Origin of the sequence: Dactylosporangium sp. NPDC049525 (assembly GCF_040676755.1) — a bacterium.
GTDB lineage: Bacteria > Actinomycetota > Actinomycetes > Mycobacteriales > Micromonosporaceae > Dactylosporangium.
In genome coordinates this window covers 57,672-113,833 of sequence record NZ_JBFAPO010000039.1, presented here as the reverse complement: position 1 = coordinate 113,833, position 56,162 = coordinate 57,672, and the positions used below count along the sequence as shown (strand labels likewise).

Here is a 56,162-nt window from a genome sequence, read left to right as displayed (position 1 = left end):
GGGATGGATGTGGTGAAGACGAACATTGAGCGCATCGGTGGTGCGGTTGATGTGGATTCGGTGGTGGGGAAGGGCACGACGTGGCGGTTGACGATTCCGTTGACGCTGGCGATCATTCAGGCGCTGACGATCGAGTGTGGTGATGAGCGGTATGTGATCCCGCAGGTCGCGGTGCATGAACTGGTGTATCTGGACGGGCAGTCCGGCCGCGTCGTCGAACACGCCATGGACGCCCCCGTATACCGCCTCCGCGGCAAGCTCCTGCCCCTCGTCTACCTCGACGACATTCTCGGCCTCACCCGCGACGGCGAGCACGACAAGGACGTCTACGTCGCGGTGCTGCAGGCGGAGGGCAAACGCTTCGGGCTCGTCGTCGACCGCGTCCTCAACACCGAAGAGGTCGTCGTCAAACCGCTGACGTCCCGGTTCAAGGACATCGGCGTGTACGCCGGCGCCACGCTCCTCGGCGACGGCCGGGTCGCACTCATCCTCGACGTCGCGTCCCTCGCCCGGCGCGCACACCTCGCCGCCGGCGTCGAACGGACCGAGGGCGACACCGTCCGCCGCGGCGGTGGCAACGGCGACCGGCTCCTCATCGCCGGCGTCGGCGACCGCCGCGTCGCGATCCCCCTCGACATGGTCACCAGGCTCGAGGAGTTCCCGGTCGAACGGATCGAACGCACCGGCAGCCGCGAGGTCGTCCAGTACCGCGACCAGATCCTGCCGGTCCTGCGCCTGTCCCACATGCTCGGCGCGTACGAGACCGAATCCGGGCCCACGGTGCCGGTCGTCGTCTACACCGAGAACGGGCGGTCCGTGGCCCTCGCGGTGGAGAAGATCCTCGACATCGTCGAGGAAGGCCTCGACGACTCCCGCCGCGACTTCGGCGACGACGGCCTGCTCGGCTCCGCCGTCATCCAGCAACGCGTCACCGAACTCCTCGACGTCCGCCGCGCCATCCTCGCCGCCGACCCCCTCTTCCACACCAAGATCGACGACAGCATCGACCCGTACGACCCGTACCAGTCGGACACCAACGCCGACTACACCTACCAGCACGCCGGAGCCTGATCATGGCCAGCCGCCAGTACGCCACCTTCGAGGTCGCCGACCAGCTCTTCGGGCTCGACGTCGCCAAGGTGCAGGAGGTCCTCTCCTTCGACCAGTACACGCCCGTGCCGCTCGCCCCGGAATCCGTCGGTGGGCTGTTCAACCTCCGCGGCCAGGTGATCGCCGCCGTCGACCTGCGGGTACAGCTCGGCCTGCCACCACGGACCAAGAGCGCCGAACCGGCCATGAACGTGATCGTGAAGACCGACGAAGAGTCCGTCTCCCTGCTGGTCGACCGGATCGGCGAGGTCGTCACGCTCCAGGACGACACCTTCGAGCCGCCGCCGGACACCCTGCACGGGCCGAGCCGGCACCTCATCACCGGCGCGTTCAAGCTCGACGGCAGGCTGCTGCTCGCGCTCGACACCACCAAGGCCGTCAACACCAGCCAGCCCGGCACCGGCAATCGCGAGGAATGAGTCCATGAACTGGTTCACCAACCGCGGGGTGCGCACGAAGGTGCTCAGCGCCCTCGTCGTCGCCGGGATCGTCATGATCGCCATCACCGTCGGGGCGCTGCAAGGGCTGAGCGACGCCAACGACACCATGCGCCGGGTCACCGCGAAGAGCGCCCAGTTCGCGGCGCTGTCCGACATCCGCGACGGGATCACCGACACCCTCGCGGCGCTGTCACCCGACCAGCAGAAGGCCGCCGCCGAGAGCATCACGGCGGCGATCGGCAGGTACACCGCCGGCGCCGCGGCCGACCGGGTCGCCGACGCCGACGCTGTCGCCGAGGCGATGAAGGTCTACGCGACCGTCCGCGACACCGAGATGCTGCCCGCCGCCAACGCCGGCCGGCTGGACGAATACGTCAGGATCGCCGCCGCGAAGGCCACCCCGCAGATCGTCAAGGCCCAGCAGCTGATCGACAAACTGCAGGCGACCGAGTTCGGCGAGGCCGAGCAGTGGCGCGCCGCCGCCCAGCACGACTACGAGCAGAGCCGGCTGATGCTGATCGGCGCCGCCATCCTCGGGCTGCTCGCGGCGTTCGGCATCGGCCTGTGGGTCACCGCGCTGGTCGTGCGACCGCTGCGCCGGGTCGCCGAGGTGCTCGGCGCCGTCGCCGCCGGCGACCTGAGCCACCGGGTCGAGGTCAAGTCCACCGACGAGGTCGGCGTCATGGCCGAGGCGCTCAACAAGGCCACCGAGAGCATGCGCACGACCGTGCAGACGATGGATCACACCGCCTCGTCCCTGGCCACGTCCGCCAGCGAGCTCACCGGCGTCAGCGCGCAGATCGCCAGCGGCACCGGCGAGGCCACCGACCAGGCCAACCTGGTCGCCGCCGCGGCCGAGCAGGTCTCCCGCAACGTGCAGACCGTCGCCGCCGGCGCCGACGAGATGGGACTGTCGATCCGCGAGATCGCGCAGAACGCCAGCGAGGCGGCGAAGGTCGCGTCGCAGGCCGTGATGGCGGCCGAGTCGACCAACCAGGCGGTCGCCCGGCTCGGCGAGTCCTCCACGGAGATCGGCAACGTCGTCAAGGTCATCACCTCGATCGCCGAGCAGACCAACCTGCTCGCGCTCAACGCCACGATCGAGGCGGCCCGGGCGGGCGAGGCCGGCAAGGGCTTCGCCGTCGTCGCCAACGAGGTCAAGGATCTGGCGCAGGAGACGGCCCGGGCGACCGAGGACATCTCCCGGCGGGTCGAGGCGATCCAGGCCGACACCACCGGCGCGGTCGCCGCGATCGGCGAGATCAGCCAGATCATCTCGCGGATCAACGACTACCAGCTCACCATCGCCTCCGCGGTCGAGGAGCAGACGGCCACGACCAACGAGATGAACCGCAGCGTCAGCGAGGCCGCGACCGGCTCCGTCGAGATCGCCACCAACGTCTCCACGGTCGCCGCCGCCACCCAGAACACGTCACTCAACGTAGCGGAGGCGCAACGCGCGGCTTCGGATCTGTCCCGGATGTCGAGCGAGATGCGCTCACTCGTCGCACGGTTCAAGATCTGACCCGGCTGGGCGGGGTACGTTCGCAGGACCCCGCCCACGACCCTTTTGGCTGACAGACCGGGGTGCAGCTGCGTTGCAGACTAGTTGCATGTACAGCCTGGTTAGCGCCCCCGTGCTCGGCTTCGACCTCTCCCGCCTGCAGGGCGGATCGGCCGCTGCCGATGTTTTGCTTCGTGGACTCTCGCTCACGCAGAGTGACCTTGACGCGGTTGCGTCGGCGCGTGCCGACGACGACTGGGACCGCGTCGACCTGTGGCGTGACGTCGACGCCGCCGCCCAGGAGCGTCGCGCGGTGAACGCCGACGCCGGTGCGCTCGCCGTGGTCGAGCGCGCCCCGCTCGGCACCCTCGACGGGCTGCTGCACTGCCTGCGCTACGACATCCTCGACTGGACCTGGGGCAACCGCCCGGCACAGGCGACGATGCCGACGCCACAGGTGCGTGCCCCGCGGCAGCGGCAGAGCGAGGTCGCGAGCAAGGCCACCGGGGTGCTGTCCGACGCCGCCGCGGCCGCCTACCTGCGGGAGCTGCTGACCGACGAGTCGCGGCGCCGGTTGAGCGCCCCCTACACCGCCGCGATGCGCGCCCTGCCCGAGCGCGAGCACGACCTCGGCCCGCAGGCCGACGACCTGCGCCAGATGCTGACTCGGGTCGGCTCGCTGTCCCCGGCCGAAATGCGCCAGCTCAACAAGGTCACCGACACCTCCCGCCCCGGCCTGACCGACTGGGCGCCGGCCGTGCACTCCGCGTCCTGGGCCGTCTTCCTCTCCGGCCGGGTCCGCGCCGGTGCCGCCGCGCAGCTGCTGCTCGTGCAGGCCATGGACCGCTCCGGGGTGCCGGTCAGCGACCGGGCCGGCGGGGTGTGGAACCTGCTCAGCGGCGCCGTCCAGGCCCTCATGGTCCGTGACCTGCTGGACTCCACGACCGCCCGGCGGCTGCTCGACCCGTACTTCACCGCGATGGGACCGTTGTCGGTCTGACTGTCGGTCTGACCTATCGCCCACGAGGCCCCCGAACATCGCCCCTGTCCGGAATGCTCCGGGCAGGGGCGGTTCTTTTGGAATTTCCCTCATCGTCCCCAGAGCACCGCCGATTAGCCCGCTGGAACGTGACGGGCCTCGCATTTGCGGTGAGGCCCCCGGTGCTGGAGGCAAGGGCGCGTGATCTCGGTTCTGGTGGTGGACGACTCAGTCGTCGTCCGGCGGCTGATCACCGACGCGCTCAGCGACGACTCAGAGATCCGGGTCGTCGGCACCGCCCCGAACGGGAAGGTGGCGCTCACGAAGATCGAGCAGCTCCGCCCCGATCTGGTGACCTTGGACATCGAGATGCCGATCATGGACGGTCTCGAGACCTTACGCGCGATCCGCTCCCTGTATGCCCGGCTCCCGGTCATCATGTTCAGCACGCTCACCGCGGCCGGCGCGACGGCGACCCTGGACGCGCTGTCGGCGGGCGCCAGCGACTACGTCACCAAGCCCGCGAACGTCGGCAGCGTCGCGGAGAGCATCCGGTCGGTCCGCGAACAGATCATCCCGCGGATCCACGCCCTGTGCGGCGGGCGCCGGGCCGCGCTTGCGCCGCCGCCGACGCGGCCGATCGGCATCGGACCCAACATCGGGCCCAACACCCGCACGTTCGGCACCAGCCACGCCGTCGCGCCACCCCTCGCCCGCCCCGGCGGCAACCCGCTGCCCGGCTCGACCCGGCCACCGGTGACCGGGCCGCCCACGACCGCGCCGATGCGCACCGCGCCGCGGGTCGACCGCGTCGAGATCGTCACGATCGGCTGCTCGACCGGCGGGCCGGACGCGCTGACGACCGTCGTGCGGGCACTGCCGGCGAACCTGCCGGTGCCGGTGGTCGTGGTCCAGCACATGCCGCCCGTGTTCACCAAGATGTTCGCCGACCGGCTCGACCGGACCGCGGCGCTGACCGTCGTCGAGGCGACCGGCGACATGGTCGTGCGGCCCGGCACCGTGTACATCGCGCCCGGCGACTTCCACCTGGAGGTGCACCGTCGCGGGACCGAGGTGGTCACAAAGCTCAACACCGGCCCGCCGGAGAACTTCTGCCGCCCCGCCGTCGACGTGCTGTTCCGGTCGGTGGCGAAGGTCTATGGCGGTGCCACTCTCGCGATCATCCTCACCGGGATGGGCCAGGACGGGAAACGCGGTGCCGAGCAGCTGCGCGGGGCCGGCGCGGAGATCGTCGCGCAGGACGAGGCGACCTCGGTCGTCTGGGGCATGCCCGGCGCGGTGGCGACGGCCGGGCTGGCGCATGCCGTCCTACCGCTGGGCGAGATCGCCCACCATCTCATCAGCCGTACCGCCGGTGGTCGGGGTGCGAAGTCCATGGAGGTGACCCGATGACATTGACTGCCCAGGAGTTCGCCTTCATCAGCGGCCTCGTTCGGCGCGACGCGGCGATCGTGCTCGAGGCGGGCAAGGAGTACCTGGTGGAGGCGAGGCTGCTGCCGCTGGCCCGGCAGTCCGGCCTGCCGAGCGTGTCGGAGTTCGTCGCCCGTGCCCAGCAACGGCCCGAACCGGAGGTCCACCGCAAGATCGTGGACGCGCTCACGACCAACGAGACGTCGTTCTTCCGCGACGGCGAGCCGTTCAAGCAGCTCGTCGAGACCGTGCTGCCGGATCTGCTGGTACGGCGGGCGACCACCCGCTCGATCAAGGTGTGGTCGGCGGCCAGCTCCAGCGGCCAGGAGCCGTACACGATCTCGATGGTGCTGCAGGACAACCTGCCGCCCGGCTGGTCCTTCGACATCATCGGCACCGACATCTCCACCGAGATGCTCACCCGGGCCGAGGCGGGCCAGTACACCCAGCTGGAGGTCAACCGGGGACTGCCGGCGCCGCTGCTGGTGAAGCACTTCGAGCGCAACGGGGCGCACTGGCAGATCGCCCAGGCGTTGCGCAAGAACGTCTCGTTCCGCCGGCTCAACCTGGCCGCGCCGTTCCCTTCGATGGGGCCGTTCGACATCGTGTTCATCCGCAACGTGCTGATCTACTTCGATGTCCAGACGAAGCGGACGGTGCTGCAACGGGTGGCCGGCACGCTGCGGCCAGACGGCTGGCTCTTCCTGGGCTCGGCCGAGACGACGATCGGCATCGACGACAGATTCGAACGGGTGGTCGCCGGTCGGACGTCCGCCTACAAGCTGCGGGCCGCACCGAAGACCGCCGCTTCCGTGAGCGCAGTAGGAAAGGGGTGACGCCAGATGCTCACCATGGTGATCGACGATTCGCGCGCGATGCGCCTCATTTTGAAGCGGATCGTGGCACAGCTCGGCTTCGACGTGGTCGAGGCGGGCAACGGCCAAGAGGCGATGGACTACCTCACCGCCAACGTTCTCGACGGTGACGGCGAGATCCCCGGCCTGGCGCTGGTCGACTGGAACATGCCCGAGATGAACGGGCTGGAGTTCGTGACCGCGGTCCGTGCCGAGCCCCGCCTGCGCGGGATGACGTTGATGATGGTCACGACGGAGAGCGAACAGAGCCAGATCGTGCGGGCGCTCGCATCGGGCGCGCACGAATACGTGATCAAGCCGTTCACGCCGGACGCGATCATCGACAAGCTGGCACTGCTTGGCCTCGTCCCGAACGGAGTCGCAGCATGACGACGAACCCCACCGAGGATGACCTGAAGGTCATCGCCGAACAGGTCTGGTCCTCCTACCTCGACCTGGACGGCTCCAGTCCGCTGGTGCCGGTCCCCGCGGAGAAACATCAGGCCGACGTCACGGCCTCGGTCTCCGTCACCGGCGCCTGGCGCGGGCACGTTCTCGTCAGCTGCTCCGACGCCGCGTCGAAGAACGTCGCCGCCGCACTGCTGGGCATCGAGTTCGACGACGTCGCCGAGGAGGACGTCGCCGACGCCCTGGGCGAGCTCGCCAACATCATCGGCGGCAACGTGAAGAGCCTGCTGCCGGAGCCCAGCGCACTGTCGCTGCCGCACGTACACGTCGAGGGGACGTCGGGTCGCTACCCGGCGGTCACCGAGGTGTGCCACCTCGACGGCACCTGGATGGACGAGTCGGTCACCGTGACCGTTCTGGAGAGCACCACCGATCTTGCTGGAGCAAGCGCATGAAGATTCTGATCGCCGACGACAGCCGGGTCATGCGGCAGATCGTGACCCGGACCCTTCGCCAGGCCGGCTACGAGGGACACGATCTGGTCGAGGCGTGTGACGGGCAGGAAGCCTTCGACAAGGCCGTGGCGGAGAAGCCTGACCTGGTGCTGTCGGACTGGAACATGCCGCACCTGACCGGCGTCGAGGTCCTGCGGATGCTGCGGGCCAACGGCGTGCAGGTGCCGTTCGGCTTCGTCACGTCCGAGGGCACCCCCGAGATGCGACAGGCGGCAGAGGACGCGGGCGCCCTCTTCCTGGTCACGAAGCCGTTCACAGCGGACACATTCAAGGACGCACTCGACCCAATTTTGGGATGATTTGAGCTATGTCGCATGTTCTGCCCGTTCCTAAGGCGGTCAAAGACCTCTTTGACGACCTTCTCGGCCGGCCGGTCACGGTCAACCCGGCCGAACCGCTCCGATCCGCCGACGTCCCCAAGACCCTGATCGCCCTCTACACCGACGAACGGCAGCAGCTGCTGGCCGTGATCGGGATGGACTTCGCGCTCACCGCCTTCGCCGGCGCCGCGATCGGTCTGATCCCGCCGGGCGGTGCGGAGGCCTGCATCGAGGACAACGAGATCTCCAAGATGATCGGCGAGAACGCCATCGAGGTGTGCAACATCCTCGCCGGCCTGCTCAACCGCGAGGGCGTCCCCCGCCTGAAGCTGTATCAGACGTTCCTGCCAGGGGAGAGCGCGCCGGCGGACGCGGTGAACTGGCTGATGGCACTGGGGCGCCGGCTCGACCTCAAGGTCGACGTCTCGGGATACGGCGCCGGAAAGATCTCGATCACGCTCGCTGGCTGATCGTTGCGGCTGCGGCCTTTGTACCGGTTTTCCGGCGGCCGCAGCCGCATGATCAGCGCCGGAGCGGTTGGGTGGGCGACATCGTGCAAAAAATTGCGTAGACATGCACTACGCTTGCGGGCATGACTCGACGACTCGCTGAGGTGGCGAAGTACGCCGGCGTGAGCGAGGCGACCGTGAGTCGGGTGCTCAACGGCAAGCCCGGCATCTCCGACGCTACCCGCACCGCTGTGCTCACCGCGCTCGACGTGCTGGGCTATGAACGCCCGACGAAACTGCGTGGCGAGCGCGCCCGCCTCGTGGGCCTCGTGCTGCCGGAACTGCAGAACCCGATCTTCCCGGCGTTCGCCGAGGTGGTCGCCGGCGCGCTGTCCAAGCGGGGCTTCACGCCAGTGCTGTGCACCCGGACCGCGGACGGCGTCTCGGAGGCCGACTACGTCGAGATGCTGCTGGACCAGCACGTGTCCGGCATCATCTTCTGCGGCGGGCTCTATCACCAGGCCGCCGCCGAGCACGAGCACTACCACCGCCTGCATGAGCGCGGCCTGCCCGCCGTGCTGGTCAACGCCGCGATCGACGACCTGGGCTTCCCGCGGGTGTCCGTCGACGACGGCCACGCGGTGGACCAGGCGTTCAACCACCTGGTCTCGCTCGGGCACAAGCGCATCGGGCTGATCCTCGGCCCGGCGGACCACGCGCCGTCCAACCGCAAGCTGACCGCCTTCGAGGCGGCCGCGCGGTTCAACGACACCGTGAACGAAGAGGACGTCGAGCGGGTCATCTTCTCCATGGAGGGCGGCCGGGCCGGCGCCACGCGGCTCATCAAGCACGGCGTCACCGGCATCATCTGCGCCAGCGACGTGCAGGCGCTCGGCGCGATCCGGGCGGCCCGCCGGCTGGGCCGCGAGGTGCCCGACGACATCTCCGTGGTCGGTTTCGACGACTCCTTGTTCATGAACTGCACGGATCCGCCGCTGACCACCGTCCGCCAGCCCATCCAGGCGATGGGGCAGGCCGCGGTGACGCTGCTCATCAGTCAGGTCGCCGGCACCCTCGTGCCGACCGAGGAGATGCTTTTCGAGCCCGAGCTCGTCGTGCGGGGCTCCACCGGCGCCCTGAAGGTCGCCGCGCCCAAGCCGACGAAGGCCGCCTCGGCCGCGTAGTTCCTGCGGTGTTCTGAGCGGCTTCCACGCCGCGTGGTTCCGTAGCTGCATGAAGCGCCACGACTCCTGCATGGAGTCGTGGCGCTCTTTCGTTGCGCCCGCAAGCAGTGGTTCGCTGCAAGCCGTGGCACAACCGCCACGCGCGGTCAAGGACTTCTGGCCCTCGCTGCGCGATTTCGGGCGCTTTCGTGCAAGTCAGCAGGCCATGGGAGCGAGTCCATGCAAGCCGCTGCCAGTGGATCATTAAAATTTTGCAACGGACCATGGACTTCTTGTGGCGAGTGAGCCTAATCTCTTGCCTACGCCAGGCCGAAACCCTGACGCGATGCTACGGAAACCGATCAGTAACGCGCCTGAAGCACGTGCGAATACCCACGGCAGCCGACGCGAGGCTGCGCACCCGTGCGGAGCGGTCCAGGTCGGACGCCCCACCGCCCGCACAGCGACTCCGTCCATCCGATCCGCCGGGTCGGCCGGACTTTCTCCACACCCCACCCAACAAGGAGCGACGATGAAGTACTCACGTACCACGATGGCGTTCGCCATCGCGGGTGCGCTTGCGCTCAGCAGCACGCTCGTCGCGTGCGGCGACGACGACAGCAAGGGCGCCGACTCGAACGCCAAGGTCACACTCAACGTCGTGGGTCTGCTCCCCGGCGCCAAGCCCGAGGCGCAGACCGCGCTCGCGGCCGAGGTGGCGGACTTCCAGAAGGAAAACCCGAACATCACGATCCAGACCAAGGATTACGAGTGGAAGGCCACGACGTTCGCGGCCGACCTCGCCGGTGGCACGCTGCCGACGGTGTTCGAGATCCCCTTCACCGACGCGAAGACGCTGATCGCCAACGGCCAGATCGCCGACATGCAGGCGAGCGTGGACACGCTGTCGTACGCGAAGAACTTCAACCCGAACGTTCTGCAGTACGGCCAGGGCCCGGACGGTCACGTCTACGCCATCCCCGCCAAGAGCGTCTACGCGGTCGGCCTGCACTACAACCGTGACCTGTTCACCAAGGCCGGCCTCGACCCGGCCAAGCCGCCGACGACCTGGGACGAGGTCCGCACCGCCGCCAAGGCGATCGCGGAGAAGACCCAGCAGGCCGGCTTCGCGCAGATGGCCAAGGACGGCACCGGCGGCTGGCAGCTGACGGTCGACACCTACGCCCGTGGCGGTCGCCTCGAGGACGGCAAGAAGGCCACCCTCACCAACGACGCCACCAAGGCCTCGCTGCAGTTCCTGAAGGACATGCGCTGGACCGACAACTCCATGGGCGCGAACTTCGACTACGACTGGACCGGCATCAACCAGGCGTTCGCCGCTGGCAAGATCGGCATGTACACCTCGGGTCAGGACGTCTACACGAGCCTGGTGCAGACCAACAACATCGACCCGAAGACCTACGGCCTCACGATGATCCCGCTGACCGGCGGCGACGCCGGCGTCCTCGGCGGTGGCACCATGGCGGCCGTTTCCGCCAAGGCCAACGCCAACGAGAAGGCCGCGGCGATCAAGTGGATCGACTACCACTACCTGCGTAAGTACACCAGCGAGGCCGCCGCGAAGAAGGTTGCGGACATCCAGCTCGCGAGCAAGCAGCCCGTGGGTACCCCTGAGCTGCCGATCTTCTCGCAGCAGCAGTACGAGACGTACCAGGGCTGGATCAAGCCCCTCGTCAACGTGCCGCTGGACCAGATGACCAGCTTCACCAGCAAGGTCTTCCAGGCCAAGGTCGTCAACGAGCCGGCCATCGCCACCCAGGACGTCTACAAGTCGCTCGACTCGGTCGTCCAGGCCGTGCTGACCGACAAGAACGCCAACATCGACCAGCTCCTCACCGACGCCAACACGAAGGCGCAGCGCGCCATCGACTCGGCCGGCTGATCACTCACCACACCATCAACAACCCGCCAGGTGTGGGCCGCGGGGAGACCGGCGGCCCACACCGGGGGCTCTGCCCCTGAAACCAGTACGAGGAGTGGAGTGTCGTGAGTGCATCGGGCGCCCTGCGGCAGACCGGCGGTGCCGCCGGCGGGGGCAACCACGACCCGGGCTCGGTCGGGTCCAGCGGCAGGCGGGTCCGCCGGCGCGACCCCGTGACCTGGGTCCAGCGCGGCGGGCTGAGCTCGCTCCTGTTCGCGCTGCCGCTCCTGATCATCTTCGGGGTTTTCTCATGGTGGCCGATCGTCCGGTCGATCGTCATGAGCTTCCAGAAGACCAACCTCGTCGGGACACCGACCTGGGTCGGCTGGAAGAACTTCGAGTTCGTGCTCACCGACCCCGACCTGCCCACGGCGATCCTCAACACCCTCTACTTCGCACTGCTCGCCCTGGTGTTCGGCTACCCGATCCCGCTCGTCGCCGCGGTGCTGATGAGCTCGGTACGCCGGCGCAAGGGCGTGTTCTCCGTGCTCGCCTACCTCCCGGTCGTGGTGCCGCCGGTCGTCGCCGTGCTGCTGTGGAAGTTCTTCTACGACGGTAGCCCCGGCGGCGTGTTCAACACGATGCTGAGCTACGTCGGGCTCGGCCCGTACTCGTGGCTGTCGAGCCAGTCCCTGGCCATGCCGTCCCTCGTCGTCGAGGCGACCTGGGCCGCCGCCGGCGGGACCGTGATCATCTACCTGGCCGCGCTGCTGAGCGTTCCGGACGAGCTGTACGACGCTGCGGAGGTCGACGGCGCCGGCATCTGGCGCAGGGTGTGGCACGTCAGCATGCCGCAACTGCGCGGCGTCCTGCTCATCACCTTCATCCTGCAGATCATCGGCACCGTCCAGGTGTTCCTGGAGCCGTACCTGTTCACCGGCGGCGGACCCGCGAACGCCACGCTCACGATCCTGCTGATGATCTACGACTATGCGTTCGGCAGGTCCCTGGGCGGCAACTACGGCGCGGCGACGGCACTGTCCGTCATGCTCGCGACGTTCCTGGCGATCCTGTCGCTGGTGTACTTCAAGCTCACATCCGGCTGGAGCAAGTCATGACCGGCCAGCGTAGCGTCTCGGGCCGGTCATCATGGGCCCAGCATCGGGTCGTGCCGACGCCGGAGGCGGCGGCATGACCGGTCAACATAGCTCCGAGGGGAAGAGGACCACCATGACCGTCACCGATCCCAGCGGGCGGCGGCAGGGCACCGGGCCCGTCGTCGCGGGCCCATGGGGGCGGGCGTCCGACGTCGCGGCTCCGATCGGCGCGGCCGGCGTCGCGCGACCGGCCCGCAAGCGCAGGAAGTCCGACTTCGATGGCGGCCGTGGCTACGTCTCGGCGAAGGACTGGCGCAACCCGCGCGTCCGGGCGACCATGGCGACCCTGCACGCGGTCCTGCTCGGGCTGCTCCTGCTGGTCGGCATCGGGCCGATCCTGCTGCTGGCGAAGTACGCGATCACACCCACGCAGGACATCATCCGCACGCCCCTGGCGATCTTCCCGCACGGCGTGCGCCTGGCGAACATCTCCGAGGCGTGGAACGACGTCCAGATCAGCCACTACTTCCTCAACACGATCTGGCTCGCGGCCGGCTCCTGGTTCGTGCAGATGCTCGTCGCGACCACCGGCGGCTACGTGCTGTCCGTCCTGCGGCCCGCCTGGGGCAAGATCGTCAACGGGCTGGTGATCGCGACGCTGTTCGTGCCGAGCGTCGTGCTCCTCGTACCGCTGTACCTCACGATCCTCAACCCGCCGGTCGTCGGCACGTCGATGATCAACAACTTCCTCGCCGTCTGGCTGCCCTCGGGCGCGAGCGCGTTCAACGTGGTGCTCATGACGCGGTTCTTCGACGGCCTCCCGCGCGAGGTGTTCGAGGCGGCCAAGGTCGACGGCGCCAGCACGTTCCGGCTGTTCTGGTCGGTCGTCCTGCCGATGTCCAAGCCCATCCTCGGCGTCGTGTCGGTGTTCGCCACCATCGCCAGCTGGAAGGACTTCCTGTGGCCGATGCTGGTGCTGAAGGACCCGGCCAAGCAGCCGCTGTCGGTGCGCCTGCCCGCGATCGCCTCGCAGACGGACCTCGGCGTGTTCCTCGCCGCTCTCGCGATCTCGACCCTCATCCCGATCGTGTTCTTCATCGCCTTCCAGCGCCTGTTCCTGTCAGGTGCAGGATTGGGTGGGGCCGTGAAGGGATAGCCCGCGACCCTTCGCCAGATCCCGGGGACCGTCCCCGGCCCGCGCCGCCGACAGTCGTGTACAGGCAATCCGAGTGTGAGAAAGCAGGTTCCACGTGGCCGACCAACACCACCAAGCTTGGTGGCGCAGTGCCGCTATCTACCAGGTCTATCTGCGTAGCTTCGCCGACGGCAACGGCGACGGCGTCGGCGACCTGGCGGGCCTGCGTTCCAGACTGCCATACCTGGCCGGCCTCGGTGTCGACGCGATCTGGATCGTGCCGTGGTACCCGTCCCCGCTCGCCGACGGCGGCTACGACGTCGCCGACTTCCGCGCCATCGACCCGATCTTCGGCACCCTCGCGGAAGCCGAGAAGCTGATCGAGGAGGCGCACGCCGCGGGCATCCGCGTCATCTGCGACATCGTGCCCAACCACTGCTCCGACCAGCACGCCTGGTTCCAGAAGGCCCTGGCGTCCGCGCCCGGCTCGCCCGAACGCGACCTGTTCTGGTTCCGCAAGGGTCGCGGCCCGGAGGGCGACCAGCCGCCGACCGACCTGCAGTCCATCTTCGGCGGCCCCGCGTGGACCCGCGTCCCCGACGGCGAGTGGTACCTGCACCTGTTCGCGTCCGAGCAGCCCGACTTCAACTGGGACCACCCGGCCGTCCGCGACGAGTTCGAGGACATCGTGCGGTTCTGGCTCGACCGGGGCATCGACGGCATCCGCATCGACTCCGCCGCCGTGCTCATCAAGGACCCCCTCGTCAGCGACAAGTACGAGGACAACGAGGGCATCCACGACGTCTACCAGAGCTGGCGGCGCATCTCCGACACGTACAGCCCGCCGCGCGCCCTCATCGGCGAGGTGTGGCTGCCCGACCACGAGGCGTTCGCCCGGTACCTGGCCCCGAACGAGCTGCACACCGCCTTCAACTTCGCGTTCCTCAACGCGCCGTGGGAGGCCGAGCGGCTCCGCCACGAGATCGACATGACCCTCGAGGTGCACGCACCGGTCGCCGCGCCCGCCACCTGGGTCCTGAGCAACCATGACGTCACCCGTGAGGTCACCCGCTTCGGCCGCGAGTCGACCAACTTCTCCTTCGCCGAGAAGCGCCGCGACGTGCCGTCCGACCTCGACCTCGGCACCCGCCGGGCGCGTGCCGCCGCGCTGCTCATCATGTCGCTGCCGGGCGCGGTCTACCTGTACCAGGGCGAGGAGCTCGGACTCGAAGAGGTCGAGGACCTCGACGACGCCCTGCGCGAGGACCCGATGTTCCACCGCTCCGGCGGCACCAACCCCGGCCGCGACGGCTGCCGGGTCCCGCTGCCCTGGTCCGGCGAGCAGAGCCCCTTCGGCTTCAGCCCCGCCGACGCCTCTGGCGGGCCGTGGCTGCCGCAGCCCGCGAGCTGGGCCGGCAAGACCGTCGCCGCGCAGGAAGGCGTCCCAGGCTCCTTCCTGGAGCTCTACCGGGACTGCCTGCGCGTCCGCCGGGCCGAACCGTCCCTCGGCGACGGCCCGATGCGCTGGCTCGACTCCGCGCCGGACGTGCTCGCCTTCGCCCGCGACGACACCTTCGCCAACGTCACCAACCTCGGCGCCGCCCCGGCCCCGCTGCCGCCGCACCGCGAGGTGCTCGTCAGCAGCGTGCCGCTCAACGACGACGGCACGCTCCCTCCGGACGCCTCAGCCTGGCTGCGGCTGTCCTGACCCACCGCAGCACCCCGCAGACGCCGCCTGGAACCTGGCGCTGGGCTCCGGCCGCCACCGGGCCCAGCGCCAGCCGGCCAGGCCGGCGTCGCCCATGATCGCCGGGCGGTCGCACAAGTTGGCGGGTGCGACCGCCCGGTCCGCTTTCGCCAGGTGGCGTGCGGGTTTGTGAACGATCTATTTCCCATACTTAACTGTTAACGGCGGAGAGTGGTCGAGCGTTAACTGTTAAGCCGGGGATAGATCTTCCGGTGGTTCGCGTGCCGCCATAACGTCATCGGCAAGGAAAACGAACTTCCTTGTGGAGGCGGCACATGCGTTCCACCCTTACCGTCGCGGCGACATCCCAGCCGTTCAGATGGTGACGCCGGTAATGTCCGGGAACAGAGGCGGGGCGCTGGCCACACCGGCGCCCCGTTGTTCTCAACTGCCCAAGACCATCTGAGCAGCCAACTCAATCCCAATCCCATCGGAACCCGTATCGACCCGGGCCGTAGTCAAGCGCGATCGCGTGGACCGAATTGCCCACGTCGACCTCGTAAGGGGTCACTTGTTCGGTCTGGCCGTCCATCTGCTGGAACTGATAGACGGCCCGCGGCAGCGCGCCCGGGTCGAAACAGACCTCAAGCACGTATTCACGCACCGGAAGCCGAAACTTGCGCTCATAATTGGTCGCCGTCGGAAACGGCGGATAATTGTGCAGCGCATGTTCGGTGATGACCGTCTCGCCCTTGGCGAGCGGGCGGTCGAACAGTAGCTCCGCCAGGAGAAACGCGCTTTCCACGTGCTCGACCACCCGGCCGAGGCGGCAGTTGCGGACCGCGGTCACCAGCGGCAGCGGGTGCTCCAGCTCGTCGAGACGCACGATGACCACGTAGCGGTCGGGGCCATCGGCTTCGGCCCGCAGCACCTGCCGGACCAGAAACGAGACCTCGCCGCGCTCCGGGCCCACGTTGACCCGGTCGTGCTGGCTGAGCCGGGTCAGCCGCTCGTCCCAGCGGGTGTCGACGCCCTGCGCCAGGTCGGTGATGAGGTCCTGCTCGGACCAGAACGCCCCCAGCGCGGGTGCCTCCTGGCTCTTGTGCAGATGCCGCCCGCGCGGGCGCGGAGGCCCCACGAGGGCAGCCAGGGTCCCCGGATCGACCTCCAGGATCTTCTCGAGCTCGGCGAGGGCAGCCAGGGACTCACGCCGCTCCGGGCGGCTCCGTCCCGTCTGCCAGTAACTCAACGTGGCGAGACTCACCGAGAAACCCTCGGCGCGAAGCCGCTCCTGGATGCGTTCCAGTCCCAGGCCCCGTGCCTGGATGGCGTCACGTAGCGCGCCGGCGAAGTCGACCATCAGCCCCCCGGGAGCCATCCTCGCGGTCGGGGCGGGGCGCACGCAAGCGCGCGTTTGCGTAATTGCCGTTTCGGTAACCCGGAGCACATGGGCGAGCGCTGGTACACCGAGAGTGTCATCTATTGCTTGGACGTCGAGACGTTCCAGGACTCCAACGGGGATGGCATCGGTGACTTTCAAGGTCTCATCAGCCGTCTGGACTACCTGACCAGGCTCGGGATCAACTGTCTCTGGTTGCATCCGATCCATCCGACACCCGGTAGGGACGACGGCTACGACGCCACGGACTTCTACAACGTCGATCCGAGGCTGGGCACCCTGGGCGACTTCGCCGAGTTGCTGCACGAGGCGGCGAACCGGGGGATCAAGGTCATCATCGACCTGGTGGTGAATCACACGTCGGACGAGCACCCGTGGTTCCAGTCGGCGGTCGCGTCGAAGGACTCGCCGTATCGGGACTGGTTCGTCTGGGCCGACAAGGAGCCCGCCGACCGCTTCCAGGGGATGGTGTTCCCCGGCGAGCAGGCGGAGACGTGGACGTATCACCGCAAGGCCCGCGCCTGGTACTACCACCGCTTCTACGACTTCCAGCCGGACCTGAACTTCGCCAACCCCCTCGTGCGCACCGAGGTCAAGAAGATCCTCGCGTTCTGGATCCAGCTCGGCGTGGCCGGGTTCCGCATGGACGCGGTGCCGTTCATCATCGAGCTGACGGAGCCGGGCAACAGTCAGAGCCCGATGGACTTCGACTACCTCAGCGAGCTGCGCCAGCACATCCAGTGGCGGCGCGGTGACGCGGTCCTGCTCGCCGAGGCCAACGTAGAGCCGGAGAAGCTGCCGGAGTACTTCGGCGACGCGGGCGGCTCGGCGAACCGCATCCACATGCTCTTCGACTTCATGCTCAACGGCCGCCTGGTGCTCGCCCTGGCGCGGCAGAACCCCGAGCCGGTCATCGACTGGCTGAAGACCACCCCGAAGCTGCCGCCGGGCGGTCAGTGGGCGACGTTCCTGCGCAACCACGACGAGATCGACCTGTCGCGGCTCACCGCCGAGCAGCGCGAGGACGTGTTCGAGCAGTTCGGCCCCGACGAGGACATGCGGCTGTACGACCGGGGCATCCGCCGCCGCCTCGGCCCCATGCTCGGTGGCGACCGGAGCCGCCTTGAGCTTGCCTACTCGCTGCAGTTCACGCTGCGCGGCACCCCGGTGCTGCGTTACGGCGAGGAGATCGGCATGGGGGAGGACCTGACCCAGGCCGGCCGGTACGCCATCCGGACGCCGATGCAGTGGTCCTACGCCACCAACAGCGGCTTCAGCGACGCCGAGCCGATCCGCCCGGTGATCAGCAAGGGCGAGTACGGCTACGAGACCGTCAACGTCACCGCGCAGCGGCGCGACCCGGCGTCGCTGCTGGCGTGGTTCGAGCGGATGATCCGGACCCTGCGGGAGAGCCCCGAGGTCGGCGGCGGCACCTGCGCCTGCGTGGACCAGCCGATGCCGGCGGGGGTCCTCGCCCACCGCGCCGACGGCCCGACCGGCTCGATGCTGTTCCTGCACAACCTCGGCACCGAGGAGGTCACCGTGGACCTGGGCAACCTGGCCAAGGACACGCACCTGCCCAACGACGTCTTCGCCAACCAGGAGTACGAGCCGGTCGGCGACTTCACGCAGCTGCAGCTGTCCGGTTACGGATACCGCTGGATCCGGCTGCGCCGCAGCAACGCCTAGACGCCCCGGATCGCGTCGGGGGTCACGGGACGGCCGAAGTGCCAGCCCTGGCCGAGGTCGCAGCCGAGGGCGGCGAGGCGGGCCGCCTGGTCGGCGGTCTCGATGCCCTCGGCAGTGACGGTCATCTGCAAGGTGTGCGCGAGCCGGATGACCGTCTCCACGATCTGCTCGTCCACGTGGTCGCTGGCCAGGGAGCGGATGCCGGCCATGAAGGCGCCGGCGAGCTTCAGCCCGTGCACCGGCAGGTGGCGCAGGTAGGCGAGGTTGGAGTAGCCGATGCCGAAGTCGTCGATGACGATGCGCACGCCGAGGTCGGCGATGGTGCGCAGGGTCTGGATCGGCTGGCCGGTCGACTGCATGAGCACCGTCTCGGTCAGCTCGAGCTGCAGGTTGGCCGGATCGAGGCCGGTGTCGGCGAGGGCGTGCCGGACGTCGTCGAGCAGCCGCGGGTCGGTGCACTGGCGCGGTGAGACGTTGACGCTGATGAGCAGCGGCGTGTCCGGGTGGGCGCGCTGCCAGTCGGCGGCGACCCGGCAGGACTCGCGCAGCACCCAGCGGCCCAGCGGGTGGATCATGCCGGACTGCTCGGCGACGGGGATGAACGTGTTGGGCGAGACGGTGCCCAGGTCCGGGTGCCGCCACCGCAGCAGCGCCTCAGCGCCGCGCAGCCGGTTGTCGGCGAGGGCCACGAGGGGCTGATACACCAGCTCGAACTCGCCGCGGTCCAGGGCACCGGCGAGCCGGCCGGTCAACCCGTACCGCAGGACCTGCTGGGCGTTGCGCTTGACGTCGAACAGCGCGTAGCGGGCCCGGCCCTCCTCCTTGGCCAGGTAGAGGGTGGCGTCGGCGGCGCGCAGCAGCTCCTCGGGCTCGGCGTCGCGGCACGGCTGCTCGACGATGCCGATGCTCGCCGACACCGACAGCTCGTGACCGTCCAGCCGCACCGGCTTGCTGAGCTCGGCGAGCATCGACTCGGCCAGCTCGGTCAGCTGGCCCGGTCCGCTGCTGTCGCGGACGACCACGACGAACTCGTCGCCGCCGACCCTGGCCACGAAGTGCCCGGCGCCGTTGACGCAGGCCCGGAGCCGGTCGGCGAGGGCGACCAGGAGCCGGTCGCCGGAGCCGTGCCCGAGGGTGTCGTTGATGGTCTTGAACTCGTCGAGGTCCAGGAAGCAGACCCCGATCCGGTCGCGGTCGCCGGCCTCACTGAGCGTGTCGGTGAGGTGCCGGTAGAGCAGGACGCGGTTGGGCAGGCCGGTCAGCGGGTCGTGGTGCGCCTGGTGGTGCAGCTCCAGCTGGAGGCTGTGCTCGGCGTCGGTGAGCGCCCTGGCCCAGGCGCGGCGGATGCGCTCCTGGTCGTCGAGGACGCGCTGGCGTGCGCTGCGGGTGAAGCCGGCCGCGACCGCGCCGAGGATCGCACCGATCCGGTCGTCGTCGGGCTTGCCGTCGGCCGCGGCGGGCAGGCCGGCCAGGACCGCGATCGTGCGCTGCAGCGCCTCGGGGCTGGACAGCCCCACCTGGACGAGCGCGGATCCCACGGCGGTGGCGGGCGTGGGGTCGAAGGGCTCGGAGCGCAGCACGTCGGCGAGCCGCACGACGAGGTCGTCGAAGCGGCCGCGCAGTGCCTCGGCGCCGAGGTCGAGGTAATTGGTCTGGCGGACGGCGGTGACCCACCGGCGCGCGAGGTCGGACAGCGCAGGCTCGATGACGCCATCACCCTGGCCGTCGTCCCCGGTCACCGCATCACCCCTGGCGCGAAGATTACCGTGCCAGGAAGCATTCAAGAATCGACGCTCAGTGGTCTTGTCGAGCCGTTTCGGTGAGGCGTTCCCGGGCCTGTCGGCTCCGCCTGCGGCTTCTCAGCGGGCGGGTGACGGCGCGCCGGTGCTCAGCGGCGGGTGACGGCATGCCGGTGCTCAGCGACGGCGTGCCGGTGCTCAGCGGCGGGTGACGGCGTGCCGGGCGATGGCGCCGACCGTGCGCGAGGTCAGCGTGCCGTCGCCGAGGCCGAGCTCGATCAGGTCGTCGAAGACCGCCTGCCGGCGCTCGGCGGCCCGCACCGCGGCGTTGACGACCCACTGCCGGCCGCCGAGCAGCGCCGCCGCCCGCGAGTGCCGCAGGTGCCGGCCGAGCCGCTCCTGGAACGCGGCGGCGTACCGACGTCCCGGCGCGTCCCCGGGTGCCGCCGCGGCAGCACCCGCCAGGGCGCCGGAGAGCACCGCGTAGAAGATCCCCTCCCCGGTGAACGGGTTGATCAGCGACAGGGCGTCACCGGCCAGCAGGAGCCTTCCACGGGCCGGCGCCGGGCGCCGGGTCGACAGCGGCAGGTGGTGCGCGCGCAGCCCGGTCGCGGCCGCGACGTCCACGTCGGGCAGCAGCGCCGCCAGCCGGTCCAGCAGGTGCGCGCGGGAGATCGACCGGCCGCGCAGGACCTCGCCGTAGCCGATGTTGGCGGTGCCGTCGCCGATCGGGAACACCCACGCATACGCCGGCCACTCCCGCGACGCGGTGACGATCCGCTGCTCGGCGACACCCTCGGCGGAGCCCGCCGGGACGGGCGCGTAGCCGCGGATGGCGAGCGCCAGGTGGCCGGGGCCGTTCGGCGGCTGACCGAGCGCCTTGCGCACCACCGAATACGCGCCGTCGGCGCCGATGACCGCACCCGCCGACACCACACCGTCGAGGACGACCCGGGCGCCGCGCTCCTCGATCCGGCGCACCGTGTGCCGGCGCAGCACGGCACCGGCCGCCACCGCGGCGTCCACGATCCGCTGGTCCAGTCTCAGCCGCGGGATGGTGTACGCGGGACGCGCGTGCGCCCTGGCGACCGCTCCGCCCGCGGGGCCGACGAGCCGCAACGAGGGCACCGGCGCGAACCCGTCCTCGACGCCGGTCACCCCGAGCCCGGCGAGCACGTCGAGGGCGTGCGGGGCCACCCCGTCACCGCACGGCTTGTCCCGCGGGAAGTCGGCCTTGTCCAGCAGCAGCACGCTCGCGCCGGCCCGCCGCGCGGCGAGCGCCGCCGCCGCACCCGCCGGCCCGGCCCCGACCACCACGACGTCGAACTCGTCCATGGCGGCAACTGTGCCACTACCGCGCCTCCGGGACCGTGTGCACGCCCGCCGCGGAACCCTTCGACTTGAGCATCATGATGAACGCCAGGACGCGGGCGACGGCCCCGAAGAACTCCGCCGGGATCTCGTCGCCGATGTCGCACGCCCCGTACAGCGCCCGGGCGAGCGGCACGTCCTCGACCATCGGCACCCGGTGCTCGCCGGCGACCTCGCGGATCTTCAGGGCGATCACACCCATGCCCTTGGCCACCACCCGCGGCGCGCCCTTCGTCGGGTCGTAGCGCAGCGCCACCGACACGTGCGTCGGGTTGACCACCACGACGTCGGCCTTCGGCACGTCGGACATCATCCGGCTGCGGGCCATCTCGTGCTGCCGCTGCCGGATCTGGCCCTTGACGTGCGGGTCGCCCTCGGACTTGCGGTGCTCCTCCTTGACCTCCTCCTTCGACATCTTCAGCTGCTTGTTGGTCCGCCGCTTCGCCACGAAGTAGTCGGCGAAGGCGAGCACGAGACCGGTCGCCGCGGCGACCCGGATGACCTGCAGCACGGTGTCGGCGACCAGGCCGATGATGGTCTGCAACGGCATCGCCGTCGCTCCGAGCAGCGTCGGGATCAGCGTCTGCATCGTGTTGTAGACGACCAGGCCCAGGATGACGACCTTGGCGAGGGACTTGACGCTCTCCCAGGCTGCCTGCCCGCCGAAGGTCCGCTTCAGGCCCTTGAGCGGGTTGAGCTTCTTGAAGTCCGGCTTGAGGGTCTTGGTCGCGGGGCGCAGGCCGCCCTGGGCGGCGGTGGCGAGGATCGCGAACACGAACAGGCCGACGGTGATCGGCGCGGCCAGGATCACCATGTCCGTCGCGCCGGCCTTGAGCAGCTCCAGGGCCTTCGCCGGCTCCGGGTCGACGAACGCCTGCGTGCTGCGCGTGAACAGCGCCTGGGTCCGCGCCATGATGGCCCGGGCCGTCATCGGCAGCAGCATGCTGGCCAGCAGCACCCCGCCCCACGCACCCAGATCCGGCGTGCGGGCCCGGGTGCCGTCACGCCGCGCCTGCCGTTTCTTCTGCTCGGTAGGCTGCTCGGTCTTCTCGCCACCAGCCATGGCCCGGCCCTAACGGCCCAGTGCCCCCTCGATGGTCCGCATCGACCAGCCGACCGCCGACAGGTACGCCTTCGCCAGGTCCGCCGAGGACACCGGGGCGGCCGCCAGGGCGTGCTCGTCGGCGACCTCGTACGCCCGCACGATCGACAGCACCTGGCCGAGCCGGCCGTGCCCGTCGACGAGCGCGTCGGCCACCTCCACGGTCAGCGGCAACCGGTTGACCAGCTCCGCGACCGGCTCCGAGATGAGCTCCGCGACGCCGGCGAGCAGCCCGACGGTGAACGCCGCCTCGCCCTGCAGGCCCAGCCGCTCCGCGACGGTCTGGCACAGCCGCGCCCGGGCCATCGTCGTGGACAGCTGGTCCTCGGTCGCGGACTCCGCCACGTCACTGACCAGCATCAGCGCCGCCCACTGGCGGATCTTCGCCGAACCGAGCAGCACGACCGCGTCGCGGACCGACGCGACCTTGCGCGGCAGGCCGGACGCGGCGGAGTTGGTCGCCCGCAGCACACGGTAGGACAGCGCCGGGTCGCTCTGCACGATCGCGGACACCTTCGCGATGTCGGCGTCCTCCGCGGTGACCGCGCCGAGCAGCTCGAGGCGGCGCAGCCGCGACGGTGACAGCGCGACCGCCGTCAGCACCTGCGGGCGGCCGACCGCGTACCCCTGCAGCAGGTCGAAGCCGAGCCGCTGCGCGAGCAGGATGTGCTCCTCGGTCTCCACCCGCTCCGCGACGAGCTTGATGCCGGGGTACCGCCGGCACTGGGCCACCACCTCGGTCAGCTCGTCCGGCTCGCGGATGAGCAGGTCCAGCTTCACGTAGGAGGCGAGCCCCAGCAGCCGCTCGTGGCCGAGACCGAACACGAAGTCGTCGAGGGCGATCTCGTACCCCTGCTGCACCAGCCGCGCGGTCCCGGCGAGCACCGCGTCGTCGATCTCGACGGTCTCCAGGATCTCCAGGATGGCGTGGTCCGGGTCGAAGGGCAGCGGCAGCTCACCGACGAGGAAGTCGCGGGTCAGGTTGATGAAGCACTTGCGCCCGCCGACGAGCTGCTCCAGGCCGAACTCGGTGAAGGCGTTGACGATGACCTGGCTGGTGGCGTACGCGCTGCGCCGGGACGCCTCGACCTCGTCCGCCGCACCGCGGAACAGCAGTTCGTAGCCGACGACGTGCCCGGCCCAGTCGTAGAGCGGCTGGCGGCCGATGTGCACGAGCTGCGTCGAGTCGGGGGAGGTCGTTGCGGGCTGCACGTCCCGAACGATCGGCACCGGGCGCTGCAACCAAAGGAAAACCCTCAGAACTACCCGTACAGCACCGATCAGGGGATCGCGTCACATCAGAAAGACGGGGAGAGCGTGCCCAAACGCCTGTCGCAGTTCGTCGTGCCCATCGGCATCGTGATGATCATCCTCATGATGGTCGTGCCGTTGCCGGCCTTCCTGCTGGACATGCTGATCGCCGCGAACATCACCCTGGCGCTCGTGATCGTGCTGGTCAGCATGTACGTGAAGCGGCCGCTGGAATTCTCCTCGTTCCCGTCGCTGCTGCTGATCGCGACCCTGTTCCGCCTGGCGCTCAACATCAGCGCGACCCGGCTCGTGCTCACCGACGGCTTCGCCGGCGCCGTCATCGACGCGTTCGGCCACTTCGTGGTCGGCGGTTCGCTCATCGTCGGCCTGGTCATCTTCCTGATCCTGTTCATCGTGCAGTTCATGGTCGTCACCAAGGGTGCGGAACGCGTCGCGGAGGTGGGCGCCCGCTTCACCCTCGACGCGATGCCGGGCAAGCAGATGGCGATCGACGCCGACCTCAACGCCGGTCTCATCGACGAGGTGACGGCCCGCAAGCGGCGCACCGAGATCACCTCGGAGGCGAGCTTCTACGGCGCCATGGACGGCGCGTCGAAGTTCGTCAAGGGCGACGCGATCGCCGCCATCATCATCACCCTGGTCAACCTCATCGGCGGGTTCGCGATCGGCATGCTGCAGCGCGGGCTGTCGCCGGCCGACTCGATCGCGACCTACTCGCTGCTGTCCGTCGGTGACGGCCTGGTCTCGCAGATCCCGGCGCTGCTGCTGTCGGTGGCGACGGGCCTCATCGTGACCCGCTCCGCCAACGACGGCGACATGGGCACCACGGTCAGCAAGCAGCTGAGCCAGAACCGCCGCGCGTTGCAGATCGGCGGCGGCGCGGCGCTCGCGCTGTGCCTGATTCCGGGGCTGCCGAAGCTGCCCTTCCTGCTCGTCGGCGCCGTGGTGCTGATCGTCGCGCAGCGCCTGCCGAAACCGGTCAGCGAGGAGGACGCGCAGGCCGCCGCCGAGGCGCAGGCCGAACCGCCGCCGCCGGACCCGACCGAGACGCTGCTCGGCGAGATGCGCGTCGACCCGCTCGAGCTCGCCCTCGCCCCCGACCTCGTCGACCTCGTCGACGCCAGCGGCGGCGACCTCCTCGAACGCGTCCGGGCGTTGCGCCGCAAGGTCGCCCTCGAGCTCGGCATCGTCATGCCGCCCGTGCGGACCCGCGACGACCTGGAGCTGCCGCTGTCCACCTACGCGGTGCGCATCAGCGGCGTCGAGGTCGGCCGCGGCCAGGCCCCGCCCGGCACCGTCCTGGCCATCGGCGACGGCCTGGAGTTCCTGCCCGGGCGGGCCGGCGTCGAACCCGTATTCGGCCTGGCCGGCAAGTGGGTCCCGGCGGAGCTGCGGCACCAGGCCGACCTCACCGGCGCCACGGTCGTGGACCGGGCCTCGGTCATCATCACGCACCTGGCCGAGATCGTCCGCATCCACGCCAGCCGCCTGCTCGGCCGCGAGGACGTCCGCGCCCTCACCGAGATCGTCAAACGCACGCACCCCGTGGTGGTGGAGGAGCTGACCCCGTCGGCGCTCAGCCTCGGCCAGATCCAGCGGGTGCTGCAGACGATGCTGGACGAGGGCGTGCCGATCCGCGACCTCGTGCGCATCTTCGAATCGCTGTCGCTGCAGGCGAAACAGTCCACCGACCCCGACTCGCTGGTCGAGGCGGCGCGCGCGTCGCTCGGGCCGGCGATCGCCGCCCGGTATTCGCACGACGGCACGCTCACCGCGATCACGCTCGACCCCCGCCTCGAGCAGCAGCTGCTGGAGGCGCTGCGCCCCACCGACAGCGGACTGCAGTTGCTGATCGACACGGCCCGCGCCGAGTCGATGCTCGCCGACCTCACCAGAATCACCGAACTCGGCGAGGAACGCGGCGCCAGTCCCGTCCTTGTCTGCTCACCGCAACTGCGCAACGCACTGCGAAAGCTGGTGCAGATGGCGCTGCCGCGTTTGCCGGTTCTCTCTTACTCAGAGATCGCCGGGAGTACGCTGCGGATTGAGACCATTGGGGTGGTGAATGGTGCCTACCCGGTTGCTGCTTGAGGGTCGTGACCTCGAAGAACTGCTTGCGCAGGTCCGCGCCGAGCACGGGCCGGACGCTGTCATCGTCTCCGCCGAGAAAGTGCGCACCGGCGGTGTCGGTGGCCTATTCGGCACTCAGAAATACGAGCTGACGGTGGAGGTCCCGGATGCCGCTTCGACAACTCAATCATCCGACCGACCCGCCCGCAAAGGCGACACGCCGAATCGTTCGCTGAGTATCCAGGATCTGGCCGCGATGGCGGACGCCGCCGAATCGCAGGGCAGGAATCCGACGTTTGCCGACGTGCTCGCCGGCGTCCGGGACGGCGGTCCGCCGAGGCCGCCGAACGCCGCCGACCCGCGCGACGGCGGCGGGCCGCCGTCCCGGGCGCCGACCGCGGCCGACGCGCTGAACCGGCTCCTGTCCGACGCGCCGCCCGCCGAGGCCAACAGTGGCGCGCCCTCGGTGCGGCCGTTCCGGCCGGCGGCCAACCAGCCGATCGCGAAGCTCGGCGTCCGGCAGGTGAACGCCGACCCGCGGTTCGAGCAGCGCCCCGACCTGCCCCGTCCCGATCTTCCCCGCCCCGAAATGCCGCAGCCGCAGCGGTTTCAGCCGCCGCCCGTCGATCCCCGGGCAATGCCGTGGGGATCCGCGGGCGACGGCGGGAACCGGCCCGAACAGACGCGGATGGACCCGCGACGGCGCGCACCACAGCGCCCGAACCCGCCCCGCCCACAGCTGTCCGACCCTGAAACCGAATTCTGGCAGGAGTCCCCAATGCCTGTTGAAGCCACCGCCACCGTGGAGAAGCCGCGGACACCGGACCAGAGCGAACGGCTGGCCGGCGCCTACAACCCGCACCCCGCGCCGCCGGCCGCCGCGCAGGCGGCCGAGCGCGCCGCCCCTGCCGCGGAGCGCACGGTCGCCGAACGTCCCGCCGCCGTCGCCGTCGAGCGTCCGGCCGTCGAGCGGCCCGCCGCGGAGAAGCCCGAGCGGCAGGCCGCGCTGGGTCGCCGGCTCCAGTCGCTGGGCGTGCCGACCGACATCGCGTTCCGGGCCACCGCCGCCGACACGTACACCGCCGTCGTCGACGCGTTCTCGGCGCTGCCGGTCGCCGAGGCGGCGCCCGACGGCCCAGGGGAGACGCTCATCGTCGTCGGCGAGTCGACCCACGCCGTCGAGGTGGCCCGGTGGGTCGCCGAGGCGCAGCGCCTCGACACCAGCCACATCCTGTTCGCCGGGCGCAACGCCGCCGCCGCGGGCATCGAGGCGAAGCGCCGCATCACGGGCGCGCACGACGCCCGTCTCTGGGCCAAGAAGCTGCGCAAGTCCGACGCGCCGAGCGTTGTGGCGGTCGAGGCGGCGCTGGACGAGTCCGCCTGGGCCGCCGCGATCGTCGAGGCGGTCCGGCCCGTCGCGGTGTGGGTCGTCGTCGACGCCAGCCGCAAGACCTCCGACGTCGCCCATCACCTGCAGGGCCTGCGCCGCGTCGACGCGATCTGCCTGCGCGGCACGATGTCCAGCGGCGACCCGGCCAGCCCGCTGTCGCTGCGCCTGCCGGTCGCCCTGCTCGACGGCCGCCCGTCCACCCCGTTCCAGTGGGCCGCGATGCTCTGTGAGCGCCTGAGCCTGGTGGGCGGCTGACGTGCTCGGCATGGCGCGGTTCTCCACGCTGTTCCTGGCGTTGCTGATCGCGTCGCCCGCGCTGTACGCCACCTTCGTCACCCACCAGCTCGACCTGGAGACCGGCCTGCTGCGGCTGCTGATCGCCGTGCCCGTGGCGGCCGTCATGCTGGCCCTGTTCCGGCTGGTCACCGGCGGCTACGGCCGCCCCGGGGACCGGAAGAAGGACCCCGAGCCCGGCTCCGACACGGACGAGGAGCCGCTGCGCGCCGAGGCGGTGGCCGGCGACCCGTTCCCGCAGCGCCGCGCCGAGGACGCCCCCTGACCCAGCCCCCGCCGTCGGGGCCGCGCGGCAGGGTCAGGCGGCGAGCAGGCGCAGGACCAGGGTGAGCGAGCGGTCGGTCAGGTTGGCCACCGCGTTCGGCAGCAGCATCATCGCGGTGCCCACGATGGTCAGAGTGAGCAGCACCTTGGCGGGGAAGCCGAACGAGAACGGGTTCAGTGCCGGCGCCGCGCGGGTCAGCAGGCCCAGCGCGACGTCCACGGCCAGCATGATGGCGATCAACGGCGCCGCGATCTGCAGTCCCGCCAGGAACATGTCGCCCATGCCGCCGTTGATGATGTCGGCGAAGGTCCGCAGCGAGAGCGCGTCGTTGAGCGGGATCGCGGTGTACGAGCGCGCGAACCCCCGCAGGATCAGCTGGTGGGAGTCGGTGGCGAACATGAGCGCCATGCCGATGAGGTTGTAGAGGCGGCCGAAGACGGAGTTGCCCTGCTGCGAGAACGGGTCCATCGAGAAGGCGAGGCTGAAGCCGCCGACGAGGTCGATGAGGTTGCCCGCGACCTGCACGGCGGCGAAGAGCAGCGCGGTGATGAACGCGAGGGCGGCGCCGACGACGGCCTGCTCGACGGCGTTGGCGAGGAGCACCCCGGCGGACATGCCGGCGGGGATCTGCGGGGCGAGGCGCGGGGCGAGCGGCAGCGCGATCGCCACCGACAGCAGGGCCTTCACGGGCGCGGGCGCGCCCCGGTTGTTGAACGGCGGGCACAGGGCGAGCCACACGCCGGCCCGGATCGAGCCGAGCAGGATCGCCAGGACCGTGCTCAGCGGCACGGTGTAGGTGTCAGGCACCTTTGATCAGGTCGGGGATCTGGGCGTACAGCTGCTCGGTGTAGCTGATCATCTCGTGCAGCATCCAGTTGCCGGTGAAGAGCAGGGCGAGCCCGATCGCGGCGGCCTTCGGCACGAAGGACAGGGTCGACTCCTGGATCTGGGTGACGGACTGGAAGAGCGAGATGGCGAAGCCGACGATGAGGGCGGTGAGCAGGATCGGCGCGCCGAGTTTCGCGGCGATCGTCATGGCCTGCAGGCCGAGTTCGATGATCTTGGTGTCGGTCATGCGAGGTGCACCTCGTCAGTGGTAGCTGGCCACGAGCGCGGTGAGGATCAGCCCCCACCCGTTGACCAGGACGAACAGCAGGAGCTTGAACGGCAGGGCGATGGTGACCGGCGGCAGCATCATCATGCCCAGCGACATGAGGGCCGCCGAGACGACCATGTCGATGACCAGGAACGGGATGTAGATGACGAAGCCGATGATGAACGCGGCCCGCAGCTCCGACAGGACGAACGCGGGCACCAGCGTGGACAGCGGCACGTCGTCCTTGTTTTTCGGCAGGGGACGGTCGGCGATCTTGGTGAAGAGCGCGATCTCGTCCTTGCGGGTCTGCTTGAGCATGAACGTCTCGAGTGGCTTGACCCCGTCCTTGAAGGCCACCGACTGACTCTTCTCTCCCTTCAGGTAGGGCTGGATCCCGACGTCGTTCACCTCGGAGATGACCGGCGACATGATGAACAGGCTGACGAACAGCGCCATGCCGGCCATCACCTGGTTGGGCGGCACGTTGCTGAGGCCGAGCGCGTTGCGGGTGATCGACAGGACCACGAAGACCTTGGTGAAGCTGGTCGTCATCAGCAGCAGCGACGGCGCGATCGACAGCAGGGTCAGCAGGATGATGATGGTGATCGACTGGCTGGGCTGCACGCCGCCGACGTCGATGTTGACGGTGCCGTCAGGCGGGCTGGGCGACACCGGCGGCTTCGGCGTCGGCGCGGCGAGGGCGACGCCGGGCAGTAGCAGCACCGCGCAGAAGGCGGCTGCGGTGACGACCGGAGCTCTCATCGCAGGAACCGCCACGCGTCTCTGGAGAACAGCGAGCCGGCGAGCGGCGATGGCGACACGTCCTGCGGCGGCGCCTCGAACAGGTGCGCGTCGGCGTCGGCGAGCAGCGACACGCCCGCGTCGCTGACGCCGAGGACCAGGGCCCGGTCGGCGACCTTGATGACCGCGACCGACGCGCCCCGGCTGAGCTGCTGACGGGCGAGCACGGTGAGCACCCCGGCGCCGCGGCTGCCCACCCCGCGCCGAGCCAGCCGCGCGAGCGCCCAGAGTAGTACGAATACCGCTGTGAGTGAGCACAGGACGCGCAATGCCAGCTCGATCATGACGGGGGGACCTAGGCCCGATCCGTCGGGCCGACGATCTCGGTGATCCGGATGCCGAAGTTCTCGTCGATCACGACCACCTCGCCGCGGGCGATGAGCCGCCCGTTGACCAGCAGGTCGGCGGGGCCGCCGGCGGCCCGGTCCAGCTCGATCACCGCGCCGGGGGCGAGCGACAGCAGCTCGCGCACGCTCATGCGGGTGCGGCCGAGCTCGGCGGTGACCTCCATCTCGACGTCATGGAGAAGGTCGAACGCGGGCCGGCCGCGCTCGCCGCGCTCCGGGCGGGGCTCCTCGCCGCCGCCCGGGCCGCCGGTGACCTCCACCGCGACGGCGAGCGCGACGACGGCCTGCACGGTGCCGTCGTCGGTGCGCAGCGGCACGAGGATGCCGCCCGCGTCGACCAGCTGGCCCATGGCGTCGGCGGGTTCGAGCACCTGGCCGGGGTCGACGACGACGGGGCCGACGGTGGCCGCCGCGGCCTCCAGGGCGGGCCGGACGGCCTGGCTGAGGTCCAGGGCGCCCATGGGGGAGTTGGCGAGGGCTTCGACCAGGTCGGAGGTGACGACGATCGCGACCTCGCCCTGCGCGGTGCCGGCGAACCGGGCGCGGACCGCCTGGCCGTCGATGGCGAGTTCGTCGACGTTCTGCGTGGGCGCACCGACGGAGAGCGGGGAGCTGGCGGGCAGCAGCGCCACGGCGGCCTGTGCGGCCGCCTCGGCGCGGGCCAGCAGGGCCTCGTTGGTGGCGGTGGTCATCGGCGGGTCTCCTCAGCGCGGTTCTGGCCGAGCTGTCCGGCGGGCTGTCCGGCGGGCCGGTGGGTCGGTCGTTGACCCGGCTGCGGGCTCTGCACCACGAGACAGGCGAGCCGGTTGCCCTGCGCGCCGGGGACGGCGTAGGCGAACGTGATGTCCGCCGTGGTCACGGCGAGGGGCGTCGAGGTGGTGTGGGCGAGGGGCACCACGTCGCCGGGCCGCAGGCCGATCAGGTCGGCCGGGTGCATGCGTACCGGCTGAAAACGCACCGCGACCTCGATCGGCGCGCCCTCCAGGCCGGCGACCACGTTGCGGTACGCGGCCTCGCGGGCCAGCCGCTGCGCCTCGGTGAGCACCGCGCTGCCCTGCTCGCCCTGCAGCTTGGGGAAGATCGAGCCGAACGGCAGGCAGATGCTGGCCACGCACTCCTCGGTGCCGACCCGCATCTCGAACGAGGCGACGATGACGGCGTCGGACGTCGCGCCGGCCTGGGCGAACTGGGGGTTGTACTCGATCGTGGTCATCTCCGGCCGTAACGCCACGATGCCTTCGAAGGCGTAGCGCAGCTCGCCGAGCGTCCGTTCGATGAGGCCGTGCAGCAACGGCGTCTCGATGTCGCTCAGTGGGCGTTGAGGCTGCGGACCGCCCGGACCGCCGAGCATGTGGTCGATGCAGGCCATGGCGGTGCTCAGGGAGAACTCCAGAATGGCTGTGCCGGGTAGAGGATCGATGCTGAACATGGCGACGATGGTCGGGCTCGACAGGCCGCTGATGTACTCGTCGTAGGTCAGCTGCTCGATGGAGATCAGGCTGACCTGCGACACCGCCCGGAGGCTGGTGGTCAGGAGCGTGGCGTGCTGGCGGGCGAAGGTCTCGTAGGCGATCTGCAGGGTTCGGATGTGTTCGCGGGACAGTTTCGTCGGACGCCGGAAGTCATACGGTTCGGGACCGGAGCTTTTGCCGCCGCGCCGGCTCATCTTGCCGGGCGTGCGGCCGCTACCGGTCGCCGACGTTGACTGCGTCACTCTCTTACCATCGGTCTTTTGGGGTGCAGCTTGACGTAAAACGGCCGAAACGGACCTGGAGGTTTCCTTGGAAACCCCCAGATCCGCCGGTTCGTGGCTACTGGATCACGAACGACGTGAAGTACACGTCCATGATCTCTTTCTCCTTTTCGACCGTGTACGCCTTCTCGATCTTCTCCTTGAGCTCTGCCTTCAGGCGGTCCCGCTCCGCGTTGGACATCAGCTCGGCCATCTCCCGGTTGCTGTACAGGTCGATCGCGATGTCGAGCGCCTTGCTGCCGTCAGGTGCTTCGGCGGCGGCCGCGGTGGCCTGCAGCGACAGTTTCAGCTTCAGGTAGTGCCCGTCGGCCAGGTTGATCGTGATCGCGTCCAGCGGCACCACCACGCCCGGCTCCGGCTCCGGTTCCGCCGTGGCGGAGGACGGCTTGAACATGAAGTAGCCGCCGGCGCCGCCGCCCAGCAGCACCACCACGATCGCGGCGATCATGATGAGCTTCTTCCGGCTCTTCTTCGGGACCTCCTCGGCCCCGCCCTTCTCGGCCTTCTCGTCGTTCGCCATCTACGGTGCTCCTCAGCTGTTCGGCACAGCCGAGGGCAGCAGTGCCCGGGTGTCGGCCGGAAGGGATGACAGCACGATGATCTCCACCCGCCGGTTGAGCGACGCCGCTCGCGGGTCGTCCGCCGGGTACAGCGGCTTGGTGTCGGCGTACCCGGACGCCATCAGCCGGCTCTCCGGGATGCCGGCGTCGCTGTGCAGGAAGCGCACCACGGTCGAGGCGCGGGCGGTGGACAGCTCCCAGCCGCTCGGGTAGCTGCCGGTCGTGCCGGCGAGCTGGTTGGTGTGCCCGTCGACCTCGATCTTGTTCGGCAGGCCCGCGATCGCCGGGCCGATGCCGGCCATGATCGCCCGGCCGGCGGACAGCAGCTGCGCCTCGCCGCCGTCGAACACGATCGCGCTGGTGACGACGGTGACGACCAGGCCGCGCTCGTCGATGGTGAACTTCACCGAGTCGGCCAGCCCCTGCTTCTTCAGGCTCGCCTCGATCTCGGCCTTGATCTTCTCGAAGTTCTCGATCTCCTGCTGCGCGGCCTTCTGCTTCGCCGACGCCGACGCCCGCTCCTTGGCCGCCACGGCCTCCTGGACGGCGGCGGCGTCGACGGCGGTGCCGCCGATGCCCGAGGACATGTCCATCGGGGAGTCGCTGTCGGAGGACTCCATCAGGCTCGTCTCGCCACCCTCGAACGCCACCGACGGGGAGCCGAAGCCGACCGCCAGACCGTTCTTGAGCTCCGCGAATTTCTTCTGGTCGACCTGGCTGATCGCGAACAGCACGATGAAGAGCACCATCAGCAGCGTCATCATGTCGGCGTAGCTGACCAGCCAGCGCTCGTGGTTCTCGTGCTCCTCCTCGTGCGCCCCGTGCTTCTTGCCGTGCCCCTTGGCGTGTGCGCCCTTCGTGCCGCCTTTTGCAGCGTGCCCACCTCCGCTCATCAGGCGGCCTCCTTCTTGTCGTTGGCGCTACCTGGCGGCAGCAGGCTCCTGAGCTTCTGTGCGACCAGGCGGGGGTTGGCCCCTGCCTGGATGTTGATGATGCCGGCGATCACGAGCTCCATCTGCGCGCATTCAAGCTCGGACAGCCGTTTCAACTTGGCTCCCATCGGCAGCCACATGACGTTTGCTGAGAGAACTCCCCACAGCGTCGCCACGAAGGCGCCGGCGATGAGGTGACCGAGCTTGTCCGGCTCGCTGAGGTTCTCCAGGACGTGGATCAGGCCGATGACGGTGCCGATGATGCCGATCGTCGGCGCGTACCCGCCCATGCCCGTGAAGATCGTCGCGGCCTGCTTGTCGGCCTTGCGTTTCGCGTCGACCTCGGCCTCCAGGATCGCCGCGAGCTCCTCGGAGTCGGTGCCGTCGATGGCCAGCTGCAGGCCCTTCTTGAGGAACGGGTCCTGCACCTCCTTCATCGCGTCCTCCAGGGCCAGCAACCCCTCGCGCCGGGCCTTCTCGGCGAGCTTCACGATGTCGTCGACCAGCGCGTCGGCGGTGCCGACGTTGCCCAGCAGCACCCGCTTGAACGAGTCGACGAGCGCGATGGTGTCCTTCAGCATGCCGCCCGCCATCGCGGCGCCGAGGGTGCCGAAGAACACCAGGATCAGCGGCGGCAGCAGGAAGATGGAGCCCGGGCTGCCACCTTCGAGGATCATCGAGGCGAAGATCGCCACGAAGGCCAGCACGATGCCGATGATGGTTGCCGGATCCATGTGTCAGCGCTCCCGACGATGCAGATGGACGACATTGGTCTCGTTGACCCGGTCGCGGGCGGACTCGGCGCGCTCCGCCGAGGTCTGTCCCACGAGCTGCTGGGCGTCGACGACGACCTGCGCCCGGTACTGGCGGATCAGCGCCACCAGCTCCGGCAACGACTCGGCGATCAGGTACTTCGTCCCGTCCACCAGCGTCACGACCGTGTCGGGGGTGCAGTCGGCCCGCTCGACCAGGTCGGGGTTGAGTGCGAACACCGGGCCATTGAGTCTGGTCAGCAGGATCATCGACGCGCTCCCGTCCTTGGTGGTAGTGGGCGAGGCCCCGTCCGTGGTGCCTTCGGAGTTCACATCGGACCGATCGGCCGACAGGTGAGGAGTTGACGGTTGCCGGGGGGGAGCACGAGAAAGGCCCGCCACTACGGGCGGGCCTGTTTCGAGCGGAACGTCCGGTTACCGCTTCAGGTTCACCAGCTCCTGCAGCACCTCGTCCGACGTGCTGATCACCTTCGAGTTCGCCTGGAAGCCGCGCTGCGCCACGATCAGGTTCGTGAACTCCTGCGCGAGGTCGACGTTGGACATCTCCACCGCGCCGGCCTGCAACGTGCCCAGACCCACCGTGCCGGCCACGCCGACCTGGGCCAGACCCGAGTTCACCGTGAACCGGTACAGCGAGTCGCCGACCTTCTCCAGGCCGGGCGGGTTGTTGAAGTTGGCGAGGGCGAGCTGCGCCACGGTCTGCTTGTTGCCGTTGGAGAACACGCCGACCAGCTGACCGTCCGGGTTGATGTTGAACGACTGCAGCGTCGCCGCCGGCGAGCCGTTCTGGCTCAGCGGGCTCACCGTCGTGTTGCCGGTGTACTCCGTCAGGCCGGCCAGGTCGACCTCGACCCCGCCGTCGCCGTTCGGGTCGTAGATCAGGCCGATCTTGGTGTCACCGTTGGCGTCCGTGTACGTCGGCGTGTCGATCTGCCCGTTCGGCAGGAACGTCAGCGCCAGCGGCGACGGCAGCGGCGTCGTGCCGTCGGTGACGCTCACCGTCCAGCCGCCCGCGGTCTTCTCGAACGTGGTCGTCAGCGTCACCACGTTGCCCTGCACGTCGTAGGTCTTGATCGAACGCGGGATCGTGGTGGCGACGGGTGCGTCGGCCGGCAGGTTACCGGCGATCACCATCTGCCGGGTCGCGTTCGGCGCGATCAGGGTGCCCATCGGCAGCCGGATGTCACCGATCGGCGCGTTGGTGTTGACGTTGCCGTTCACCGCCGGCCAGCCCTGCACGGCCGCGCCGGTCGGGGTGACCAGCTTGCCCTCGGCGTCGAAGTTGAACGCACCGGCCCGCGTGTACAGCTGCTCGTCGACGGAGTTGACGACGAAGAACCCGTCACCGGAGATCATCACGTCGGTGGCGCGGCCCGTGGTCTGCGCCGAACCCTGCACGAAACTGGTGTTGATCGCGCCGAGCCGCACCCCCAGCCCGACCTGCGCCGGGTTGATGCCGCCCTGCCCCTCCTGGGGCGCGCCGGCGGCCCGCATCATCTGGCTCAGCGTGTCCTCGAACACGACCTGCGACGACTTGAACCCCACGGTGTTGACGTTGGCGATGTTGTTGCTGGTGACATCCATCATCTGCTGGTGCGCCCGCAGACCGCTGATGCCGGAGAAGAGTGAGCGGAGCATAGGGGAGGGGTCCTTTCAGGATGCCGGGCTGCGGACTTCCTTGACCGCACTGAGCGCGACATCCGTGTCGCCGACCCGCAGGGTGGGGCTGGTGCCTGAGAACGCCGCCGCGGTCACCACGCCGGACTGCTCCTTGCCGTCCTGGTCCGTGTACGCGACGGTCTTGCCGATCAGGTTGCTCGCGCCGAGCTGCAACTGGGCGGTGAGCAGGCTCTGCTCCGTCGCCGCCAGGTCGGAGAGCTTCTCGACCGTGGTGAACTGCGCCGTCTGCGCCAGGAACTCCGAGTTGTCCATCGGCTTCATCGGATCCTGGTACTTCAGCTGCGCCACGAGCAGCTTCAGGAACGCGTCCTTGCCCAGGTCGCCGCCGGGCTTCGCGGGCGCGTCCTGTTTCGTGCCGTCGGTCTTGCTCACGTCGGCCGGCGCGTTCGTCTTCGGCACGTAGTCGCTGACCTTGCCAGGGACCGGCTTCGGGACGTAGTCGGCGACGCTGCCGCTGACCGGTGTCGTCGGGGTGGTGATGGTGGGACCCCCTCCTAGATGCGCACGTCGACCAAGCCGTCTGCGGCGCCCGGATCTCGGACCGGTTCCGTCGCCCGCGGTTCGGGTGCCTGCTGTTGAGATCGACCCTGCGGCTGCCAACCTGAGAACTGTTGCGATTGGTTGCCCGGCCGGTCCGCGTCCTGGTGCAGATCCAGCGTGCACTGCCCGAACCCGGCGTCGCGCAGGTCCTGCCGCAGGTCCGGCAGCGCCGCCTGCAGCGCCACCCGGGCCGCCTCGCTGCCCGCCGCCAGCTGCACGGCGATCGCCCCGCCGCGCACCTCGGCGACGATGCTGACCGGCCCGAGGTCGCCGGGGCTGAGCTGGATCGTCATCCGGTGCACCCCGTCGGGCCCCTTCCGCAGCGGCGTCAGCACCATCGCCACCTGGGCCGCCACGGGTGCCTGTGCCGCCGGCGCCTGGTTCGGGGCCGCAGCCGCCGCCACCGCCGACGTCAGCTGTGTCTGCTGCGGGTGTACGGGCACCGCCGCCGCCCCCGGATCCGGCCCTGCGGGTGCGGCCTGGTCGACGCGCGCCGCGTTCCTCGGGTGCCGCCCCCCGTCCGGGGTGCCGCCCTGCCCGCCGCGCTCCTGGGCGTTGCCGGCCAGGGCACCCTGCGCGGCGAACTGCGGCATGCCGGCCGTCGCGCCGGTGCCCGGGACCGCTCCGGGGCGGTCGGCGGGAGCATCGGCGCCGGCGCCGGACTCCGCCGCCACCGGCGCGCCCGTGCCGGCCTGGACGGCGGCAGCCTGGACCACTGCCTGCGCCGCGTTCGGTGCCGCGGCCACGACGGCGGGCTGCTGCCCCGTGCCCGGCGCCGCGGAGCCGGGCTGCGGGAGCCCCGGTGCCGCCGCGGCGGCGGTCGCAGCGGTCCCGGCGGCGGTGGTCGCATCGGTCCCGGCGGCGGCCGGAGCTCCGGTCCGCGCATCGAGCGGGGCGCCGAGCTGGGTGCTGCTCTGGGCGTCGCCGTGTGCGCCGGTCGGTGCGCCTGGCTGCGGGCCTGGCTGCGGGCCTGACTGCGGGCCTGGCTGCGCGGTGGGTCGGGCGTCGAGGTCGGGAGCGGCCGCGGCGGCCGGTGGGTCCGCCGGAGCGGCGGCGATCACGGTGGCCGGCGCGTCGTCGGCGGTGGCCTGCGCGACGGCGGCGGCAGCGGTGGTCTGCGCGGCGGCAGCAGCGGCAGCGGTGGTCTGCGCGGCGGCAGCGACGGGCTGCGTGGTGGCAGCGACGGGCTGCGTGGTGGCGGCGGCCGGGGTTGGCGCGGCCAGGGTGGCGCTCGGGTGCGGGTTCAAGGCGTTCGGGATGCCGGCCCGGGTCACCTGGACGGCCTCGACGATGTGCGCGGCGAGCACGGCGCCGCCGGCTTGACCGGCATCGGGCCGCGCGGGCTGCTGCCCGGCCACGGGCGTCGCGGCGGGCAGCGCCTCCGCAGGCACCTTTGCCCGCGCCTCCACCTGCCCCTCCACCTGGATCCCCGCCGGGACCCCGGCCTGCGTTTCCACCTGCGCGGTCGCCTGCGCGGCGAACCGGCCGGCCGTGACCGCCGCGGCTTGCGTGGTGGCGGGCTGGACGGCGCCGGGCACCGCGGCAGGCGGGGCGTCCCCCGTCGCGCCGGCCTGTTCCGTCCCGATCCGGGCCGCGGCGGCGAGGGTCTCGCCGTCCGCCACCGGCGCCGGGTCGACGAGGCCCGCGCCCGGCAGCGGGCTGCCGGTCCAGGCAGCCAGCTCCGCCGGGGGTCCGGCCAGACCAGCTGTCCCGACCGCCATCCCAGCCGGGACACCGGTCCGGAGGCCGGCCTGGAACCCGGCCGGCGTCACCACGGGCATCCCGGCACGGCTCGCGGCCGGGGAGACGACGGGGACCGTCGCCTGGGCGGCGTCGAGGGACACGGTCACCGCCGTGGCCTCCTGCCGCGCCGCGGCGGCGGCGAGTATCGCCTCCAGCGTGCTCTGCCCGGCGGGCCGCGCCGCGCCGGCCGCACGTTCCGGACGTAGCCCGTCCCGTTCACCGGCGGGCCGCGCCGCGTCGGCCGCGCGCTCCGGACGCAGCACGTCCCGCTCACCGGCGGGCCGCGCCGCACCGGCGGGTCGCGAGGTCTCTTCGGGTGCCGCGTCCCGTCGTGCGCCGGTCCCGCGATCAACGGTGCCGGCCGGCCCGGTCGCCTCCCGCACGGCGGGACGGTCCCGGTCACGGGGCTCCGGCCGCCGGTCGGGTTCGGCCCGCCGGACCACGACGTCGCGCTGCTGGTGGACGGCCACGCCGGCCGTGACGGCGTCCGGTTCGGGGGCGCGGGGCCGGTCGTCGCGGGCCCGGCGGTCCCGCACCGGGAACCGCCGCTCCGGCTCGCGGTCCCGGTCCTGCGCCCGGTCGTGCCGCCGCTCGGGGACGGCGTGGTCCCGGGCACCCTGGGTCGGCGCGGCCGGCGAGGCACGGCCGTGGGCCGCCGCGGCCAGGGCGGCGGCGAAGGCGTCGGACGGGCCGGTGGCCGCGGAGAGCTCCGCGGCCCGGGCGGCACCGGTGCCGCGCGCGGCGTCGATCGGCGTGGTCATGCGAACCCTCTTCCCGCGAGCTGCTCCATCGCAGCCTTGACCTTCGGCACGTACGCCTGGGTCTGCGCGAACGGCGGGATGCCGCCGTACCGGCTGACCGCGCCGCCGCCGGCGTTGTAGGCGGCGATGGCCAGGTCGAGCGAGCCGAACCGTTCCAGGTTCGACGACAGCATCCGGGCGGCGCCGTCGACCGCCTGGGCCGGGTCCAGCGCGTCGACGCCGAGGCCGCGGGCGGTCGCCGGCATCAGCTGCATGAGGCCCTGCGCGCCGGCGCCGCTGACGGCGGCTGGGTTGTAGCCGGACTCGACCTTCGCGACCGCGGCGAGGAGGGCGGGCGCGAGGCCGTACCTGGCGCCTGCCTGCTGGAACAGGTCCGCGTACGGCACGCCGGTCAGCGCCGCCGGCCGCAGCGCCGCCGCGGCCACCGAACCGGCAGACAGCGCACCGGCGCGCAGCCCGCCACCGGCCAGCCCACCACCGGCCAGCGCGGCACCGGACAGGGACTGCGGGTCGAGGGACGCGGTCGGCACGATGCGGCGGATGGCGGACGGCGTCTCGTACACCGGCTGGATCTTCACCACGTCACCGGCGTGCGGCGCGGCGATCATGCGGTTGTCGCCCACGTAGATGGCGACGTGGTCGACGGGGCTGCCGAAGGCGAGGAGGTCACCGGGGCGGGCGTGGGCCAGGTCGGCCACGGCGGTGCCCTCGCGCGCCTGGTCCTTCGCGACCCGCGGCAGCTTGACGCCGAGGTCGGCGTAGGCGCGCTGGACGAGCCCCGAGCAGTCCAGGCCGCTCTCCGGGTTCGTGCCGCCGAACACGTACGGCGTGCCGAGGTACTTTTTCGCTGCCTCTACGACGGTGGCACCGGTGACCGCCCGCTGAGTGTCCATCGTGGACTGCAGCGCGGCCGCGAACGCGTCGCCGCCACCCGTCGCGGCGGGCGCGCCGAGCCCGATCCGGGAGCGGATCTCAGCTACGCGCGCCTGTGTCTCGTACACCGTCATGCTTGGTCCTTGCGGTTGAAGGCGGCGGCGGTGGTCAGGTCGTCGACCGCTTTGGCCTCGATCGCGGCCGCCGTCTGCTTGCGGGTCAGGTCGTGCCGCTCCTGGAGCTTCTCGATGGTGCGGCGCTGCACGGCCGCGTCGGTGAGGTCGTCGAGCCGGTCCTGGACCGTCTCGTCGGCCAGCGACGCCACGCCGATCGCCGTGGACAGCGCGCCGGCGATCGCCTGGCGGGCCATGAGGGTCGCGGCGAAGGCGGCGGACGACGCGCCGTCGGGGACCCGCCGGCCGTCGAGGTCACGCTCGCGGGCGTGGACCGAGCCGTGCGCGGCGGTGGCCTCGCCGCGGGCCCGCACCACGGCCGCCTTCGCCGCGTCCTCCTGCGCCTTGCGGGCCCGCAGGACCGCGCCCAGCCGGAAACCGTTCTTCGCCATCAGGTTTTCACCAGCGTGTCCAGCATCGACCAGGCCTGCGGGGCCGGGGTGGTGTCGTCCATGTCCTGCCGCAGGAAGTCGTTGATCTGCGGCCACAACGCCCGGGCCCGGTCGGCGTCCGGGTTGGTGCCGCTCACGTACGCGCCGATCTCGACCAGCTCGCGCACGTCGCGGTGGGCGGCGAGCATCCGTCGCAGGACGGTCGCGTCGGCGCGCTGCTCGCGGGTGGTGACCGCGTTCGCGACCCGGGACACCGACTCCAGCACGTCGATGCTGGGGAAGTGCCCGGACGTGGCGAGGCGCCGGTCGAGGGTGATGTGACCGTCGAGGATCGACCGGGCGGTGTCGGCGATCGGCTCGTTGTGGTCGTCGCCCTCGACGAGGACCGTGTACAGGCCGGTGATCGAGCCGACGGGCGCCGGGCCGGCCCGCTCCAGCAGGCGGGGCAGGAGCGCGAACACGCTCGGCGGGTAGCCGCGGGTCGCGGGCGGTTCACCGGCGGACAGCCCGACCTCGCGCTGTGCCATGGCGGTGCGGGTGAGGCTGTCCATCAGCAGCAGCACGTCCTGGCCGCCGTCGCGGAAGTACTCGGCGATCCGCGTCGCGACGAACCCGGCGCGCAACCGCACCAGCGGCGGCTGGTCGGACGTCGCGATCACGACGACGGACCGGGCGAGCCCCTCGGGTCCGAGGTCGTTCTCGATGAACTCGCGGACCTCGCGGCCCCGCTCGCCGACCAGGCCGATCACGGCGATCTCGGCGTCGGTGCCCCTGGTGATCATCGACATGAGGCTGCTCTTGCCGACGCCGGACCCGGCGAAGATGCCGATGCGCTGCCCCCGGCCGCACGGCACGAGCGTGTCCAGCGCGCGGACGCCGAGCGACAGCGGCTCCTGGACGCGGCCGCGGGCGAGGGCGTCGGGCGCGTCGTTCTCGACGGTCACCCGCTCCAGGCCGGTGAGCGGCGGCCCGCCGTCCATCGGCCGGCCCAGGCCGTCGAGGATGCGGCCGCGCAGCTGCGGGCCGACGGCGATCCGCAGTGGGGAGCCGGTGCCGCGCACGGGGCTGCCGTTGCCGATCCCGGTGAGCGCGCCCAGCGGGAGGCAGGCGAGCCGGTCGCCGTCGATGGACACGACCTCCGCCGGTACCGCCGACCCTGGCTCGCCGATCTCGACGAGGTCACCGACGCGGCCGTCGACCCCGGCGACGGTGATCGACAGGCCGACGATCGCGCTGACCCGGCCGGTGACGCGCGGGTTGGCGGCCTGGCGGGCGGCGGCGAGGCGCTGCTGGAGCGACGACGTCACTGTTCGAGCACCTCCCGCACCCGGTCGAGGGCCGGGCCCAGCCGGGCGTCGACCGTCGTGGCGTCGCACAGCGCGAGGGCGTCGCCCGGTCCGAGGCCCGGGTCGTCCACGAGGGACACCGTGCGGCCGTCCATGACCAGTTCCGTCTGTCCTATCGTCAGCCGGTCCGCCGGGTTGAGCCGGACCGTCACCGGACTTCCCGGCGGGACGAGCGCGAGGGCCCGGGCGAGCGCCTCCCGCCCCGGCTCGGTGGCGGTGCGCAGCTCCCGGCCGAGGACCGCCTCGGCGAGCGCGAACGCCGTCGCCACGATCTGGTCCTCGATGTCCTCGGCGGCCGGGACCGCGCGGCGCTCCAGGGCGTCGGTGGCGGCGCCGATCGCCCGCAGGGCCCGTTCCACGCGGGCGCGGTGCATCTCGGCGACCTCGGCGGCCTCGGCGGCGACCTGGGCGGCCTCCGCCTCGGCGACGCGCTGCGCCTCCCGCCTGCCCTGCGCCCACCCGGCGGCGTACCCGGCGGCCTGCGCCTCGGCGCGGACCTGCGCGACGAGCTCCGGCGGGAACGCCTCCCGCTCCCGCAGATCGACGTCGAAGCGGGCCGGCGGCGCGGCGCCCGCCCGGTCGTCGGTGAGCACGTTCTCGCCGTACCGCACGGTCGCCGGGACGTCCGGCGGCGGGAACGCGCGGGTCGCCGGGGTCGGCGGCGGTGGAGGCGGCGGCGGGAACGCCGGCCGTGGCGGGCCCGCCTTCTTCGGCGGCGGGGGAGGGAACGCGAGGGGGTACTCAGCCGACGAACTCATCGTCGTCCCCTCGGCGGATGGTGATCTGACCCGACTCCTCCAGGGTGCGGATCGCCTGGACGATCTTCGCCTGGGACTCCTCGACCGTGCGCAGGCGGACCGGGCCGAGCATCTCGATCTCGTCGGCGAGGTTCTCCGCGGCGCGCTCGGAGAGGTTCCGCATGACCTTCTGCCGGACCTCCTCGCGGACGCCCTTCAGCGCGGTCGCGAGGTCGTTGGTCTCGACCTGGCGCAGCACGAGCTGGATGGACCGGTCGTCGAGGGACACGATGTCCTCGAACATGAACATCTTCGAGCGGATCTCCTCCGCCAGCTCCGGGTTCCGCCCGGCGAGCCCCTCGAGGATCAGCCGCTCGGTGGCCCGGTCGGTCCGGTTGATGATCTCGACGAGCGGCTCGAGACCGCCGACCGCGGACAGGTCGCTGGGCTGCAGCACCGAGGACATCTTGCGTTCCAGGGTCGCCTCGACCTTGCGGATGATGTCGGGCGAGGTGCGGTCCATGACGGCGATGCGGTGTGCGACGTCCGCCTGCAGCTCCGGGGCGAGCCCGCCGAGGATCTGCGACGCCTGCGTGGCCGTCATGTGCGCCAGGACCAGCGCGATCGTCTGCGGGTGCTCGTCCTGCAGGAACGACAGCAGCTGGCGGGGATCGGCCTGGCCGAGGAAGCCGAACGGCACGTCCATGAAGACGGTGTTGAGCCGGCCGACGATCTCGCCGGCCCGCTCCCGCCCGAGCGACGCCTCCAGCAGGTCCCGGGCGAAGTCGAGGCCGCCCTGACCGACGTACCGGTGACCGGTCGCCATGTCGTGGAACTCCTCGAGCACCACGTCGGCGATGTCACCCTCGACCTGCCCCAGCCGCATGATCTCGGCGGTCAGCTCCTCGACCTCCGCCTCGCGAAGATGCGACATGATCTTCGCGGCGTCCTCCTTGCCCATCTGCACCAGCAGAATGGCCGCCTTCCGCAGCCCGGACAGCTCACCGGTAGTCATCCTGCGGGGTCACCCACGGCGGTCGGCGAGCCAGCCGCGCAGCAGCTGGGCCACCTCGTCGGGCTGCTTCTCGACCATCTGGGTGATGTCGCGGAAGCGGCCGTCGCGGTCGAACTCCTCGCCCGGGCCGCCGGCGCCCTCCAGGGCGTGGGTGCCGCCGACACCGCCCTGACCCTCCAGGGCCAGCTTCGCGCGGGCCGCCTCGATCGCCGCCTGCATCTCCTCCAGGGCCGCGTTCTGCTGCTCGGTGAGCTTCTCCTTCTCCGCCTTGCGCCGCCGGCGGCCCGAGATCGCCGCGACGATCAGCAGGACCAGCAGCGCCAGGATGATCAGGCCCATCTGGACGTACTTCTGCTGCAGCTGGCTCTGCTCGGCCTTCGCCGCGTCCTTGGCCGCGTTCTGCTCCGCCTCGGCCTTGGTGGTGTCGAAGGCCATCGAGCTGACCGCGATCTGGTCGCCGCGGGTCGCGTCGAGGCCGACGGCGGAGGAGACCAGCTGCTGCAGCTGCGCCTCGTCGACCTTCGCCGCGGCGCTGTCGACGATGACGGCGACGGCGAGCTTCTTCACCGCGCCGGGCGCCGTCTTCTTCGTCTCGGTGACCATGCCGACGGCGTTGTTGCGGGTCTCGGTGGACTGCTGGTACGTGCCGTCACCGCCGGCGCCCGTGCCGTTGGGCACCTGGATGTTGTCGGGGCCGAGGACACCGCCGACCGGGGTGCCGTTGCCGCCGGTGTACTGCTCGGAGGTCTTCGACTCCGACAGCGGCGGGATGGCCGGGTCCGCGACGTACTTCTGTGTCTTGGTCTCGGTGGCGTCGAAGTCGAGGTCGGCGGTGACCTGCACGACGGAGTGCCCCGGCCCGACGACGGTGTCCAGCATGTGCTGCAGCGCGGTGTTGAGCCGCTGCTCGTACGCGGTCGTCTGCCCGGACTGCCCGTCGGCGGAGGATCCGGGGCCGTCGCCGGAGCTGGACAGGACCTTGCCGTTGGCGCCGACCACGGTGACCGCGGTCGGCTCGAGCCCTTCGACGCTGGAGGAGACCAGATGCACGATCGAGGTGACCGCGCCGCCCGCGAGGGCCTTCGTGCCGGTGTCGACGAGCACCGACGCGGTCGGCGCCAGCTGGTCGTCGGTGAAGACGTCCTTCTGCGGGATCGCCAGGTGCACGGTGGCCTTGTTGACGCCGTTGATCGCCTCGATCGTCTTGGCGAGCTCGCCCTCCAGGGCCCGGCGGTAGGTGACCTGCTGCATGAACTCGCTGGTCATGATGCCCTGCTTGTCGAGCAGCGCGTAGCCCGCGTCGCCGGAGGCGGGCAGGCCGGCGCCGCTCATCGAGATCCGCAGGTTGTACACCTGGTCGCTGGGCACGTTGATGGTGCTGCCGCCGTCGGACAGGCTGTAGGTGACGCCGTCGGCGTTGAGCTTGTCGACGATCGCGCTCGCGTCGCTGGCCGCCAGGTTGGAAAACAGCGGCGCCATGGTCGGCTTGCCGGCCCAGGTCGCGAAGAAGTAGCCGCCGATCGCGAGGGCCAGCACGGCGAAGACGGTGACCGCCCGCTGCCCGGGGGTGAACGCTGCCCAGCCGTCCTTGCCCCGCCGCAGGAGGGCGGTGAGCCGGTCCCGCATCAGGCCTGCATCCTCATGATCTCGTTGAAGGAGTCGAGGGCCTTGTTCCGCACGGCGACGGTGAGGCTGGTCGCGAGGCTGGCCTCCGTCGCGGCGATCATGTAGTCGTGCACGTCGGTGAGGCGGCCGGTGGCGGCCTGGACGGCGAGGTCGTCGGCGGTCTGCTGGACCTGCTGGAGCCGCTGGAGGCCCTGCGCGACCATGGCACCGAAGTCGGCGCCGGAGGACGACGGCCCGGTCGCGTCGGACGCGGTGATCGGCGAGATGGCGGGCAGGGCGCTGACGGCCCCGACGGCGGAGACGGTCATGGTCAGCCCTTCCCGATCTGGATCGCGGCCTGGTAGGCGTCCTTCGCCCGGTCGACCACGGTCAGGTTCGCCTGGTAGCCGCGCTGCGCCATGATTATCTGGGTCATCTGCGAGCCGAGGTCGACGTCGGGGTACCGCACGTACCCCTCGTGGTCGGCCAGGGGGTTCTCCGGCTCGTACACGAGGCGGCCCTTGGGATCACCGAGCGCGGTGCCGGCGACGACCGTGCCGCCCTCCCCGGTGCCGTAGTCGACGGCGCGGGCCTGCACGTACCGGGCACGGAACACCTGGCCGGAGGTCGGCTCGGCGTTGTTCATGTTGGCGACGTTGTCGGCGATCGCGTCGAGCCACTTGCGGTAGACGGTGACGCCGGTGCCGGCGATGCCGATCGCGCTGAAGATCGTCATCGTCAGCCCCTGATCGCGGTCCGCAGCAGCACGAACTTGTCGTCCGTCGCGCGCAGCATCGTCTGGTACCGCAGGCCGGTGTCGATGTTGGACAGCACCTCATGATCGAGGTTGACGTTGTTGCCGTCCTCGCGGGTCGGCTCCAGCGAGCGGGCCACGGCGATCGTCGCGTCCTTCGGGCTGCCCGCCTCGACCGCATTGAGCAGCGAGTCCTCGAACGACACCTTCCCGGCGAGGAAGCCGGGCGTCTCGATGTTGGCGATGTTGTCGGCGATGACCCGCTGCCGCTTCGACAGCCCCGTCAGGGCGCTGTGCAGGGTGACCGACGTGACGTCTTCGAACACGACAGGGACGCTCCCGTCCACCGAAAAACGGTTCCGCTTGCGGTGTGTCGCCGGTCCCTGGCTGCTGCGATGAGCGATCCTTGCTCGTAAGAGCTATCGGCGCAGCCCGCCGGGGGTTGAGGAATTCGGCCTCGGGGAAAACCCTCACGGCGCGAATCCGGGTGTGAGTCGGGTGCAGCCCGGATGTTTCCGGCGGCACCGATCCATAGCGTCTCTCTACGTGGAGAAGAGACCAGTTACCGTACGGGTGGCGCGCTGGAGCGCGGAGCACCCTTGGCGCGCAATCGCACTGTGGGTCGTGTTCGTCGCTGTCTGCTTCATCGGCGGCAACATGGCAGGGACCGTCGAGGCGAGCAACTCCGACCAGGCCATCGGCGAGTCCGGCCGGGCCGACGTCATCGTCAACGACGGCAAGTTCGACAACCCGGCGACCGAGAGCGTCCTCATCACGCCGCTGACCGGCACCCTGGACCGGGCCGCCGCGGACAAGGCCGCCGCGGACGTGGCGACCGCGATGAAGGCGCTGCCCGAGGTCGCCTCGGTGAGTGACCCCCTGCCCTCCCACGACGGCGGCGCGCTGCTGGTCCGGGTCACCATGAGCGGCGACCCCGACACCGCCCAGGACCGCGTCGGCAAGCTGCTCGACGCCACCGCCGGCGTCCAGCGGGCCCACCCGGAGCTGCGGGTCGAGGAGACCGGCGGCGAGTCCATCGGCCAGGCCATGGACGAGACCCTCGGCAAGGACTTCCAGCGGGCCGAGTTCCTCAGCCTGCCGGTGACGTTCGCGATCCTCATCGTCGCATTCGGCGCGCTCATCGCCGCCGGCGTGCCGGTGCTGCTCGCGCTGTCGTCGGTCGCGGCCGCGCTCGGCCTGTCGACGCTCGCCTCGCACCTGGTCCCGTCGACCGACACGACCGCCAGCGTCATCCTGCTCATCGGCATGGCCGTCGGTGTCGACTACTCACTGTTCTACCTGCGCCGCGAGCGTGAGGAACGGGCGAAGGGCCGCAAGCACCTCGACGCCGTCGAGATCGCGGCCGAGACGTCAGGGCACGCCGTGGTCGTCTCCGGCATCGCCGTGACGATCGCGATGGCCGGGCTGTTCCTCGCCGGCGACGTGGTCTTCTCGTCCCTGGCGGTCGGCTCGATCCTGGTCGTGCTCGTCTCCGTGATCGGCTCGCTGACCGTCCTGCCGGCACTGCTGTCGAAGCTGGGCCGCTGGATCGACCGGCCGCGCGTGCCACTGCTGTGGCGCCTCACCCGGCCCCGCGGCGCCGGTGAGGGCCAGTCCAAGGTCTGGGGCTTCATCCTCCGGCCCGCCCTGCGCAAGCCGGCGATCACCCTCACCGTGTCGGTCCTGGCGCTGCTCGCCCTTGCGGCGCCCGCCCTGACCATGCGGCTGAGCTTCCCCGGCATGGAGGACCTGCCGCGCACCACACCGGCGATGCAGGCCTACGACCGCCTGGTCAAGGCGTTCCCGAGCAACGGCACGGTGCACACCGTCGCCGTCCGCGTCCCGGCCGGGCAGCTCGACGCGACGAAGGCCGCGCTGACGGAGCTGGCGACGAAGGCCGCCGCCGACCCGCTGTTCGCGCCGCTGGACGAGGCCCCCGACATCGAGGTCTCCGCCGACGGCACGGTCGCGGTGCTCGACGTCGCCACCCCGTTCGCCGGCCGCTCCGAGCAGGCGAAGGAGTCCCTCGACCGGCTGCGCGAGGTCATGGTCCCGCAGACCGTCGGGCACGTGCCGGGCCTGACGCTGGGGTCGGACGCCGCCGTCGGCGGGTTCGTCGGTGCCGACGTCGACTACGCCGGTCACGTCAAGCAGAAGCTGCCGCTGGTCGTCGGCTTCGTGCTGATCCTGACGTTCCTGGTGATGGCGTTCACGTTCCGCTCGGTGGTCGTCGCGGTCACCTCGATCGCGCTCAACCTGCTCTCCGCCGGCGCGTCCTACGGCCTGGTCGTCGTGATCTTCCAGGGCACCTGGGCCGAGGGCATCCTGGGGTTCAAGTCCATGGACGCGGTCGTGTCGTGGCTGCCGCTGTTCCTCTTCGTGGTGCTGTTCGGCCTGTCGATGGACTACCACGTGTTCGTCGTCAGCCGCATCCGCGAGGCGGTCAAGCAGGGCATGTCCACCCGCGACGCGGTGGCGCACGGCATCACCGGCTCCGCCGGCGTGGTCACCAGCGCGGCGATCGTGATGGTGGGCGTGTTCTCCATCTTCGCGACGCTGAGCACCGTGGACATGAAGCAGCTCGGCGTCGGCCTGGCCGCCGCGATCCTGCTCGACGCGACCATCATCCGCGCGGTCGTCCTGCCGTCGCTGATGACCCTGCTCGGCAACGCCAACTGGTGGGCGCCGCGCTTCATGCGGCGCCGCGAGGTGCCGCCGGCTCCGGCCGCCGAGCGCGAGCTGGTCGGCGCCGGCCGCTGAGGAACCCCGCAACGCCCGGCCGGCACCGTTTCCTCAACGGTGCCGGCCGGTTGCCGATCAGGTCGGTGTGGACCCTCAACCGCGGCGTCCCTGCGTGGCCGTCATCCTGCCGTCCCGGGACGCGGCCGCGTTCGGGTGCTGCGCCGGGCTGGCCGCTCAGGTCGCAGCCCGCGGCTGGGACGTCCTGAGCGTTGAACCGCGCCGGGCGAGCCGCCCGGCGCTGGCGGAGACGGGCACGGCGCAGGGCGTCCGCCGGTTCGTCCTCGGCGTCGCCAACGCGGCGCCGTTCCTCGGTGACACGCCGTCGGAGTCGCTGCTGTGCGAGCTGTTCGCCGGCCGACCCGTCGACGCGATCCACCTGCACCTCGCCGGCGACCTCGCCGACCCCGCGATCATGGAGCGCGGCTGGTTGCTCGGCGTCCCGCTGATCACCAGCGTCCACGCCGGCTGGCACCCGCCGCCCGGCGAACCCGCCCAGGCGTACCTCACCGACCAGTTCACCCGCGCCGACCTCGTCTGCGTCGCCGACCAGCGCGGGCTGCAGGCCGACTGGCTCGACCCCGGCAGTCCCGTGCTCGATCACTCCAGCGCCCGCTCCGGCAAGGGCTGGGCCGACGTCTACCGGGAGCTGGTCGGCGACCTCGCCCCGCCCCGGACCGGGCTCACGATGAGCGTCGTCGTCACCGTGGACGAGCGGCCCGCCCCGCTGCGCGACTGTCTCGCCGCGCTGTGCCGGCAGACGCTGCCGGCCACCCGCTTCGAGGTGGTCGTGGTCGACGACGGCGCCGCCGAGCAGGTCGTGCTGCCGTTCCAGGACCGGCTCGACCTGACCTTCGTCCGGCTCCAGCCCGGCGCCGGCGTCGGCGCGGCCCGCAACGCCGGCGTCGAGGCGTCCCGCGGCGACATCCTGTGCTTCCTCGACGGCGGCGACGAACCCGCGCCCCGCTGCCTCGCCGAACACCTGCGCACCTACGCCGAGCACGGCGACGAGGTCGACGCGGTCCTCGGCTGGACCGGCCCGACCGCGGACCTGGCCACGAGCGTCGAGGCGTGGCTCGCGTTCCGGGGTCTCGTCCACATGAGTCACGAGGGGCTCCGGCATCTCAGCGCCGGCGACTGGTACCAGTTCTGGGGCCGTCGCTACACGATCCGGCGCAGCGTGCTGGGCGGCATCCGGTTCGAGGTGCCGTTCGCCGAGGACGCCGACGTCGCGTACCGCCTCGCCGACCGGCCGCGCGGCCTGCGGGTGGTGCACAACCGGCACGCCGTGCAGCGGGTCCGCGCCGGCTTCGACGCGCTGTCGCTGATCCACCGGGCCGGGCGGGTCGGGCAGGCCCGGGCCCGGCTCGCCGAGCGGCACCCGTCGCTGCGCACCCATCCCGCGTTCCGCGGCACCACCTACGAGGCGACCGCCCGAAAACTGGCCCGGCGCACCGACGCCCGGCTGCGGCTGCTCACCGCCACCTGGCCGGTCGCGATCGAGGACCTCCGCGCGCGGGCTGACCCGTACGGCCGGGGCACCCTGCTGGACCGGATGCACGCCGACCTCGTCACCGTCAACTCCATCGAGGTGAGCCTCGGCTGGCTGCTCGCCTGCCGCCGGGCGGCCGCACGCGAGGAGGGCCGGCCACTGCGGATCGGGGTCAGCGCCCTGTCGCCACTGCTCGACGACGTGGTCCGCGAGCTCGCCGCCGCGCCCGCCGGCGGCGCCGTCCTCGTCGTCGGCGTCCCGCCCGGCCACGCGTTCACCGGTGCGCGCTGCGCCGGCGGCGGCGTCGAGGCCGACGTCCTGGCCTGCGACGACGCCGACGACCTGTGGCGCGCCTGCGACGTCGTCTGCGCGTTCACCCCGCCCGACGGCCACGACCCTTACCGGCACGCCCTGCCACTGCCCCGCGGCACCCTGGCGGGGACGCTGCGCGACCTGCTCGGCACCCGCGAGCACGCGAGCCTGCGATGAGCTGGCCGCGCATTCCCCGGGTGTTCCACCGCATCTGGTTCGGCGGCCCCCTGCCCGCCCGGGCGCGGGCGTTCGGCGAGACGTGGCAGCGGCACCACCCGGGCTGGCAGCTGCGGCTGTGGCAGGACGGCGACGTCCCGCCGCTGGTCAACCAGGCCGCCTTCGACGCCGCCGGCTCACCCGCGCAGCAGGCCGACATCTTCCGCTACGAGCTGCTCCTCGCCCACGGCGGCGTCCACCTGGGCCCGGACTTCGAATGCCTCCGCAACATCGAGGACCTGCTGGCGGGGGTACCGGCATTCACCGCCCGTGAGGACGGCTTCCAGGCCGGTGTCGGGCTGCTCGGGTGCGTCCCCGGCCATCCGTTCCTCGCCGCCGTCGTCGCCGCGCTGCCCGACGCCCTGGCGTGGCGGTCCGGGCGGTCCTCGCAGGGGCGGACGGGACCGGAGCTGCTCACCCGCGTCCTGGCCGAGCAGGACGCCCTGGGCCGCGAGATCCCGGCCGTGTTCGGCGCCGAGCTGTTCTACCCGTACCACTGGACCGAGCCGCACCGTGCGGGCGAGCGCTTCCCCGGCGCGTACGCCATCCACCACTGGGCGAAGTCCTGGCATCAGCCGGCGACGGTGCGGACCGGCGCCGGTGCCGTGCCGCCCAGCCGCATCCTGGTCCTCGTCGACCCCGACCTGATCGAGTCGGCGGTGGTGGTGCTGTCCGGTGCGCTGGAGGTGGCGACCGCCGTCCCCGGCGCCGAGCTGGCCCTGGTCGTCAAGGGCGTCCCCGAGGTCACGGAGGCGATCGGCGACGCGATCGCTGGCGTCGTGCGGCAGCTCGCGGGCGGCCGGACACTGCCGGACATCGTCGTCTACGGCGAGCCGGAGGGCAGTTCGCTGCCCGCTGCCGTCCGGGTCGGGATGAGCGCCGACCCGGCCGAGAACGCCCGCTCGGTGCTGGCGCTCGCCCACGTCGCGTCCTAGGACCGGTGTTCAGGCGTCGGCGAGCTCGATCGAACCGGACACCCGCGGCGCGAGGATGCGCATCTCCTGCAGGACGGGGGCGCTCTGATCGTCCGGTACCGCCGACAGGGCGTCGTTCAGCAGCGGCAGCGCGGCCTCGTCGTGGAACATCTCCAGGGCGATCGCCGCGGCGAGGGTGCGCTCCCGCGGGGTGCGCCGGGCGTCCTCGGACAGGGCGAGCAGCGTGCAGCGCTCGGCGAAGCCGTGCTGGCGCAGCCGGGCGGACCACTCCATGGCGCGGATCAGCGGCACGAGCCGGCCGACCCGGGCGGCGACGGTCAGCACGGTCGGCTCACCGGGGTACCGCCGCCACAGCGCCTCGAGCAGCTCGTCGGCGGCCTCCGGCGGTGCCTCGGCGATGCCGAACAGCAGCCCGCGCAGCCCTTCGCGGGGCAGCAGCTCGGCGACCTCGGCGAGGCTGCCGTCGGCGGCGCCGAGCACCTGCGCCAACCGGGACACGGGCACCGGCACCAGGCCCTCCCGCAGCGACTTGCGCAGCTGCGCCGCCGCCTCCTGATGGCGGTCCAGCCGGCTCAGCGTGTCGATGTGCAGCCCGGCGAAGCGGCCCCGGCCGACCCCGTACAGCAGGTCGTTCATGCCCGACTCGGGCAGGCCGGCGACGATCTCCAGGGCGCGTTCGTAGTCGCCCTCGGCGAAGCGGAGCTTGACCTCGTGCTCGTCGACCGTGAACGAGGTGCTGGCGACCCGGCGCAGCTCCTCGATGGTCTCGTTGGCCTCGGCGAGCCGGTTCAGGGCGAGGTAGGCGTCGGCGAGGATCTTCAGGAACAGCACCTGGTGGCTGTTCTCCTTCGCCTGCGCGAGGCCGCGCCTGGAGGTCTCGATCGCCTCCTCGAGGTGACCGGAGCCGATCTGGGCGCGGGCGAGGTTGCCGACGGCGGTGATGCCGCTGACGTCCTCCGCGGCGAGGATGGCCAGGCGCAGGTTGCGTTCGGTCTTGCCCTTCACCGTCCTGCGCAGCTGGGTGTAGCCGGAGTGGTCGAGCACCAGCGCGGGCAGCTGGGGGCCGACCATGGCCTGCCCGGTGATCCGGTCGACGACCTGCTCGTGCAGCCGGCCGTAGAGCCGCACCGGGGCCCGGCGGAACAGCCGCGGGTAGTAGATCGTGCTGGCGCCGGCGCCGCCGTCGTGCCCCTCCTGGTTGTCGATGGTCACGAAGAACGCCCTGGCCTCGCTCCCCGCGACGGCCTCCCGCACGGCCCGGGGGTCGCCGGTGAAGACCTCGTCCGCGTCGACCCACAGCGCCCACTTGCCCCGGCAGTGCTCCAGGCAGCGGTTGCGGGCGTCGCCGAAGTGCTCGTTCCAGAAACCCTCGACGACCCGGGCACCGTGGGCGCGGGCCACCGCGACGGTGTCGTCGGTCGATCCGGTGTCGTACACGACGATCTCGTCGACCAGGTCGCGCAGCGCGTCGAGGGAACGGCCCAGCACGTCCGCCTCGTCCTTCACGATCAGCGTCGCGCTGAGCAGCGGCGCGTCCGCCGGGTCCAGGAAGTCGGCGCGCAGGCCGCACGCCGGCGATCCCACGTGCGCGACCAGCGCGGCGTGCGCGACGGTGATCCTGCCCTGCGCGGTGAGCCCGTCCCACGGCAGGTCCGCGGTCGGGCCGCCGGCGATGGCCAGGGCGTCCCGGCGGATCGCCACGCACACGGGGCCGAGCCGGTCCACGTCGCTGAACTCGCCGCGGTGGTCCTGCCGCCACTGCCGGGCGTACGCCTTGAACGCCGACGCGCTGGTCATCGCATGCTCCGGCAGCTGCGCCTGCTGCGGGCCGAAGGTGTGCTGGCAGCTGGGGCCGGTCGCGACCACGGCCGGGTCGTGGAAGGGCTCCAGGACGGGGTCGAGCCAGTTCGCCGACAGGATCACGTCGCCGTCGACCAGCACGACGATCGGGTGGCGGGTGGCGTCGAGGCCGGCGGCCCAGCGGTCGGCGACGCCGGACCCGGCGGCCGGTCCGATCACCTTCAGCCAGGTCTCCGCGCGCAGCTCGGCGTGCAGCTCGGGGCGGCCCGGCGGCAGGACACACACCACCTCGTCGCGCAGGCCGAGGGTGGGCCGCAGCGACTGCAGGCAGGCGTGGAAGTCGTCGGGGCTGCCCCCGGCGGCGACGATCACGGACACCGGGATGTGGGTCATGCCGACACCATCGGCGCTTTCGGGCGCAATCGGAGTGCTTTTCAGGTGCGGTTGTCGACGAAGACGGGCACCGAGTCGACCGCCTCCCGGTGCAGCCGGCTGACCAGCCGGGCCTGCTGGCGGTTGCCCGCCATCGCGATGGTCAGCTCCCGCGCCAGGTCCAGTTGCCGCTGCACGAGCCGCCGGGCCCGGTCCGCGAGCGCGAGCGGCAGCGGCCCGAGCCCGTCCGGCGGCGTGAACGTCACCGGCGTCACGGGTGCGGTCTCCAGCACGTCCCGGTGCCGCAGCAGCTGCTCGACCTCGTCCGCCTCCAGCTCCATCGCCTCCAGGGCGGCGACCCACGCGGTGTCCCACCCACTGTCCGGCGACCTCTCCGGCGACGGCGGTGTCACGGCCCGGTCCCGATCACTTGCGTCGCGGCCTCCCGCCACGCGTCGCGCAACTGCTCGGCGAAGCTCTGCACGGCCTCGACCTTGCTCCGGTCGCCGGTCACGTTCGCCTGGACCAGTTCGGTGATCAGGTAGCTGTACAGCGAGGCGAGGCCGGGGCCGCCGCTCCACGCGGAGGTGTCCAGCGTCGCCCGGAGCTCCATGATGATCTCCTGGGCGTGCTGCATCCGCCCGGATGCCGTCTGCCGGTCGCCCTGCTCCAGCGACTGGCCCGCGATCATCAGGTCCAGCACGAGCCGGTCGTACAGCATCACGAGCAGCCGGGAAGGGGGAGCGGTCGCGACGCTGTCACTGACGTAGCGGTTGCGCAGGGCTTGTGTGGTCATGCGATCTCCAGGGCCTGAGGGGGAATCGGCCTAGCCGAGCGAGGCGAGCTGTCCTGACAACCAGTTGCCCTGGTTCTTCAGCTTGCCCAGCGCGGTCTCCATCGCGCCGAACTGTTTCTGCAGCGTCGCCTGGCGGGCCTGCAACCGGACGTCCCAGTCGTCGACGCGGTGGTTGAGGTCCGTGATGGCGTCGTTGCCGCTGGTGATCAGCCGGGACAGCGTGCCGGTGTTGGTCTGCGTCGACTTGTCCGCGACGCCGGCCATCCTGTCGGCGAGGCCGGTCTTCAGGGTGACGTCGGTCTGCGCGGTGTCGACGAAGAGCGCCTGGGTGTTCTCCGGGTCGGCGTTGAGCGCCGCGATGAACTTCGCCTTGTCGAACGTCAGCCGGCCGTCGCGGGTCAGCTCGACGCCGACCGCCTTGAAGCTGCCGTTGGCGGCGGTGCCGCCGGAGACGGTGTTCAGCACGCTGCTGGAGACCTGCGACATGATGCTGTTGCCGGCGAGCGGGCCGCCGGGGACCGCGCCGCTCTTGTTCTTGGTCTGGGTGCCGATCTCGGTCAGCGCCGCGTTCGCCGCGTCGACCATCGCCTGGACCTTGGCGGCGATGCCTTCGGTGTCGCTGGCGACGGTGACCGTCACCGGCGGGTCGGTGACCGCCTGTTTTTTCGTGGCGGTCACGGTCAGGCCGCTCATCAGGTCCTTGAACGTGTTCGTGGACGACTTCACCAGGAGCGGGGGGTCCTGGTCGCCCAGGGCCAGCTCGGCGTCCGTGCCCTGGGAGACGAGGGCGATGCTGCCGAGGCCGCTGAACGGGGTGGTGTTGCCGCCGGTGAACGAGAACTCCGACGCCGCGCCGGTCGAGGTCGACGAGAGCTGCATCGTGTAGTTGCCAGGGGAGACCTGGAATGCGGTGGCCTTCACGCCGAGGTCGGCGGTCTTGTTGATCGCGTCGACGACGCCCTTGAGCGACTTGTCGGTGAGGGTGACCGTCTTGTCGACGCCGCCGACGTTGATCGAGATCGACGCGTCACTGGTGATGACGTCGGTGAGTGCGGTGGCGGTGGGTTGGCCGAAGACGAAGGAGTGGGCCGAGGCCAGCTGGTTCACCCGGAAGGACAGCGAGCCGCTCTGCGTGCTGCTCGACGCGGTGGTCGTGGCCGTGGCGGCGTCCGAGCTCGACGTGGCGACGCCGCCCTTCCAGGCGGCCGGGTCGGCGAGGGCCTTGGCCGCGTCGAGCAGCCCCTTCATCTTGCTGTTGATGCCCTGATATGCGGTGACGACCTTCTGCTGTGTGGCGACCTTGGTCTTGAGGGCGTTCTGTGGCGCGGCCTCGACCTGCATCAACCCGCTGATGACCGAGGAGGTGCTCATCCCTGAGATGAGGCCGTCGACGCTACCCATGTTGGAACCTCCGTGAGACAAAGCGTGCGGGGAGGAAACCTGGGTCCCCTCCCCGCCCTACGAGCGCTGTCAGCGCAGCAGTGACAAGACGTTCTGCGGCGCCTGGTTGGCCTGGGCCAGCATGCTGGTGCCGGCCTGGGTCAAGATCTGTGATCGGGTGAACGACACCATCTCCTGCGCCATGTCCGTGTCCCGGATCCGTGACTCGGACGCGGATAGGTTCTCCACGGCGACGTTGAGGTTGTTGATGGTGTGCTCGAAGCGGTTCTGGTATGCACCGAGCGTCGCCCTGGCGGTCGAGACGCCCTTGATCGCGGTGTCGATCGAGGTGATGGCCGCGGACGCGCCGGTCACCAGGTCGAGCCCGGCGACCCCGAGTCCGGTCGAGTCGAAGCCGGTGACGCCGGTGACGCTGCCGAAGGCGGCGGTGCCGAGGCTGACCGTGATCTGGTCGGCGGTGGCCGTGTTGGCGCCGACCTGGAACGTGCCGGTGTAGGCCGTCGCCGGGTCGAGCAGGAGCTGCCCGCCGAACGCCGTCGTGGTGGCGATCCGGTCCAGTTCCTGGTTCAGCTGTGCGAACTCGGTCTGCGCCGCCGTACGGGCGTCCGAGTCCTGCGAACCGGTGGACGACGCCTGCACGGACAGGTCGCGCA

Annotated in this window: 54 protein-coding genes (1 of these 54 only partly in view); 22 read left to right on the top strand and 32 right to left on the bottom strand. The window is 71.1% G+C overall.

Going from position 1 to position 56,162, the window contains the following annotated elements; translation table 11 throughout:
* From AB0K00_RS39060 to AB0K00_RS38990, 15 genes are all read left to right on the top strand, one after another.
* The coding region (locus tag AB0K00_RS39060) for a chemotaxis protein CheW (protein WP_363531646.1) at window positions 1-1,071 on the top strand (1,071 nt) is incomplete at its 5' end.
* Between the two features lie 2 nt (window positions 1,072-1,073).
* On the top strand, window positions 1,074-1,529 hold the full coding sequence (locus AB0K00_RS39055) for a chemotaxis protein CheW (RefSeq protein WP_327008652.1): 456 nt from the start codon (window positions 1,074-1,076) through the stop codon (window positions 1,527-1,529).
* 4 nt (window positions 1,530-1,533) lie between these two features.
* On the top strand, window positions 1,534-3,075 hold the full coding sequence (locus AB0K00_RS39050; protein ID WP_363531643.1) for a methyl-accepting chemotaxis protein: 1,542 nt from the start codon (window positions 1,534-1,536) through the stop codon (window positions 3,073-3,075).
* Between the two features lie 88 nt (window positions 3,076-3,163).
* The gene (locus AB0K00_RS39045; protein WP_363531640.1) at window positions 3,164-4,054 is read left to right on the top strand and encodes a hypothetical protein; all 891 of its coding nucleotides are present in this window, start codon (window positions 3,164-3,166) and stop codon (window positions 4,052-4,054) included.
* Between the two features lie 180 nt (window positions 4,055-4,234).
* On the top strand, window positions 4,235-5,446 hold the full coding sequence (locus AB0K00_RS39040) for a chemotaxis response regulator protein-glutamate methylesterase (protein WP_363531637.1): 1,212 nt from the start codon (window positions 4,235-4,237) through the stop codon (window positions 5,444-5,446).
* Window positions 5,443-6,300, top strand: coding sequence for a CheR family methyltransferase (locus AB0K00_RS39035; RefSeq protein WP_363531634.1), 858 nt, complete (start codon window positions 5,443-5,445; stop codon window positions 6,298-6,300). The genes AB0K00_RS39040 and AB0K00_RS39035 overlap by 4 nt, the downstream gene beginning before the upstream one ends.
* A 6-nt stretch (window positions 6,301-6,306) precedes the next feature.
* Entirely contained in the window at window positions 6,307-6,708 is a 402-nt protein-coding gene (locus AB0K00_RS39030; RefSeq protein WP_327008657.1) for a response regulator, read from the top strand.
* Window positions 6,705-7,181 (top strand): chemotaxis protein CheX, encoded by a 477-nt coding sequence (locus AB0K00_RS39025; RefSeq protein WP_363531631.1) that lies wholly within the window; start codon window positions 6,705-6,707, stop codon window positions 7,179-7,181. Before AB0K00_RS39030 ends, AB0K00_RS39025 begins: the two co-directional genes overlap by 4 nt.
* Window positions 7,178-7,540, top strand: coding sequence for a response regulator (locus AB0K00_RS39020; RefSeq protein ID WP_363531628.1), 363 nt, complete (start codon window positions 7,178-7,180; stop codon window positions 7,538-7,540). The genes AB0K00_RS39025 and AB0K00_RS39020 overlap by 4 nt, the downstream gene beginning before the upstream one ends.
* An 8-nt stretch (window positions 7,541-7,548) precedes the next feature.
* Window positions 7,549-8,031 (top strand): hypothetical protein, encoded by a 483-nt coding sequence (locus AB0K00_RS39015; protein ID WP_363531625.1) that lies wholly within the window; start codon window positions 7,549-7,551, stop codon window positions 8,029-8,031.
* Between the two features lie 122 nt (window positions 8,032-8,153).
* Window positions 8,154-9,194, top strand: a complete 1,041-nt coding sequence (locus AB0K00_RS39010) for a LacI family DNA-binding transcriptional regulator (protein ID WP_363531622.1) — start codon at window positions 8,154-8,156, stop codon at window positions 9,192-9,194.
* A 511-nt stretch (window positions 9,195-9,705) separates the two neighbouring features.
* Window positions 9,706-11,076: an extracellular solute-binding protein gene (locus AB0K00_RS39005; protein ID WP_363531619.1), complete on the top strand. Its 1,371-nt coding sequence runs from the start codon at window positions 9,706-9,708 to the stop codon at window positions 11,074-11,076.
* Window positions 11,077-11,180: 104 nt separating this feature from the next.
* Window positions 11,181-12,173, top strand: coding sequence for a sugar ABC transporter permease (locus AB0K00_RS39000; protein ID WP_363531616.1), 993 nt, complete (start codon window positions 11,181-11,183; stop codon window positions 12,171-12,173).
* Between the two features lie 112 nt (window positions 12,174-12,285).
* A complete protein-coding gene (locus tag AB0K00_RS38995; RefSeq protein ID WP_363531613.1) occupies window positions 12,286-13,308 on the top strand; it encodes a carbohydrate ABC transporter permease in 1,023 nt (340 codons plus the stop codon).
* A 94-nt stretch (window positions 13,309-13,402) separates the two neighbouring features.
* A complete protein-coding gene (locus AB0K00_RS38990; protein ID WP_363531610.1) occupies window positions 13,403-14,995 on the top strand; it encodes an alpha-amylase family glycosyl hydrolase in 1,593 nt (530 codons plus the stop codon).
* Window positions 14,996-15,449: 454 nt separating this feature from the next.
* Here AB0K00_RS38990 and AB0K00_RS38985 read toward each other — a convergent pair whose 3' ends face one another.
* Window positions 15,450-16,334 carry a helix-turn-helix transcriptional regulator gene (locus AB0K00_RS38985; RefSeq protein WP_363531608.1) on the bottom strand — a complete coding sequence of 295 codons (885 nt, stop codon included), beginning with the start codon at window positions 16,332-16,334 and terminating at the stop codon, window positions 15,450-15,452.
* An 87-nt stretch (window positions 16,335-16,421) separates the two neighbouring features.
* Here AB0K00_RS38985 and AB0K00_RS38980 point away from each other — a divergent pair, with 87 nt between their 5' ends.
* Window positions 16,422-18,062: an alpha-amylase family protein gene (locus tag AB0K00_RS38980; RefSeq protein WP_363531605.1), complete on the top strand. Its 1,641-nt coding sequence runs from the start codon at window positions 16,422-16,424 to the stop codon at window positions 18,060-18,062.
* Here the strand turns inward: AB0K00_RS38980 and AB0K00_RS38975 are convergent.
* The 4 genes from AB0K00_RS38975 to AB0K00_RS38960 all read right to left on the bottom strand — a co-directional run bounded on the left by AB0K00_RS38975 (window position 18,059) and on the right by AB0K00_RS38960 (window position 23,486).
* Entirely contained in the window at window positions 18,059-19,801 is a 1,743-nt protein-coding gene (locus tag AB0K00_RS38975; RefSeq protein WP_363531603.1) for an EAL domain-containing protein, read from the bottom strand. The two genes, AB0K00_RS38980 and AB0K00_RS38975, sit on opposite strands and share 4 nt — an antisense overlap.
* A 198-nt stretch (window positions 19,802-19,999) precedes the next feature.
* The gene (locus tag AB0K00_RS38970; protein WP_363531600.1) at window positions 20,000-21,136 is read right to left on the bottom strand and encodes a geranylgeranyl reductase family protein; all 1,137 of its coding nucleotides are present in this window, start codon (window positions 21,134-21,136) and stop codon (window positions 20,000-20,002) included.
* A 16-nt stretch (window positions 21,137-21,152) separates the two neighbouring features.
* Complete coding sequence (locus tag AB0K00_RS38965) at window positions 21,153-22,235, bottom strand: EscU/YscU/HrcU family type III secretion system export apparatus switch protein (RefSeq protein WP_363531597.1); 1,083 nt, start codon at window positions 22,233-22,235, stop codon at window positions 21,153-21,155.
* A 9-nt stretch (window positions 22,236-22,244) separates the two neighbouring features.
* Window positions 22,245-23,486 (bottom strand): HDOD domain-containing protein, encoded by a 1,242-nt coding sequence (locus tag AB0K00_RS38960; RefSeq protein ID WP_363531594.1) that lies wholly within the window; start codon window positions 23,484-23,486, stop codon window positions 22,245-22,247.
* A 105-nt stretch (window positions 23,487-23,591) separates the two neighbouring features.
* Between AB0K00_RS38960 and flhA the strand changes: the two genes are divergently transcribed.
* The 3 genes from flhA to AB0K00_RS38945 all read left to right on the top strand — a co-directional run bounded on the left by flhA (window position 23,592) and on the right by AB0K00_RS38945 (window position 27,565).
* Window positions 23,592-25,637: a flagellar biosynthesis protein FlhA gene (gene flhA / locus AB0K00_RS38955; RefSeq protein WP_363531591.1), complete on the top strand. Its 2,046-nt coding sequence runs from the start codon at window positions 23,592-23,594 to the stop codon at window positions 25,635-25,637.
* A 235-nt stretch (window positions 25,638-25,872) separates the two neighbouring features.
* A complete protein-coding gene (locus AB0K00_RS38950) occupies window positions 25,873-27,261 on the top strand; it encodes a hypothetical protein (protein WP_363531588.1) in 1,389 nt (462 codons plus the stop codon).
* 10 nt (window positions 27,262-27,271) lie between these two features.
* Window positions 27,272-27,565 carry a hypothetical protein gene (locus AB0K00_RS38945; RefSeq protein WP_363531585.1) on the top strand — a complete coding sequence of 98 codons (294 nt, stop codon included), beginning with the start codon at window positions 27,272-27,274 and terminating at the stop codon, window positions 27,563-27,565.
* Window positions 27,566-27,598: 33 nt separating this feature from the next.
* On the opposite strand, the gene AB0K00_RS38940 is transcribed toward AB0K00_RS38945, so the two are convergent.
* The 22 genes from AB0K00_RS38940 to AB0K00_RS38835 all read right to left on the bottom strand — a co-directional run bounded on the left by AB0K00_RS38940 (window position 27,599) and on the right by AB0K00_RS38835 (window position 45,772).
* Window positions 27,599-28,372 carry a flagellar biosynthetic protein FliR gene (locus AB0K00_RS38940; protein WP_363531582.1) on the bottom strand — a complete coding sequence of 258 codons (774 nt, stop codon included), beginning with the start codon at window positions 28,370-28,372 and terminating at the stop codon, window positions 27,599-27,601.
* Entirely contained in the window at window positions 28,365-28,640 is a 276-nt protein-coding gene (fliQ, locus tag AB0K00_RS38935) for a flagellar biosynthesis protein FliQ (protein WP_327008678.1), read from the bottom strand. The genes AB0K00_RS38940 and fliQ overlap by 8 nt, the downstream gene beginning before the upstream one ends.
* A gap of 15 nt (window positions 28,641-28,655) precedes the next feature.
* Window positions 28,656-29,423 carry a flagellar type III secretion system pore protein FliP gene (gene fliP / locus AB0K00_RS38930; protein WP_363531579.1) on the bottom strand — a complete coding sequence of 256 codons (768 nt, stop codon included), beginning with the start codon at window positions 29,421-29,423 and terminating at the stop codon, window positions 28,656-28,658.
* Entirely contained in the window at window positions 29,420-29,746 is a 327-nt protein-coding gene (locus AB0K00_RS38925; RefSeq protein WP_363531576.1) for a flagellar biosynthetic protein FliO, read from the bottom strand. Before AB0K00_RS38925 ends, fliP begins: the two co-directional genes overlap by 4 nt.
* An 11-nt stretch (window positions 29,747-29,757) precedes the next feature.
* The gene (gene fliN / locus AB0K00_RS38920; RefSeq protein WP_363531573.1) at window positions 29,758-30,501 is read right to left on the bottom strand and encodes a flagellar motor switch protein FliN; all 744 of its coding nucleotides are present in this window, start codon (window positions 30,499-30,501) and stop codon (window positions 29,758-29,760) included.
* Window positions 30,498-31,523 (bottom strand): flagellar motor switch protein FliM, encoded by a 1,026-nt coding sequence (locus AB0K00_RS38915; RefSeq protein WP_363531570.1) that lies wholly within the window; start codon window positions 31,521-31,523, stop codon window positions 30,498-30,500. The genes fliN and AB0K00_RS38915 overlap by 4 nt, the downstream gene beginning before the upstream one ends.
* Before the next feature lie 97 nt (window positions 31,524-31,620).
* On the bottom strand, window positions 31,621-32,082 hold the full coding sequence (locus tag AB0K00_RS38910) for a flagellar basal body-associated FliL family protein (RefSeq protein WP_363531567.1): 462 nt from the start codon (window positions 32,080-32,082) through the stop codon (window positions 31,621-31,623).
* A gap of 12 nt (window positions 32,083-32,094) precedes the next feature.
* A complete protein-coding gene (locus AB0K00_RS38905; RefSeq protein ID WP_363531564.1) occupies window positions 32,095-33,015 on the bottom strand; it encodes a flagellar motor protein MotB in 921 nt (306 codons plus the stop codon).
* Entirely contained in the window at window positions 33,015-33,788 is a 774-nt protein-coding gene (locus AB0K00_RS38900; RefSeq protein WP_363531561.1) for a flagellar motor protein, read from the bottom strand. Before AB0K00_RS38900 ends, AB0K00_RS38905 begins: the two co-directional genes overlap by 1 nt.
* 3 nt (window positions 33,789-33,791) lie before the next feature.
* The gene (locus tag AB0K00_RS38895) at window positions 33,792-34,076 is read right to left on the bottom strand and encodes a flagellar FlbD family protein (protein ID WP_363531558.1); all 285 of its coding nucleotides are present in this window, start codon (window positions 34,074-34,076) and stop codon (window positions 33,792-33,794) included.
* Between the two features lie 165 nt (window positions 34,077-34,241).
* Window positions 34,242-35,465 (bottom strand): flagellar hook protein FlgE, encoded by a 1,224-nt coding sequence (locus AB0K00_RS38890; protein ID WP_363531555.1) that lies wholly within the window; start codon window positions 35,463-35,465, stop codon window positions 34,242-34,244.
* Between the two features lie 15 nt (window positions 35,466-35,480).
* Window positions 35,481-35,906, bottom strand: a complete 426-nt coding sequence (locus AB0K00_RS38885; protein WP_363531553.1) for a flagellar hook capping FlgD N-terminal domain-containing protein — start codon at window positions 35,904-35,906, stop codon at window positions 35,481-35,483.
* A 95-nt stretch (window positions 35,907-36,001) separates the two neighbouring features.
* Window positions 36,002-38,551, bottom strand: a complete 2,550-nt coding sequence (locus AB0K00_RS38880) for a flagellar hook-length control protein FliK (protein ID WP_363531550.1) — start codon at window positions 38,549-38,551, stop codon at window positions 36,002-36,004.
* Window positions 38,548-39,558, bottom strand: a complete 1,011-nt coding sequence (locus tag AB0K00_RS38875; RefSeq protein WP_363531547.1) for a transglycosylase SLT domain-containing protein — start codon at window positions 39,556-39,558, stop codon at window positions 38,548-38,550. The genes AB0K00_RS38880 and AB0K00_RS38875 overlap by 4 nt, the downstream gene beginning before the upstream one ends.
* Window positions 39,555-39,989: a cell envelope biogenesis protein TolA gene (locus AB0K00_RS38870; protein WP_363531544.1), complete on the bottom strand. Its 435-nt coding sequence runs from the start codon at window positions 39,987-39,989 to the stop codon at window positions 39,555-39,557. Before AB0K00_RS38870 ends, AB0K00_RS38875 begins: the two co-directional genes overlap by 4 nt.
* On the bottom strand, window positions 39,989-41,296 hold the full coding sequence (locus tag AB0K00_RS38865; RefSeq protein ID WP_363531541.1) for a FliI/YscN family ATPase: 1,308 nt from the start codon (window positions 41,294-41,296) through the stop codon (window positions 39,989-39,991). The genes AB0K00_RS38870 and AB0K00_RS38865 overlap by 1 nt, the downstream gene beginning before the upstream one ends.
* Window positions 41,293-42,093, bottom strand: a complete 801-nt coding sequence (locus AB0K00_RS38860) for a FliH/SctL family protein (RefSeq protein ID WP_363531538.1) — start codon at window positions 42,091-42,093, stop codon at window positions 41,293-41,295. The genes AB0K00_RS38865 and AB0K00_RS38860 overlap by 4 nt, the downstream gene beginning before the upstream one ends.
* The gene (gene fliG, locus AB0K00_RS38855) at window positions 42,077-43,087 is read right to left on the bottom strand and encodes a flagellar motor switch protein FliG (RefSeq protein ID WP_363531535.1); all 1,011 of its coding nucleotides are present in this window, start codon (window positions 43,085-43,087) and stop codon (window positions 42,077-42,079) included. Before fliG ends, AB0K00_RS38860 begins: the two co-directional genes overlap by 17 nt.
* Window positions 43,088-43,096: 9 nt before the next feature.
* The gene (gene fliF, locus AB0K00_RS38850; protein ID WP_363531532.1) at window positions 43,097-44,713 is read right to left on the bottom strand and encodes a flagellar basal-body MS-ring/collar protein FliF; all 1,617 of its coding nucleotides are present in this window, start codon (window positions 44,711-44,713) and stop codon (window positions 43,097-43,099) included.
* Window positions 44,713-45,021, bottom strand: coding sequence for a flagellar hook-basal body complex protein FliE (gene fliE / locus AB0K00_RS38845; protein ID WP_363531529.1), 309 nt, complete (start codon window positions 45,019-45,021; stop codon window positions 44,713-44,715). Before fliE ends, fliF begins: the two co-directional genes overlap by 1 nt.
* 2 nt (window positions 45,022-45,023) lie before the next feature.
* Window positions 45,024-45,428: a flagellar basal body rod C-terminal domain-containing protein gene (locus AB0K00_RS38840; RefSeq protein WP_363531526.1), complete on the bottom strand. Its 405-nt coding sequence runs from the start codon at window positions 45,426-45,428 to the stop codon at window positions 45,024-45,026.
* A 2-nt stretch (window positions 45,429-45,430) separates the two neighbouring features.
* Complete coding sequence (locus tag AB0K00_RS38835; RefSeq protein WP_363531523.1) at window positions 45,431-45,772, bottom strand: flagellar basal body protein; 342 nt, start codon at window positions 45,770-45,772, stop codon at window positions 45,431-45,433.
* Between the two features lie 298 nt (window positions 45,773-46,070).
* Between AB0K00_RS38835 and AB0K00_RS38830 the strand changes: the two genes are divergently transcribed.
* From AB0K00_RS38830 to AB0K00_RS38820, 3 genes are all read left to right on the top strand, one after another.
* Window positions 46,071-48,206, top strand: coding sequence for an MMPL family transporter (locus AB0K00_RS38830; RefSeq protein WP_363531520.1), 2,136 nt, complete (start codon window positions 46,071-46,073; stop codon window positions 48,204-48,206).
* Window positions 48,207-48,300: 94 nt separating this feature from the next.
* Window positions 48,301-50,166 carry a glycosyltransferase family 2 protein gene (locus tag AB0K00_RS38825; protein ID WP_363531517.1) on the top strand — a complete coding sequence of 622 codons (1,866 nt, stop codon included), beginning with the start codon at window positions 48,301-48,303 and terminating at the stop codon, window positions 50,164-50,166.
* Entirely contained in the window at window positions 50,163-51,140 is a 978-nt protein-coding gene (locus AB0K00_RS38820) for a glycosyltransferase (RefSeq protein ID WP_363531514.1), read from the top strand. Before AB0K00_RS38825 ends, AB0K00_RS38820 begins: the two co-directional genes overlap by 4 nt.
* A gap of 9 nt (window positions 51,141-51,149) precedes the next feature.
* Here AB0K00_RS38820 and AB0K00_RS38815 read toward each other — a convergent pair whose 3' ends face one another.
* The 5 genes from AB0K00_RS38815 to AB0K00_RS38795 all read right to left on the bottom strand — a co-directional run.
* Window positions 51,150-53,333, bottom strand: coding sequence for a glycosyltransferase (locus AB0K00_RS38815; RefSeq protein WP_363531511.1), 2,184 nt, complete (start codon window positions 53,331-53,333; stop codon window positions 51,150-51,152).
* A gap of 41 nt (window positions 53,334-53,374) precedes the next feature.
* Window positions 53,375-53,725 (bottom strand): hypothetical protein, encoded by a 351-nt coding sequence (locus AB0K00_RS38810; RefSeq protein ID WP_363531508.1) that lies wholly within the window; start codon window positions 53,723-53,725, stop codon window positions 53,375-53,377.
* Window positions 53,722-54,108 carry a flagellar export chaperone FliS gene (gene fliS, locus AB0K00_RS38805; protein ID WP_363531505.1) on the bottom strand — a complete coding sequence of 129 codons (387 nt, stop codon included), beginning with the start codon at window positions 54,106-54,108 and terminating at the stop codon, window positions 53,722-53,724. The genes AB0K00_RS38810 and fliS overlap by 4 nt, the downstream gene beginning before the upstream one ends.
* Window positions 54,109-54,138: 30 nt before the next feature.
* The gene (gene fliD / locus AB0K00_RS38800; protein ID WP_363531502.1) at window positions 54,139-55,509 is read right to left on the bottom strand and encodes a flagellar filament capping protein FliD; all 1,371 of its coding nucleotides are present in this window, start codon (window positions 55,507-55,509) and stop codon (window positions 54,139-54,141) included.
* 69 nt (window positions 55,510-55,578) lie between these two features.
* Window positions 55,579-56,162: the 3' portion of a flagellin gene (locus tag AB0K00_RS38795; protein WP_363531499.1), read on the bottom strand. It continues 274 nt past the right edge of the window; the window shows 584 of its 858 coding nt (coding positions 275-858); its start codon lies off the right edge, out of view; its stop codon occupies window positions 55,579-55,581.

Bases quoted from the DNA above. Each gene is read 5' to 3' on its own strand.
- AB0K00_RS39055 (WP_327008652.1), top strand. From the start codon at position 1,074: ATGGCCAGCCGCCAGTACGCCACCTTCGAGGTCGCCGACCAGCTCTTC.
- AB0K00_RS39050 (WP_363531643.1), top strand. From the start codon at position 1,534: ATGAACTGGTTCACCAACCGCGGGGTGCGCACGAAGGTGCTCAGCGCC.
- AB0K00_RS39045 (WP_363531640.1), top strand. From the start codon at position 3,164: ATGTACAGCCTGGTTAGCGCCCCCGTGCTCGGCTTCGACCTCTCCCGC.
- AB0K00_RS39035 (WP_363531634.1), top strand. From the start codon at position 5,443: ATGACATTGACTGCCCAGGAGTTCGCCTTCATCAGCGGCCTCGTTCGG.
- AB0K00_RS39030 (WP_327008657.1), top strand. From the start codon at position 6,307: ATGCTCACCATGGTGATCGACGATTCGCGCGCGATGCGCCTCATTTTG.
- AB0K00_RS39025 (WP_363531631.1), top strand. From the start codon at position 6,705: ATGACGACGAACCCCACCGAGGATGACCTGAAGGTCATCGCCGAACAG.
- AB0K00_RS39020 (WP_363531628.1), top strand. From the start codon at position 7,178: ATGAAGATTCTGATCGCCGACGACAGCCGGGTCATGCGGCAGATCGTG.
- AB0K00_RS39015 (WP_363531625.1), top strand. From the start codon at position 7,549: ATGTCGCATGTTCTGCCCGTTCCTAAGGCGGTCAAAGACCTCTTTGAC.
- AB0K00_RS39010 (WP_363531622.1), top strand. From the start codon at position 8,154: ATGACTCGACGACTCGCTGAGGTGGCGAAGTACGCCGGCGTGAGCGAG.
- AB0K00_RS39005 (WP_363531619.1), top strand. From the start codon at position 9,706: ATGAAGTACTCACGTACCACGATGGCGTTCGCCATCGCGGGTGCGCTT.
- AB0K00_RS38995 (WP_363531613.1), top strand. From the start codon at position 12,286: ATGACCGTCACCGATCCCAGCGGGCGGCGGCAGGGCACCGGGCCCGTC.
- AB0K00_RS38985 (WP_363531608.1), bottom strand. From the start codon at position 16,334: ATGGTCGACTTCGCCGGCGCGCTACGTGACGCCATCCAGGCACGGGGC.
- AB0K00_RS38980 (WP_363531605.1), top strand. From the start codon at position 16,422: ATGGGCGAGCGCTGGTACACCGAGAGTGTCATCTATTGCTTGGACGTC.
- AB0K00_RS38970 (WP_363531600.1), bottom strand. From the start codon at position 21,136: ATGGACGAGTTCGACGTCGTGGTGGTCGGGGCCGGGCCGGCGGGTGCG.
- AB0K00_RS38965 (WP_363531597.1), bottom strand. From the start codon at position 22,235: ATGGCTGGTGGCGAGAAGACCGAGCAGCCTACCGAGCAGAAGAAACGG.
- AB0K00_RS38950 (WP_363531588.1), top strand. From the start codon at position 25,873: ATGGCGGACGCCGCCGAATCGCAGGGCAGGAATCCGACGTTTGCCGAC.
- AB0K00_RS38945 (WP_363531585.1), top strand. From the start codon at position 27,272: ATGGCGCGGTTCTCCACGCTGTTCCTGGCGTTGCTGATCGCGTCGCCC.
- fliQ (WP_327008678.1), bottom strand. From the start codon at position 28,640: ATGACCGACACCAAGATCATCGAACTCGGCCTGCAGGCCATGACGATC.
- fliP (WP_363531579.1), bottom strand. From the start codon at position 29,423: ATGAGAGCTCCGGTCGTCACCGCAGCCGCCTTCTGCGCGGTGCTGCTA.
- AB0K00_RS38925 (WP_363531576.1), bottom strand. From the start codon at position 29,746: ATGATCGAGCTGGCATTGCGCGTCCTGTGCTCACTCACAGCGGTATTC.
- fliN (WP_363531573.1), bottom strand. From the start codon at position 30,501: ATGACCACCGCCACCAACGAGGCCCTGCTGGCCCGCGCCGAGGCGGCC.
- AB0K00_RS38910 (WP_363531567.1), bottom strand. From the start codon at position 32,082: ATGGCGAACGACGAGAAGGCCGAGAAGGGCGGGGCCGAGGAGGTCCCG.
- AB0K00_RS38905 (WP_363531564.1), bottom strand. From the start codon at position 33,015: ATGAGCGGAGGTGGGCACGCTGCAAAAGGCGGCACGAAGGGCGCACAC.
- AB0K00_RS38900 (WP_363531561.1), bottom strand. From the start codon at position 33,788: ATGGATCCGGCAACCATCATCGGCATCGTGCTGGCCTTCGTGGCGATC.
- AB0K00_RS38895 (WP_363531558.1), bottom strand. From the start codon at position 34,076: ATGATCCTGCTGACCAGACTCAATGGCCCGGTGTTCGCACTCAACCCC.
- AB0K00_RS38890 (WP_363531555.1), bottom strand. From the start codon at position 35,465: ATGCTCCGCTCACTCTTCTCCGGCATCAGCGGTCTGCGGGCGCACCAG.
- AB0K00_RS38880 (WP_363531550.1), bottom strand. From the start codon at position 38,551: ATGACCACGCCGATCGACGCCGCGCGCGGCACCGGTGCCGCCCGGGCC.
- AB0K00_RS38875 (WP_363531547.1), bottom strand. From the start codon at position 39,558: ATGACGGTGTACGAGACACAGGCGCGCGTAGCTGAGATCCGCTCCCGG.
- AB0K00_RS38870 (WP_363531544.1), bottom strand. From the start codon at position 39,989: ATGGCGAAGAACGGTTTCCGGCTGGGCGCGGTCCTGCGGGCCCGCAAG.
- AB0K00_RS38860 (WP_363531538.1), bottom strand. From the start codon at position 42,093: ATGAGTTCGTCGGCTGAGTACCCCCTCGCGTTCCCTCCCCCGCCGCCG.
- fliG (WP_363531535.1), bottom strand. From the start codon at position 43,087: ATGACTACCGGTGAGCTGTCCGGGCTGCGGAAGGCGGCCATTCTGCTG.
- fliF (WP_363531532.1), bottom strand. From the start codon at position 44,713: ATGCGGGACCGGCTCACCGCCCTCCTGCGGCGGGGCAAGGACGGCTGG.
- fliE (WP_363531529.1), bottom strand. From the start codon at position 45,021: ATGACCGTCTCCGCCGTCGGGGCCGTCAGCGCCCTGCCCGCCATCTCG.
- AB0K00_RS38840 (WP_363531526.1), bottom strand. From the start codon at position 45,428: ATGACGATCTTCAGCGCGATCGGCATCGCCGGCACCGGCGTCACCGTC.
- AB0K00_RS38820 (WP_363531514.1), top strand. From the start codon at position 50,163: ATGAGCTGGCCGCGCATTCCCCGGGTGTTCCACCGCATCTGGTTCGGC.
- AB0K00_RS38815 (WP_363531511.1), bottom strand. From the start codon at position 53,333: ATGACCCACATCCCGGTGTCCGTGATCGTCGCCGCCGGGGGCAGCCCC.
- fliS (WP_363531505.1), bottom strand. From the start codon at position 54,108: ATGACCACACAAGCCCTGCGCAACCGCTACGTCAGTGACAGCGTCGCG.
- fliD (WP_363531502.1), bottom strand. From the start codon at position 55,509: ATGGGTAGCGTCGACGGCCTCATCTCAGGGATGAGCACCTCCTCGGTC.